The sequence below is a fragment of the Lentimicrobium saccharophilum genome (assembly GCF_001192835.1).
Classification (GTDB): domain Bacteria; phylum Bacteroidota; class Bacteroidia; order Bacteroidales; family Lentimicrobiaceae; genus Lentimicrobium; species Lentimicrobium saccharophilum.
The window spans coordinates 2,495,797-2,553,467 of the sequence record NZ_DF968182.1; the positions used below are offsets into that span (position 1 = coordinate 2,495,797).

A 57,671-nucleotide genomic window follows, 5' to 3' on the forward strand; every position below is an offset into this window, starting at 1 on the left:
TTACCGACGAGGACAACCGCGACGACAACATGCAGACGATTTACCTGCCCATTTCAACGGCCCAGCGGGTATTTTCGGGCGACAACCGCATCAATACCATTGCCATCACCGTTGGCGATGCCTCGGTGGACGAAAGCAAACAGATTGAGCAGGAAGTGAGATCAAAGCTGGCCGCCCTGCATAAATTCGACCCCACCGACCCGCGGGCGATCTTTACCTGGAACAGTCTGGAAGAATTTCAGAAGTTTATCCGGCTGTTTTCCAGTATCAGGATGTTTATCTGGGTGATTGGTTTCGGAACCATCATCGCGGGCATTGTAGGGGTAAGCAACATTATGATGATTGTAGTGAAAGACCGTACCAAGGAAATAGGTATCCGCAAAGCCATGGGGGCAACCCCCTGGAGCATTGTCAGCCTGGTTCTTCAGGAAGCGGTGCTGATTACCTCCTTTGCGGGATATTTCGGGCTGGTACTCGGCGTGGTAGTGCTGGAGACCGTTGGCAGCAAAATAGAATCGGAATTTTTCTCCCAGCCATCGGTTGATCTCAGGATTGCCATCTATGCGCTGGTTCTGCTTGTTTTGAGCGGGGCGCTGGCAGGGTTTATCCCTGCCCGGAAAGCGGCTGCCATCAAACCCATTGAAGCACTGAGGGACGAGTGAGGCGGACGGGTTTTCTTAGTTTTCAAAAAGAACTGACAAGGAGACGGGGGGACAAGGGGAAGGTAAGTCTGGGGACAAGGGGAAGGGGAGACAAGGAGACAAAGTGAAGAAACTACTGATTGCAACAGCAAGAACATAAATTACTTGAACACAGGAACACCAGAACACCAGAACACATAAACACCCGAACACATAAACACTTAACAACAATGTTTGACCTCGATCGCTGGCAGGAAATTATGAGTGCACTGAAGAAGAACAAGCTGCGTACCTTCTTCACGGCATTTGGCGTGTTCTGGGGTATCTTTATGCTGGTGATCATGCTTGGATCGGGAACCGGGCTGAAAAACGGCGTTACCAGCGATTTCGGGGACTTTGCCACCAACAGCGTGTTTATGTGGACCCGCCCGACAACCGTCCCTTTCAAAGGCCTTCCGCGCGGGAGGAATTTTAATTTCAAGGCGGATGATGTTGAAGCCTTGAGGCGCGAAATCCCTGAAATAGAATACCTGGCGCCCAGAACGCAGACCGGTGGCTTCCGCGGGGGCAACAACGTGGTGAGGGGCACCAAATCAGGAGCATTCTCAATAATGGGAGACTATCCCGAATGGAACCTGATAGACCCCGTGGTGATTGACAACGGACGTTTCCTGAACCATGCCGACATCAAAGAGAAAAGGAAAGTAGCCGTAATCGGCAACAAGGTAAATGAAGTGCTTTTCGCCCCCGGCGAAAATGCCGTCGGACAATACATTCAGATACAGGGAATTTACTTTCAGGTAATCGGGGTCTTTAAACCGAAGAACTCAGGGGTAAACTTCGGCGGTGACAAAGAACAGAGCGTTTTTATTCCGCTTACCACCTTTCAGCGGGTTTACAATTGGGGCGATATCATCGGCTGGTTTGCCTTTACCTCCAAACCCGGGGTACCCGCTTCGGTGGTCGAAGAAAAAGCTTCGGCACTGCTCAGGAGACGCCACTCCGTTTCGCCCGATGATCCCCAGGCCATCGGCTCATTTAATCTTGAAAAGCAGTACAACCAGATGACCGGCCTGTTTGCCGGCATCAACGGACTGATCTGGATCGTGGGCATCGGCACCCTGCTGGCCGGGGTGATCGGCATCAGCAATATTATGCTGGTCATCGTGAAAGAACGTACCAAAGAAATCGGGATACAACGGGCCATCGGCGCAAGCCCGCTCAACATCATCTCTCAGATCATCACCGAATCGGTATTTCTAACCACCTTCGCAGGCTATGTCGGACTGGTAATCGGAGTGGGAATCCTCGAGCTGGTGAACTATGCCCTGACCAACAGCGGCGGGGATTCGAACATGTTTCAGAATCCGAATATAGATTTCAATATGGCCATCTCTGCACTGATAATTTTGGTTATTTCGGGAGCGGTGGCCGGATTGATCCCCGCCCGGAAGGCAGTCAGTATTAAGCCCATTGATGCCCTCAGGTATGAATAAATCAAATGCGTTAACTCTCTAATTCAGCATACAATGAAAAAGGTTCTTAAAATCGTCCTCGGCCTGGTAATTCTGGTGGTTTTTGCAGGCACCATCGTATATCTCTACCGTAAATCGCAGGCCAAGCCGGTAATTTATGAAACAACGGCGGCAACGGTTACCGATATCGTCAGGAAAACCGTGGCTACAGGTAAGGTAGTCCCGCGCAAGGAGATAGAAATCAAACCGCAGGTCTCCGGCATTATTGCCGAACTCTATGTTGAGCCCGGCGAGAAGGTAAAAGTCGGGGATATGATCGCCAAGGTAAGGATAATTCCCAATATGATCAGCCTGAACGAAGCCGAATCAAGGCTTAACCGCGCCAGGATCTCGCTTGACGATGCCCGGAAAAACTACGACAGGCAGAAATCGCTTTTCGAGAGCAGGGTAATCGCCGAGGCCGAACTTCAGACCTATGATGTGGCGCTGAAAACAGCCCGTCAGGATGTGGAAGCAGCCGAAAACAACCTTCAGCTTATCCGCGAAGGCATCACGAAAAACGCCGGATCCGCCAGCAATACCATTATCCGTTCCACCATCGCCGGGATGGTGCTGACAGTACCCGTTGAAGTGGGCAACTCGGTGATAGAGAGCAACACCTTCAACGACGGCACCACCATTGCCACGGTTGCCGATATGGGTGAAATGATCTTCAAGGGCAAGGTGGACGAATCGGAGGTTGGCAAACTGCACGAGGGGATGGAGCTGATCCTTACCGTCGGTGCCATTGATGCGGAAAGGTTTACCGCCAGCCTGGAGCATATCTCCCCGAAAGGGGTGGAGGAAAACGGCGCCATACAGTTTGAAATCCGCGCTGCCGTTTCGCTCAAAGAAAACCTTTTTATCCGCGCCGGATACAGCGCCAATGCAGATATTGTGCTGGAACGCCGCGACAGCGTGCTTTCGGTACAGGAGAGCCTGGTTAAATATGAGGGCGATTCGGCCTGGGTGGAAGTGGAAACCGGCCCGCAGACCTTCGAAAAACGCGTGATCAAAACAGGACTGAGCGACGGCATCAATGTGGAAGTGCTGGAAGGCATCTCGAAAGAGGATAAAATTAAAATTCAAATTGCTCCGGCAACGGCGCCAAAATAGATCATAACCTGACGTAAGAATATTTGCCACAGCCCGGGATGAAAATTTCCGGGCTTTTTAGTGATTCCATTTCTTAACCGGAATGATGAATTTTAACGCTATCCCAGCTGAATAACATTTTGCTTCGCTGAACTCAACTCCTCTTACGGATCGAATCACACATCACTTTGGACATTATTGAATTTTCGATTCAACAAAATTCTCTATATTTGATACGATATGCTAAAAGCTTGATAGGATCAAACAATACCACCATAATCAATGCAGATAAGCTACTTTACAAAAATCGATTTTATGAAAGTCACTGCTGTTTTATTATTCCTGTTCCCATGTTTCTTATCCTTATCAGGACAGGAAAACACACCCAGAACTGTTGGGGTGATTTATGAATTGTCTGATTCCATTCATCAATATCATGTTGGATTTACCATATTCGAAAATTTCGAGAAAGTTTACCCGCAAAATAAGGGTACAAATAAAATTATCGAAGAAATGCTTAACCGGGAAATCAGATATATAACCGGACTGAAAGTTTACAAATTAAATTATAGTTTTAAAGAAATAGATCAGATGATTAAAACGAAAGCAACTGATCCTATTTCGGCATACGATATTATTATGGTCATTCTGGATGAGGGGGTTACGACATCATCCGGATATATTGTCAATACCCATAAAGGCAGGGGCGTTTTTACAAATTTTACCAGGGGTATCACCATATATGCAAACCTGGGCGTGGAATTAATCAATACCTCCACGAACAAAAGAGTTATCTACGATTTAAAAAACAATGTGCTCAGCTCTGAAGGAGTAAACAGAGCTGTTTTCAGGTACAAGAAGAAATTCTTAGAATCCGGCGAAAGCAAGAAAGAAATCAGTGATGACAAGTTGACGGAAATACAAAACAACCTGCTGGAAATGTATCAAATGCAGGCAAAAAAGGCATTTGATCCATATGTACTTTCTAAAATGGTTTCAGAATTATTCAAGCAATAGAGAATTCTTTAGTAGATATATTAACTAACTAAAGCAACGGCTTGACAATTCCGGCAAGAGGTTTGGAAACATCAGATTTTCTGCCATTGTCTATGTTGAGAAGACTATGTAGCATTTCATAATTCAATTAAATATTTGCACCTCTGTGATATATAACGATCGGAGTGAATCTACACCGGGCTGTTCATTAATAAATTCTTATGAATGATCAAGGAATACAATCAAGCCTCAGAAACCGGTGGTGACGTAATTTAAGTCCTGGAGCGGGGAACGCCCGATACCGAAGTGTAGAACTATATATTAAAACTAACGAAAGAAAAATATAATTCCGGATTATTGGCTGAGGAATATATGGAAAGAACTGATTTTTAGCAGGATCATGAAATGCAATTAAAATAATATGGATTTGAAATTAATTACAATGTATAATATGCATGGATGCGGGCCCTTTTCGATTAAATTCGCGCTTACAAAATCTTATAGCAGGTAAAACAATAAGTAATATGAAGAAAATAATTTTCGCACTATTTATCATTGTTCTGGTATTTCAACCGGTATCGGGATTTTCTCAATCATTTGCAAAAATTTACAACTCTCCGACCGACTTTTTCAATGGTATCTGCGACAGTTCTCAGGGAATAAGTGTAGAACGGCGTACCCGGGGTCAGATCATTATGAATGGAGGCAACGACTTTAAGATTTCTTCTGAAGACAAAGTCCTCAGCAAGAAGCTGAAAAAACAAGTTTGGGGTGTAGTGTGCAACGACTCATTATTTATTAATGGCCGGCCGCTCAAACTGGGCGGTTCCTGGTATGGGTATACCGAGATAATTGGAAAAAGACTCTTTTTGCTTGCCGGCATACCACTCGATAAAGACTTTCAGGACCAGATGGCCATTGCCTCAATGATGGGTGGGCCACTCGTGGCAGGTATTGCAGGGGCCGATCTCGCTCTGGTAAGATATTACTATGAAGTATACCTGCCATACGGGTCCATTTCAATTTTGAAGAAAGAAAAAATGGCAGAATTGCTTGCAACCGCTCCTGATCTTGCGCAAAGTTATGCCCTTGAGGAAGAACCGGAAAAGATTCCGGTTCTCAAACGCTACCTGCTTGAGTTGAAAAAACGATAATATTCCAAAGAGAACAAAAAGGACGCTATTTTCGAAAATAAGCTACCTGCTTTGAACTGTTTCATCCGCCCGGTAACTCTCCATCGATGCCACGCAACTTGCATAAGGTGAATTACAACTTACATCCCCCCCGAATCAAGAAAGAAGGTCTGTCCTGTCACAGTGTAAGCATCCTCCGAAAGCAGGTAGCTGATCATTGAGGTCACCGATTCGACGCTCACGGGGCTTTGCAGGGGCGAGCTGCTGATAAACGCCTCCTTGGCCCTGCCGGGGACTACGGCGCTCATGCCCAGGTCGAGGAATCCCAGCGCCAGGGCGTTTGAGCGGATGCCCTTACGCCCCCACTCCCGCGCTGTATTCAGGCTGAACGACTCCAGCCCTCCCTTGGTGGCGGCATACATGGCCAGACCGTTTACCCCGGTTCCGGAACAAAACGACGAGATATGAATGATGCTTCCTCTGGTCTGATGCCTGATGAAATTCCGGATCACATATTTGGTGAGCAGCAGGGGCGTGGTCAGGTTCAGCCGGATCAGCTCCTCCACCTGCTTCTCCTGCATCCTGGGGATCAGTTCATTGTACGAAACCGCCGCATTGTTGATAAATGCGTGCAAAGGGGTAGTGGCCCCTATAAACTCATTAAAAATTCGGGTTTCTAACCCGCCGCTGTCGAGCAGGTCGTACGAAAGCCAGTTCAGCCTGCCGGGATACTGCCCGGAAAGTTTATCAAACTCAAGCGTGGTATTCCGGCTTATTCCGTAAACGGTCCACCCGCCCTGCCCAAGAAGCGACCGGGTGATCACGAGTCCAAGTCCGCGCGAAACGCCGGTTATCAATATATTTTTCATATTCCGTTATTTTCAGGTGTTTTAAAACTCCGGTATGCGCTGATGACCGCCTGATCGGCCGGCCCGCTTTGCCGGTGGACAATAATGACTGCATTCAGTTCAGGTATTTCCACATACCTAAAGCCATGTTCGCGCGCAACGTCCGACAACAGGCTCCGGTATATCAGCAGCTTGCGCGACATTCCGCCCTTTGCGGGAATTGCTTCGTTGTATGCGTAACTTCCGCTCAATACCATGCAGGCCTGTGGTTCCTTTGTAAAGATTTCCATCCTGAATACCGCGAAGCAGGTCTTCACCGTTTTCCGTATATTTACCTGATACCCTTCCAGGCTGGTGAGCCTTTTGAAACAATCGGCCTCATCGCGCCACATGGCGGGGAAAAAGTCCGTGATATAGAGAAAATCCCCGAACCGGCTCAGGTTGTATAAATAGGTGAGTTTTTCCGGCCGGTTGAAACAATCCGCTTCAAAGCGGAACTGAACCATCCTGTTGAACGGCACATCGGCCCCGGGTTGCGGTTCGGAAAGGAAATAAGGATAAATGCCGTTTTCCATGATGATTACTGATTGGTTTCGTAGGCAGGCGCCGCTGTACTGAAAACCCCTGACATCCAGAAACCGGGCTGTTGAACCAGGCATTGCAGCTTTTCGGCATCCGCGGCACTTTTCACTTTCCTGAGAAGCGATTGCCGGGTAAATTCACGGGTAAAGCGGCAGACTTCGTCCAGCATTTCAGGCCTGTAAACGGAGGCCTGAGCCAGGCAACCGCCCCCGCAATGCCATCTTGCAAAGCAATTTTGACAGGCTTCACGGTTAAACGCATCGTAATTCATCAGACTGCTGAAGGCCGTTTCATCAAATGAGGGCTTGCCGTTCGCGCTGAGGCGACCATAACAAAATCCGCCGAAATCAGGGTCACCGGGCCACGACACCCTGTGGCAGACCGTGATGCGGCCATCCGGGACCAGGCAATACTCGCCTTCGCAGAAACGGCCCGAAATAGCATCGGTAAACAGGCCGTTAAGACAATAAACATCTATCCCAGACTTCAGCCCCAGTTCCCTGGCCCTGAAATAATTATCAATAAAATCGTTGTAAAACTTCCTGAGTTTTTCAGGGGTATCCAGTTGCTGAGGATCATCCACGGGCTGCAGTTTCACCTGCCGCACACCCGGGAAGTGCCCCGAAAGGTGCTCAACCATTTCTACCAGGCGGCTCACGTTTGCGCTGGTAATATTGGGTTTTATCAGCGGATGCAATCCGTAATCCAGCATGCGGAAGATATTTTCGCGCACCAGCCGGTAGTTTCCGCGCTGCAGGTTCTGCACATCCTCAAGCACCTCAAAAGAGACCCCGGGCGTAACAAAACTGGCTTTCAATACATCAAGCATTTGCTGATTGAGGACCGATCCGTTGGTAGTGAAACCAATCCCCAGCCTGAAACCTTTGGCCCTGGAGCGCTTCCGGGCATACTCTATACCGGCCCGCACCACATCCCAGGCAAGGGCAGGTTCGCCGCCTCCGAGAAATGATATGAACAAATCGCGGGAAGCCAGCCTTTGCGGATCAATAAACCAGTCAAGCATGTCCTTTAATACGCTGAACGGTAACCTGCTCTGATCTGAATGGCTTCCGGCGGCATAACAGTAACTACAGCTGAAATTACAATCGTAGTTCGGAATCACGGAAAGCTTGGTAATCTTGTTCGGATCGTAAACGGGTTTCTGAGGCTCCGTTGCCGGGATCAATTGCTTAAGAACCTCACCGGCAGGCTCCGGAGAATGAATTCTGTTAAGCGCAACCGTTTCCAGGCTGTCAAGACCATCGGGGGATACAAAAATCAGTTTGTACGCCAACGGCGAATAAACCATAAATACAGCATGTCCCGGCAAGCCAAACCAGTCGCCGGCCGGCACCGGATATACTCCTGCCCTTGAAAGACCCGGCCATATGGAATTGGTTGCTGACATAGGTTAATAAATGTTGTTTTCCGGTTCCTTCAATAGATCATTAATCCCTGATGGAACTGTCATTACCAGGTTATCATAAAGGAACCTGCGTGTAAATTCGCGGGTAAAGTTACAATGGGCATCCAGGGAGGCCTTATCCAGCCGGGTGCGTACCATCAGGCATCCGCCCCCGCAGTTCCAGCGGGCAAAACAGTCATTGCATTCAGGGTGTGCATGCAGGTCATCGTTCATCAGCCGGGTGAATTTCTCCATGTCAAACGTCAGCCTGTCATTGTCCGCTTTGCCATACACGCAGGCTTCATACCCCGTGTCGGAAGGTGCCGCAATGGTGTGGCAGATGCTGATGCTGCCGCCGGGGGTAAGGCAGAGCTGACCACGGCAGTATCGGGTGGTAAGACGGTCGAAACGCTCCATCAGGGAGCAGAAGAGATGCAGGCCGTTTTTACGGGCAAAATGCCGTGCCGCGAAAAAACCATCCAGGTAGCGGGTATAAAATGCTTCCAGTTCAACTGCTGAGGTAAAAAGGCTGTTGTCAACCACCGGATCGAAACTGAATTCGGTGATTGCCGGGAACCTGTGCCGCGCCTGTTGCAGCATTTCCACCTGCCGTCCGGCATTTCCGGGGGTAATGGTAGCGCTTACCGATGGAATCAATCCGGCATTCAACAGGCAATCAATGCCCGCGACCACCTGCCGGTAATGGCCGCGTTGTTTTTGCTGCACATCTTCGAGAATTTCGAATGAGATGCAGGGATGAATGCCCGGGGCCAGCAGTTCACGGGCGATATCGTCGTTGATCAGCGCCCCGTTGGTCATCATCATCACGGTAAGTGAAAGGCCGTTCTGCGCTGCCAGCCGGCGCGCTCCGGCAATGGCCGGAAAAAGGACCCTTCGTAAAAGCAGGGGTTCTCCGCCGCCGGTGATAAAGATGCTTCGCTCCCTCGAGGATGAACGGCCGGCATCAAGCAGATGCCTGATGGCCGCTTCAAGTTGTTCAGAAGCAATTTCAGCCCCCGATCTGCTTCCGGCGGAGTAACAGTAACTGCAATGAAAGTTGCAATTAAATCCGGCAATAACCGATAGGGTATTGTATTCAAGGGGAGAAAAAACAGGTTTTACCGTCCGTACCGGTCTCAGCATGTTTTCATATTCACGGGGCATGCCCTGCGCTCCGCAACCGGTGAGCCAGGCTTCAAATAGGCCGCGTTTTTCAGGACTCAACAGCATCGCGGAAGCAGCAAAGGGTGCATAAAGAATGCTATGTTCCCTGTGCTCCGGCCGGAATTCAGGGCCGGGCGGGATCACGAAAACTTTCTTTGGTTCGGTTGCAGCTTGCTGATTCATACCTGCCTTATCCATTCATTTTTATCAACATACCGGACACCTCTTCCGGATTCAGTTCGGTCAGAGATTTTCCATACAGGTTATGGATTTGCGATTCCGCCTTTTCAAGCAATCCCCGTTTTACCATTTTCCGGGTAATGCGGCATACCTCCTCCAGATGCGCATCGCTGTATGTGGAGTTTCGGAAATGGCAACCTCCACCGCAATGCCATTTGGCAAAACAGGAATGGCATTTTTTATTCTCAAGCACATTATCGTCAAGATGATGCCGGAAAAGATCCTGGTCAATCAGTGCTTTCCCTTCAGTGCCGGCCTGCCCGATGATAAATTCGGGGTATAGCGGGGATGCCGGGGATGAAACCGCGAAACAGATGCTGTATTTCCCTTCGGCCGTGAGCGCGAGGCTTCCTGAGCAACCCCGTGCCCTGAGCGATGCGGCTTTGGCCAGCTCAATGCTGCTGATTTCCACGCCGGCAGCCTTTGCAACCGCCCTTGCCCTGACAAAATACCTGTAATAGTCGTCGAGGAAAGCGCCCAGCGCGACAGGATCAGCAAAAAGACCGGCATCCACCACAAAGTCGAAGGAAGCCCTGCGGATATCCGGAAAATTGCTGATAAGGGCGATGGCCATTTCTTCCTGACGGTGGACGTTAAGGGGAGTAATTACCGCATTGATGGTCGGGAAGATTCCGGCCGCCGACATGCGGTGAAGGTTTCGGCTGACCTCTTCGTACCGGCCGCGCTGGGCCTGTTGTACATCCGGAAGGATATCGAAAGAAACGTTGGCCTTGATCTGATACTTCCGGATCAGGCTGAGCATTTCACGGTTCAGCAGCGTGCCGTTGGTTGCAAATGAAAAGCCGGTTTCAATCCCAAGTTTATCCGAAAGATCCGACGCCACCTCCACGCTTTCTTTAATCAGTTCCCACGAGAGAAAAGGTTCCCCTCCGCCTCCGAAAGAAATATAAAGTTGCCGGTTATTTTGTCCGTGAATGCTGATGAAATTCCGGATGGCGCCCAGGAGTACCTCCCGGTCAAGCCGCTGCTTACTCCGGCCGGCAGCCGCATAGCAATAGCTGCAGTTGAGGTTGCATATTTCGTTTGGCAGAATGGTGAGGGAAGAAAGCTGCGCGGGATTTGAAGCAATGGGATTTCGTTCCTTAACGGGAATAAAGTCAAGCAGCGGCCGGAGCGTTTCATCCGTCACAGGTGAGCCGGGATGATTGAGGCAGAGCTGTTCAGCCCGGGTAATTAAAGGATTGTCGGCCAGCACAGCATTCCCGGCAAGGGGAGAATACAGCAGGGATAATCCGGGATTTTCATCCGGGAAAAGGCAGAAAATTTCCGATTGGTTTAATGCCGGAGTGACCATGCTGATCCAATATAGCTTTTAAGTCTTACTTAAACCATTTTTTGGTTAATTATCTTATCCTCATTCCATTACGGAATAATACCATAATGCTCACATACCTGAATCCATTCATCTGATACATTGCGCCGGTCCATTTCCGGTGACAAGTTTCAGATAGCGGGATTGGCGGCTACCGAGGCTTTCAGGGTAGTCCCGTAATATTCAGCGTACTGTTTTTCAAGCCGGTCGAGCAGCACCCTGCGCACAAAGTTGCGGGTATAATCGCAGATTACCTCCTGCACCTCCGCACTATATATATACTGCTGGGCCTGACACCCGCCGCCGCAGTGGAAACGGGCAAAGCAATTGCTGCACTTTTCTTTTCTGAAAACATCGTCGTTGAGCAACCATGCATATTTCTCCCGGTCAATTTTCATCTCCCCGTTTTCAATCCGGCCAAAAATGCTGTCGGCATATCCGGGGTCCTGAGGCGCCGAAATCCGTGTGCAGATGCTGATCTCGCCCGAGGGTGTCAGACTGAATTCGCCGGGGCAGAAACGCTCAATCAGCAGGTTAATGTTGCGCGAAGCCGAACACTCCACATGTATGCCGTGCTTTTCCCCTGCCTCCAGGGCGGCAAAGAAATTATCGGTATAGTCATCGTAAAAAGCCCTGAGCTGATCCGTATCCGTAAAGGAACCGTCATCGGTCACAGCCTCCATCATCAGGTTATTGACAGGCCTGTACCTGAGGGCCACCTCTTCAACCATTCGTGTCATCAGTTTCACATTGGCCGTTGTAATGGTTGACCTGATGCGGGTATTGATGCCCGCTTCGAGCAGGCGCTGAAGGTTTCCGGCAACCAGCCCGTAATTTTTACGCTGCAGGTTCTGTATCTCCTCAAGAATCTCGAAAGATACCGAGACCATAACATCGTGTTTTTTCAGCAGTTCCAGTTGTTCATCATTGATCAGGGAACCATTGGTCACCAGGGAAAAGTCAATGGTGAAACCACCCTTCTCAGCCAGCTCCGAGGCATACTCAATCCCATATTTTACCAGGTCCCACGAAAGCATGGGCTCTCCGCCGCCGAGGAAGGAAATCACCAGCTCTTTGCGAATGATGCGCTCAGGATCGATAAACTTCTCCAGTGCGGTTTTCAATTGTTCTTTTTCGAGTACCCTTCCATTCCTGCCTTTGGCAGAATAACAGTAGCTGCAGGCAAAGTTGCATACGGAATTGGGCAGAACGGGAAGCCTGAAAAAAGTATCGGGCGATTCGCGGCGCGGAACGAGCTTTTCCAGCGGTTCATGATCCAGCAGGGCTTCCACGGTCTGCACAATGGTTTCATCGGTCACCTCCGGATCCCCTTTCAGGAATTGTTCCATCTTCCGGATGTTATCCGGTGTGGCGATCAGGGCGCTGTCGGCCAAAGGGGCATAAACGATGCAGACCGCGTCATCGGGCCTGCCGAAATAGGCGCCTGCAGGAATGCTGAAAATATGGGATCTGTTAAGTAAAGGCGTTTCAGTCATGGGATGAAGATTAGCCTGGTTTGTAGTTTCACGGTACTATTTGCGGCAGGATTTCAACTTCCTGCAAAATGGGGTAATGCAAATTTCAATATTTCCTGATTAAGAATAGGTCTAAATTGGTACCGGAACAGGAGGAGACGGGCATGAACCTTTGAAAGTTAATCCCGGCAGAAAAGTAAACCGGCAGTATGGCATTAAAAAAGTGATGCTGCCGGGGCAGCATCACTTCAATGGGGTTGTCAGGCGAACTAGTTGTTGCACTTGCAACCACCGCAATGATCACAGCATGCGTAAACACCTTTCTTCACGGTTTTTACCTTAAATACAACAGTAATCATGGCAGGATAACTTTTGATGATGCCTACTTCTTTTTACAGTAGTCGTTCGGCATGTTTCTACTCGTGCGCACCAGGGTGCCGCTGATGCAAATATCTGATAAAATTTACCTTTTGTCCAGTTAAATATCGCATTTCAACTTATTTATTCTGATTCTAAGTAAGGCTTTCAACCGTGTATCCGGAAGTTGCTCCCGGATCAGCCAACAGGATAAACAGGAGAAATTTCATCTTCCTCTGATGAAAAGATTTGAAGTATATCCTCACCTTTATCGCGGAAATGCCTGCGTTGCACTCTGCCGGTCAGTTCCTGAGCCACCAGTTCGCGGGTAAAGTCGCAGAGGACTTCCAGGCGGGCTTCATCATACAGATCGTTGGGGCACATGCAACCACCGGCGCAGTACCATTTGGCAAAACAATGTTCACATTTGTTAAAACTATAAACATTTTCGCTGCAGATTTCCGAGAACTTCTCCATATCAAAACTCAGGTTGCCCTGATCGTCTGCCCAGCCATATACCCGTTTTTGAAAAGATTTTTCGAGGGGGGACGACACGCAATAGCAGATGGTGAGGTCGCCCCGGGGGGTAAGGGTTAACTTGGGCGGACAGCCGCGGTCGAGGATTTCGCCGATATTGTTAAGAATACGGCACTCTATGATACAGCCCTTTTCGCGAGCCATTTGCCTTACACGGAAAATTTCCCTGGTGAATTTTGCATAAAAACCGCGCAAATCCTGCGCTGTAGCGAATATTTCGGGGTCCACCACCGGCTCAAAGATCATCGATTTTACAGCCGGAAAACGCCTGAACATCCTATCGGCCATCTGATCCATCCTTTCCACGTTTTCAGGGGTGATGGTTGCGTTCACCGAAGGCTCATGCCCGCTGCGGATCAGGCAGTCGAGCGTGGCCATCACTTTTTCATAGTGTCCGCGCTGTTTTTGCTGGACATCCTCCAGGATGTCAAACGAGATATTCGGCAATACCCTGTGCATTTTCAGGAAACCGGCCATTTCATCATTCATCACGGTTCCGTTGGTAATCAGGGTGATGTCCACCCTGAATCCCTGCTCACCGGCCCTTTTCCCGGCATATTCAATTCCCTTTTTCACCAGTTCCCACTCCAGCATCGGCTCTCCGCCCCCGATAAACGAGATGGTAAGGTAGCGGCTTTTCAGCCGGCCGGCATCGATGAAATAATCAAGCGCCCCGCTGAGCTTCTCCCAGCCAAGCCGCTCCGCTGAACGTCCGCCGGCAGCATAACAGTATGAACAAGAAAGGTTACACGCCTGAGTTGGCAGTATGGAAAGCTTTTGCAGATCCTTCGGAGCGGATATCCGGGCGATTCTGTCTCCGGCAGGGGTAATGCGGCTAAGGGCTTTGGCGGCTGTGGCAAGTTGAGGACTGACGTATCGGTTATTGTCATTCCGGAGCAGAGAATCAAGTTGCTGCACGGCATCGCCCTTTGCCAGCAACATGGCATTGGCCAGGGGTGATAATACCAGCCAGACATCCTGTTGCGTATGAACAAAATAAACATCCCCCTGCCCAAGCGGGATAAAAAAATCCTTTATGTCCTGTGCGGCAGTTTTCATCATCCGGGCCTTTACATACAATGATTTTTTGGTTTCCGGATCAGCAGATTGTAGAGCATGTCGCGGTGAAAATTACAGACTTCGAGAAGCTGCTCCACGCTGAAATGATCGCGGCAGGCAAGGCAGCCGCCACCGCAGTGCCATCGTGCAAAACAGTCGTTGCATTCGCTGAAATGCGCGGCATTGTATTGAAGGAGCCGGTCAAATTTCACCTGATCCATATCCGGTTTGCCCGATAAAGTCACACTCCCGTAGCAGTACCTGTCATAGGCAGGATCGGATGGGGACGAAACCTTATGACACAAACTCAGGGTTCCTTCAGCCGTGAGGCAGAGGTACCCCGGGCAAAAACGGTCGCGCAAACGGCTGAACTTTTCCAGTATGGTATTCCCCGTTTCCAATCCCTTGTCGCGGAAAGCCTCCCAGGCCCTGAAATAATTCCTGACAAAGCTCCGGTAAAAAGCCGACAGATCTTCAGTGCCCGTAAAAAGACGCTTATCCATCACCGGATCGAAATTCACTTTTTTAACTTCCGGGTATGAATGATGCACCGCTTCCAGCATTTCCTCCATGCGTTCCACCCCTGCAGGGGTGATGGTGGTAAAAATTTCAGGGATAATCCCCCGGCTGATCAGCGTCCGGATATGCTTATGAACCTTCCGAAACGCGCCCCTCTGCTTTTGCTGAAGCTCTTCGAGAATCTCGAAAGAAACGCACACCCTTATCCGGTGGCGGAGCAGCGTGCGGATGATTTCTTCATTCAGGATGCTGCCGTTGGTAATGATCCTGATGTAGAGTTTAAAGCCACTTTCAGCCGCCAGATCCGCGGCGTAGTCCAACCCCGCGCTTATCAGGGGCCAGGAGAGCATGGGCTCGCCGCCGCCGGCAATCAGGATGTTCAGCTCACAGGGTTCAATGCGGGCAGGATCAATAAAGTACTTCAGCATCGCCCTGAGCGCCTCCGGGCTTAACTCGCTGTCAGAGCGCCCCTTTGCCGAATAACAATATGAACAGGAAAAGTTGCATTTCTGGTTGGGAAGGATGGAGAGGGTGTCGCCCTGCCCGGGCTCTCTGTAATGATGCAGCACCTGTCCCCTACCGAACGCGAACAGGCCTTCGAGCAACTGTTCCGCTCCGGGTACGGTCGCGGCAGGAAGCCCGCCGCTAATCACTTTCTGCAGCATCATCACTTCCCCGCGCTCAGCAGCAGCAACATATCCCGACAAAGGAGAGAACAACAGCATCCCTCCTCCGGCAATGGCCTGATCCTCCTCCCTGACCGGAATCGCATACACGCCTGCTTCGCTGAGTATTAAGAAGTCTGACATAGGAAGGTCAAAGATGAAAAGGATTTCGGAATTATCACAGTTTTTCAGACGTTTTTCAGGTATCCATTCTTCAAAACCGGCTGTTTGAACAGATTATTTGCGAGAAAAATTAGCGTATCCGCTACACATGCAATTTCGTGCAGAACTTCAATGTAAAAATATCGCGGGACGCGGCGCCTCACATAACCGGTTTATTCTCCATTTCCAGCCAGCATACGATGTCTGAACGCCACCGGATGAACAGACTGTCCCTTACATTTCCGGCCTGATAAATGAATTACAGTAAATCAATCCAATCGCCTATTTATCCGCTTCTTTGAGTTGCTTAAGCAACTGATCGCCCAGGCCGATGCGGTATCCTTCGGAGTGCCAGCTGATCTCTCCCCTGGCGTTGATCACGGCAACCACGGGCCACTGGGGAATTCCATCAATGGAACAAACCGTGCTGACCGCGGCAGCCACCTCCCCTCCGGTATCATGCCCGAACAGCGCAGCGCCCGGCAGATCGCGATAAACAGAAGGGGAAAATGCGCGTGTCATTTTATCAGAGGCTACCAGAAACAATACCCTGCCTCCCCACTGATCGAGGGCGGTTTTCACAGCCCTGATATCCTCCATCAGGTGTTTGGTCGGCTCCTTTGAGGGATCGATCAGGGCTACCACCATGCCCTTTGTACCTGTCAGGGAACCCAGTTTTATGACTTCGCCGTCCTCCAGTGTTCTGAAGGTTGCGCTCAGGTTGGCTTTGCCCAGAATCCCCGATTTTTCGGTGGCGGCTGCCAGGCTGATGTCAACCACCTGCGTCTCACCTTCCGTGACCCTGAAGTATGAAATACCAGCAACCACTTCTCCCCCGCTTTGCCGGTTGCCGGTTATCAGCCGGTAATAGCCGGTATCCACCGTCACGGTGGCCGGAAACTTCAGCAATGAAGCGTCATACTCATAATCCAGGGTTACAAAGCGGCCCCTGTCGTAACGGGCAATGGTGTAATGCACATAATAACGGGGCACAAAGTCTTTATCGGCCGAAAGATTGCGGAAGGTGACACTGCCGCGGGGGACAGAGCCCTTAACGGACTGTGCGGCAAAGAACACATCGTGCCATTCACCGGCCTTATAGTATTGCGGCCTCCGGGTGGCAGGCTCAAGGCGGGCAGGAATGCCGAAACTGCGGCTGATGGCCACAAACAGCAGGTTGCGCGAGTATTCATCCGCCCGGCCAAGTTGCAGCATTCCCTCAGGGCTCAGCGGCACACCATAATAGTTGTTGATCGTATCCGGTAAAATGTTGGCTGCAATCCACTCCCTGATTTTCACGGGGTCTGCACGGAACTCCGCGGCCATAACAGCCGGAAAGACCTGTTGTATGTAACTGCGCCAGCCGGTTACAAACTCCTTCCCGATACGCGGAGAGAGAATGTAACGGCGATAATCATCGTCCGGAATCGCTTGAACAGGCTGATAGGTCTTGAGTGCTTCAAGATGGTCAGTCAGCGTGGAAGCCTGAATATCATGAAGGTCCTTTTCCGAAATATTGGCCAGCAACGCCATGCCGGTTTCCCGGTCACCAGGCTTCAGGCTCTTGACAAAACTGCTGATTTCAGGCCAGTTGCCCCGGCTGAGTGAAAGAAATTTCCATAGTTTAGCTGGACTCAGATTATGTTCGGCAGCCAGTTGCGCCCCGGTCAGGGAATCAATAAAGGTCGCGATGTATATGGCCCGGATCGAATCTTCCTGAAGCAAACGGATGTTATTCTGCGCTGCATGCAAAGAATCTGACGGCTGGATGGCCTGTTTCGCCGGGGGATGGAGCGTATAAACCCCTTCCGGGAAGAATGTGGAAGCATCCCCCAGCCTCACATGCACGGTATCCTGTTCATCGGCGTGTACCAGGGCGGAAGCGGAAATTCCCTGATGCGAAATATGCAACATCAGGTCGCCGAATCCGGTGGTAACGGCACAGGTGCCGTTCTCCGCTGTATATTGAGTCACAATGGGGTAAAACTCTGCATAATTATACAACCCGAACTCTACCCTGGCGCCCGGGACAGGCGTTCCCTCAGGACCGGTCACTTTTACCGGGAGACTTTTTACGCGGGTATAGTTCTTTAAGAGGTTAAGCCTGGCATAGCATTCCCGGCTCTCCACCACCTCTTCGCTGCCGTTGTATTTGCCAAAAACAAAGGTGTGGGTCATCATGGCGCGCTTCACGGGTTCGGCAAACCAGGCCAAATCGAGGGCCGGCTCCGGTTCGCAGGCGCCCAGGAAATGCCAGTTGCCGTCAATCCACACTTCCACCCAGGCATGATTGTCGTCGGTATGAGCCCAGCGCGGGGTATAAACCTGACGGGCAGGGATGCCCACAGAACGCATGGCCGACACGGTAAAGGTGGATTCCTCACCGCAACGCCCGAACGCGGTGCGCACGGTGGTCAACGGACCCGATGTCCGTTCATCGGCCGATTTGTAGATCACCTTTTCGTGACACCAGTGGTTTACTTCCAGGGCCGCTTCTGCCATCGCCATTCCGGCAATCCGGTCCTTCAGTTCCCTGAAAAACACCTGACGCGCGGTATCGGTATACTCGTTATTGACCCGGTAGGGCAAGACAAAATGCAGAAAAACATCCTCAGGAACGGAAGCTCCCCAACTGAAAAACGAGCGGGCTTCCAGGGCGGTCTTTACCTGCTTCAGGTAATAGACGCCGTCGTGCATGGCCAGATCGCTCAGCGGCATAAAGGCATACAGAAATTCCAGCCCTTCTTTCTCTTCCACACTCAGATCCTGTTCAAAAACGCTGAAAAGTACCGAATCGCGCCCTGCAGCCAGGGACTTCCGGGCCAGGAAGTGGGAATGCACCGCCTCGCGGTAGGCCTTGTCCTGAATGAGATGGCTGCCCGAACCGGGGCCTTTGCAGGATACTACGCTTAAGATCAGAAGAATAGGTAAAATCAGCTGCTTCATGTCAATTCGTTTTAATGGCGGTGAAAATTATAAATGTTTACCGAATGTGGGCTTAATTTTCTGCTAAAGATGTTCATTTCATTAAAAATTTCAGCAGTGAAGTCCGCCAAAATCACGGTATTTTCTAACCATCACCGTTCCCCCTTTTTTATAATCTTTCTAAACTGCCAATTAATATTGAAAATTCTGAATTTCATTTCCAAATCCTTTTAATATTGCAAACCGGAATCAGTATTTAGCACAAAAGCCTTTCCCGGAATATAGCAGCGGTAGAGAATATTAAGGATAAATTGCGGAAAAGGCATAGATATAAGAGCAGAATAATTTTCATTTTTTGAAGGATAAATTCCTGGATTTAAGTGGTTTCAGCTCCTATAATGTTTCTCATACGAATGTCAAACAATGTCAGTCTATATATGAAAAAGTCTATCCTTATTTCTCTTTTAGCTCTTGTTGTCTCCTTTTCTGCAGTTTCCCAAACCGGACAATCAGCCCTCGATCAGTCTACGTCCTTGGTTGAACGCGGGATAGAATTATATGATAACAATGAGTTTCACAAAGCAATAGAAGTTTTTGATTCAGTAAGTCCCTGTGATCCCAATTATGCCTGGGCGGTTTATGAAAAATCGCTTTGCCGTTGGCAACTTGACGAAAATGATGAAGCATACCGCCTTTGCAGGGAAGCCCATGCGCTGAACCCGTCCGATGCCGCCATCGCGATAACCCTCGGCAGTATTCTTGATGATCTGGGGAAAACCCGAGAAGCTATTGATTCATTTCGTTCTTCGCTGAAAAAATGGCCTTACAATTCCAATCTCAGGTTCAACCTTGGCGTTACTTACCTTAGGAACAACCAACCGGAGGAGGCGGAAGAAGTGCTGTTGCAGGGAATCAGGATCAAGCCCTTTCACGCGACAAGCCACCTCGCCCTGGCGCAGGCAAACTTTGTGATGGGCCGGCTCTCGAAGTCTTATCTGGCGTATAACATGGCCATCCTGATGAATCCGGAAATAAAGCTTCTCACTGAATTTGAAAGTTGCATAACCGGAGCCCGCGATTCACTCACTAAACAGCATCTGTATCTCCGTCATAATGAAGACAATGCTGAGAAATGGGAAGCGCTGGATCTGCTGATGAGGTCAGAGCTTGCTTTTAACGAGAAATTCAGGTTTCAGGGTGACCTCGATTTCCTGACTTCCAGACAATCCTACCTGCTGTTTACCAATATGAATTATGATGCCAGCGACACCTCCTTATACAACCAACTATATGTCAGGTTCTTTGACAGTATGATAAAGGAAAAACTATTCAACACTTCCTTGTACTATTCATACAATCAGCTTGAAAATGAAAAAATCAAAAACTGGATTCAAAACAATATTGAAAACCTCAGGTCATTTATTGAATGGTCGAAAACGACCATACAGAAATACCGGGCATACGGTTACAATCCGGTTAACGAGACAGCTCAGTACAAAATGCTTCATTTTGATGAAAATGATGTTCTGCTGGGCATTGGCCGCATGCAGGAAGGGAACAATTCCATAAAGGACGGAAACTGGATTATCACCAGGGGCAACGGGTCAGTTTCGGAGAGGGGATTTTACAAAAATGACGCTTCTGAGGGAGACTGGTATATCTACAATGAAGACGGCAATCCGGCACAGCATCTGAAGTTCCTCGGCGGGGTGCTCGAAGGGGAGTCCAGGGCTTTCCACCCCAACGGGAGACCTTTGGGAATTTATCCCAGAAAAGAGGGAGAGATGCATGGCGTTGACCGTGAATTTACCCTTTCGGGATTTCCGCTGACAGAGTTTCATGCCAAGGCCGGCCTGAAGGAAGGCACTGCAAAGGAATATTTCTACAGGCAGGGTTACAGCAGATCGACCACTTTTAAAAACAATAAGGCGGAAGGCCCGTATACAGAGACCTGGCTTAACGGTATCACCAAAACAACGGGCACTTACCGGGACAGCATTCCGGAAGGCATTACCATTACCTGGTATCCGGATGGCTCAAAAGAATCGGAAGGCACACTTAAAAACGGACTTCCTGCAGGAGCCTGGATAAAGTATTTTCCCAACGGCGCGAAACAGGAAACATACGGATATGACGAGGAAGGACTGCTTTCAGGAATAAAGTTGATTTACAACAGAGAAGGCAAAATCATCCGGAAAGACTCCATTTATAGCGGAGGATTTCTCAACGGAATCAGGACAAATTATTATCCGGAAGGAAGTATCAGCAGTATTGAGGAGTTAGATTATGACACCCTGATCAGTTTTAAGGCCTACGACCATAAAGGCCGGCTGCTGGCATCAGAAAGACTGGATCAGAACAAGTCGATTGTTTACAGAACATTTTATTACGACGGCACGCCGGAGTCGGAAGGCATGATCAGAAACGGACTTTACGAAGGGCAGTGGAAGTTCTTCTATCCTAACGGAAACGTTCAGAATCTTTTGAATTTTTCGGGCGGTCTGCAATCGGGCAGACAGATATCCTATCACATCAGCGGAGGCATCAAAGATGATTTCACATGCATTGATGGATTGATTGAGGGGGAATTCAGATCGTTTTACCCTTCCGGAAAATTGGAGAGAAAAGGAAACTTCACCCAAAACGAATATGATGGCGAGTGGTTTGAATACTATGCCAATGATACCATTGAATCGAGGACCTTTTACCATAAGGGTTTACGGAAAGGGCTCAGTATGAACTTCGCACTCAGCGGCAGAAGATACTTCGATGAGTTCTTTAACAATGAAGGAGATTCTTACCGGTTGATCCTGTATGATGCAGAAGGAAAACCCTCGGCAGATATTGATTACAGCCTCGACTCAATCCAATTTACCGATCACTACCCCTCAGGACAGATCAGGCGTAAAGGTTCCCTTTCCGATTATGTTTTCCACGGAAGTCAGGAGTGGTACTACCCCAACGGCAGGCTGCAGCGGGTAAACAACATGCTTCACGGGCATCATAACGGTATCATGAAGTATTGGGATTACCGGGGCAATCCAGAAATGGAGATTCCTTATGTAATGAACAAAACCCATGGCCTGATAAAACGTTATGAATCCGGCCGTCTGAACTCGGTCGATCCATATGAGATGGATGTGAATCAGGGCGTTTTCGTGGAATTTCATGAAAATGGACGGGTGTACCGGAAAATAAATTACGGGAATGACCTGAAAAACGGTTATGCCTGGTATTATTCCCCCGACAGTGTACTGATGTACCGGGTACTTTTCATTCAGGATGTGATCAGGGAGATTTCCTACCTCGACAAATCCGGCAGATATGTTCCGTCCATAGTTGCCGCCCCGGAATTACAGGATGTAAAAACATATTACCCGGATGGCAGCATATCGGCTGCATTCACCCTTGAGAACGGATTATTTCATGGCAAATTCACTTCCTTCTATCCGGGAGGCAGGCCTTTCAAGGAAATCCATTACAACAAGGGGGATAACGAAGGTTTGTCAATAACTTACTATCCAAACGGAAAACTGAAGGAAAAACTTACATTCAGCAAGGACATGCGGCATGGCAACTTCACTTCCTATCATCCGGGCGGTCAGAAATCAACGGAGGGCCGGTACTCATACAACCGTGAAGAAGGAGAATGGCGGTATTATGATACCACAGGCCGCATGACCGGGCAATTGATCTACGATTCAGGAGACCTTTATGAAATCAGGGAGTTGTAAGCTTTCAGGAGTATTCCTTTTACTGTTGCTGATACCGGGTTTTTGCATGGCTCAGGTACCGGATGAGTTTTCCGCATTCCGGGCAGCCTATCCCGGCCATTCCATAATTACCGAACTAAATGAAAAATCCGTCTCCGTTGAATTATCATCATCCGGAGCCATCAGGATCCGTGAAAAAGATTACAATTCAAAATACATACTGACCGAAAACGCTTCGCTGTATTCCGCCTCGAAAGAATACTTCAATCCCAGGGCCGTTATGGAATCTTTCAGGGCTTATACCCGGGTGCCTCAGGGAAAGGGCTTCCGGGATTATCCTGCAAAAGATCTGGTAAAGGGCACCGAAATCGATGACGGGTTATTTTACGACGACACCTACACGTATTCTTTCAATTATCCGGCTGTTGCCAGGGGAACACGCCTGATCAGCGAATCGGAAACGGTAATGGATGATCCTTATTTTCCGGTAATCTTTAACTTCGGCGATGCAATACCGACGCACAAATCACGCCTGACCCTGACCCTTCCCCCATCTGTAAAAATAAGTTACCGGATGTATGGCATTGATACCAGTATGGTACAATTCACTTCCGAAAAAAAAGGCAAACAAGTGATTTATCGCTGGGAAGCCACCCAAACGCCTGCCCTGGCCGGTGATGAATTCTCTCCGGGCATCCGGTACTACATTCCTCATGTGCTGATCCATATCAGTGAAATTCATTCAAAAGACCGGGTTGATCCTGTAATGGGGACCATCGCGGACCTGTTTAAATGGCATAAAACCAATGTAGGCCGGCTCAGAACGGAAACCGACCCAGCCATCAGAATACTGAGCGATTCACTTACTGCCCACCTTCAGCGTGACGAAGAAAAAGCTGAAGCCGTTTTCCGGTGGGTACAGCATAACATCAGGTATATCGCCATCGAAGACGGAGACAATGGTTTTGTCCCCCGGGAGGCCGGAACGGTACTGAAAAACAGGTACGGAGACTGCAAGGACAAGTCAAATCTGCTGAAAGCCATGCTCGGATCAGCGGGATTAAATGCCGGGCTGGCATGGATAGGCACCAGGGATTTACCCTACCGTTACTCCGATTTTCCCTCAATTGCCAACGATAACCACATGATCTGCATCTGGTGGAAAGAGCCGGATAAACCGGTATTTCTGGATGGAACAACGCAATACCACACCATCGGCCAGATTCCTGCTTTTATACAGGGCAAGGAATGTCTGGCTGAAACAGTTGATCATGAGTTTCAATTGCTGGAGGTGCCTGTTGAAAGTGCTGACCTGAATATCATTCAGGACTCCCTCTTCCTCTCTTTCAGGCAGGGCCGCCTGACGGGTTCGGGCACCATGAGGGTAACCGGTGAAAACAAGGCGCAATTTACCGGACTGTTTAAACGCGCAGAGAAAAGCCGGTATTATGAACTTATGATGCGGATCAAACCATTTGTAAGCAATAAATTCATTGCCTCCGATATAAGTATTAATGAATCCAACTCAACCTCACAGCCTTTCATGCTGGCTTATCACCTCGATTTGCCCGACTATGCCGTAACACATGGCGACAACATCTACCTGAATATGCATACCGAAAGGATACTGCAGAATTACAGAGTCAAAAATAAGCGTCTGACCCCGTTCATGAACGAAAGCTGTTTCAGCAGAAAAAGCACTGCCATTCTTGAAATTCCCGAAGACATGAAGGTTGTCTCCCTGCCTGAAAACAGTTCATTTCACCATCCTGATTTCGGGTTCAATATACAGTATTACAAGGATAGATCCCGGATCATCATGCTTTCTGAAATAACGGTTAACCTGCTTCTGATCGAAGGCGGAACCCTTGCTGAATTCAACGAAATGATTGACAATCTTAAAAAAGCCTACCTGAATTCCATTGTACTGAATAAAATCTGAACTATGAAAAATCTGCTCACCCTGTTATTGGTATTTATATTTCAAGGCCTTTACAGCCAGACAGTATATGACAAATATACCTGGGATATAGTTCCTGCATCCGGCATAGCTGATACAATGACACCTGTAAATGGCGCCATTGTTGAACTGGAAAAAAGAATCACGGAAATCTACCTGAACCAGGATGATTATTTTGAAGAGATCAATGTCCTGCACAGGAAATTCAGGCTCGAAACCACCCCGGCCATTGACAACTACAATAAAATCTACATTCCCATTGATGATGTGCTGGAAACCATTGCGATCAAAGCAAGATTTATATCTCCTTCCGGAACCGTAACCGAACTGCCCCGGGAAAGTATCCGTAAGATCGAGAACCTCGAAAACAAGGGGAATTTCAATGTCTTTGCCATTGAGGGTGCTGAAGCCGGGGGGCACCTTGAGTATTATTACATCCTCAGGAAGAAATTCGATCCCTTCGGTACGGTGTATATCCAGGAAGATATCCCGAAATCACACGTCGAAGTCATCTATTCATTTCCTGATAAACTAGGGTATCTGATAAAGAGTTACAACGGATTTCCCCCGTTCCGGCAATATGAAGGTGACAACCAGAGCAGCATCATGAAATCGGTTGCCGGCAATATCCCGGCGCTTGAAAGTGAACCTTATTCATTTTACAGGGCGAACCTGATGCGGTATGAATTCACCCTCTCCTTTAACCGGTATATCAGCGCGTTAAGGGTAAATTCATGGGCCAAGGCCTGCCGGAATGTATATTCAAACACGTTTCAGTTTGAGAAAAAGGAATTATCGGCAGCCAGGGCGCTGGTTAAGAAAATGAACATCCCTCAGGGATCCGAAGAGATGAAGATCAGGTATATTGAAAACAGGATAAAATCGGAAATCAGCATATCGGACGACAGCCGTTTCGATGCCAGTATTGATCAGATTATCCTCAACCGTTATACCGGAGAACATGGAGCCATCCGCTTGTTTGCCGCCCTGTTTGATGCTGCCGGTATCAATTATGAACTGGTGCTTACCAGCGACAATACAGATCACCCTTTCGATCCGGAATTTAACGGGTACAACTTCCTTCAGAAACAACTATTCTACTTCCCTGCCATTGATAAGTATCTGATGCCTGATAATGAAGGATACCGCACAGGCCTTATCCCTGCTGAAATTCAGGGGGCCTTTGCCCTGTTCACAAAAATTACAGGTCCGGATGAAGAACTCAGGACACTCTCCTACAGCATCGGGCAGATTCCTGTGGAAAAAAGCACAAAGAATGCAGATACACTGATACAAACCATAGAGGTGGATCTTTCATCGAATCAATTAAATATCAAGCTGAAAAGAATCTTCACAGGCCTGAATGCCAGTCCGCTTCAGTCATTCTGGCATCTGATAGATCAAGACCGTAAGGAAGAAATTATCCATACAATCTTTAATCTCGGGGTTGAAAACTCTGCGATCAGTTCCTGGGAGGTTATCAATACCGAACCCGAAAACGCCGGGCTGAAGCCGCTGGTATGGAGCCTTGAGATGACAGGAAACGCCCATGTTGAGTCGGCAGGGAGTAATTTGCTGATAAAAATCGGTGAAACCATCGGAACCCAGTCTGAACTTTACAAGGATGATCAGCGGAAACTGCCGGTTAACCTCGAATACCTGAGAAGCTACTACAGGGTGCTGGATTTCGTTATTCCCGAAGGATATGATGCAAAGAATGCAGATGACCTGAATATGAACATTGTGATGAACGGACCGGAAGGCATTCACTGTGCATTCAGGTCAGCCGCTGTCAGAAACGGCAACGTTATCCGCATCACGATTGATGAATTTTACAATGATCCTTTCTATCCCGTGGAACAGTACGAAGATTACCGTAAAGTCATCAATGCAGCCGCGGATTTTAATAAAAAGACATTGTTACTCACAAAAATTCTTTAGGGCAGTGTTCTCCTTGCCTTTCAGCCGGTATTGAAAACAAACGCAGGGTAATCCGGACACAAGATAATTCCTTTTGCAACGTTATACCTTTTTCATCGTATCACCCTGGCATTTCGCGAATAATGAGACTGATCTGTTTTGTAATTCCGGTATTGGTGATCTGTGCTTTACCGGCAGAGGCCCAGATGACTTTTGCCGGAAGACTCTCATCTGCCGCAATCAGTCTTACAAAGCAGGAAGTGGTTTATGACCCGTCATATTATGTGCTGGATTACCCCGGCGGTGATGTGCCGGAAGGGAGGGGCGTATGTACGGATGTGGTCATCAGGGCTTACCGCAGGCTTGGCATCGACCTTCAAAAGGAAGTGCATGAAGATATGAAGGCCTTCTTCAATCTGTATCCCAAAAACTGGGGGTTGTCAAAACCCGACAGAAATATTGACCACCGCAGGGTACCCAATCTGATGACATTTTTCATCCGGCACGGAGAAATAAGACCAATCACGAACAATGCAGAAGATTACAGTCCCGGGGACATTGTTTGCTGGGATCTGGGGCAGGGCCTTACCCATATCGGAATCGTGGTTGATAAAAAATCGGCCGACGGTAAAAGATACCTGATCGTTCACAACATCGGCGGAGGACAGGTGCTGGCGGATTGCCTGTTCACTTACAAAATTATCGGTCACTATCTCTATGATTTCTCCTCCGGCAAATAATTGACCTTATAAACACTTATACTAACCTCAGCCGGATGCGGCGGAAGCAACAACCGGCAAGTAATGACAAAAATCTGCTCCACCGCTTAAATAATGCGCGGAATTTTGAGATTTCAATAAAGGTCCGCATCTTTGCATAAACGAAGAGATCCTGAAACAGCGCGATAATTTTTATATAAGTATTATCCTGCCAATAAGATCTTTCCCATGCGGATGGTTTGTCATTCCGGATATCCGGTATAACCTCCTTAATACAACATCTTGATATTATATCAGACAATTGATTTATTTAACTTTTTGAAGAAATCAGGATAAAAGCAGATTACTTAATCTGTATTGATTTATTAACCTCAGGATCTTTATAAATGAGTCAATCTCCCTGAATCAAAAACCTTAACTTGATTTCGCTTCAACTTCCAGATCCCGGAACAGTTAAAGGCGCTTGAAAGATTATTTATTGATTATGAGTTTTTTAACCACACTTACATAATTAATTCTGCATTTATATGAAAAAATTACTGATTGCATTCTTGCTACTATTTTTTGTGGTAACCACCGGGCTGTTTGCCCAGGTTGATCTGAACAGGGTGGTAAACCGCAGCATGAAAAAAGCTGAAAGGAACGTTGAAAACCGCGTGGAACGCCGGCTCGACAGAGGCGTTGATAAAGTGCTCGACAAAACCGAAGAAGGGATTGATGAAACTGTAAAAGGCGACGGAAAGGATAAGAAGAAAGAGGAAGCTCAATCTGACAGCAAGGACAACGGAAACAAATCCGGTTCAAAGTCAGACAATAAGCAGGCGGCTGATAATACCGCTCCTGTAAAAGACGAAACTCCGGCTCCTCAGGAACCCGAAAAGCCCAAACCTGCGCTGGAATGGGCAAAGTATGATTTTGTACCCGGCACTGAGATTATTTTTGAAGACAATCAGGAAGGTGAGCAAAACGGTGAGTTTCCGAGCAAATGGGATTTGGCAGGCGGGGTTGTTGAAAATGCTTTTTTTGACAACTTAAGTGTAATTTTTTTCAGGGAGATTGGGAATACAGGTGGAATCACCCCTTTGCTTAAAGACAGCAAAAGTGATTACCTGCCTGATGAGTTTACCATTGAGTTTGATTGTTATTTCGAGAAAGAAGTTTACAACCAACGTTACTATGTGAGCTTTTATGCTGCGAAAAAGCAAAAAACAGTTTTAAAAAGGCTTGTTTTATCTACAAATCAAGCTCAATATGGTACAACTGATATTCAAGGTATTTATCCGGGTGCCAGTCGTTCAAATATTGACAAAAATGCCCGTTGGCGTCATATTGCGATTTCCTTCAATAAAAGAGCTTTAAAAGTTTATATGGATGATGCACGCCTGCTCAATATTCCTAATATTGAAGAAAATCCGACAGGGGTAACCCTTGGAACAACCAGTCAGAAAACAGGATACTACTTCATCAAAAACATCCGCATCGCTAAAGGAGCAGTTCCTCTATACGATAAGTTCCTTACCGATGGTAAGTTTGTCACCACCGGAATTAAATTTGATGTAAACAAAGCTACCATCAAACCCGAAAGTATGGGAACCATTAATTATGTAGTTAAGATGATGCAGGATCATCCGGAATTAAAATTCTCCGTCGAAGGCCATACCGACAGCGACGGCGACGATGCATCCAACATGAAGCTTTCAGAGGCCCGTGCCAAGGCAGTAATGGATAAACTTACTGAACTCGGAATTGCCAAAGATCGCCTTACTTCAAAAGGAAATGGTGAAAGCAAACCTATGGCAGCCAATGATACTCCCGAAGGTAAAGCGCAAAACCGCAGGGTAGAGTTTGTGAAGTTTTAACCGCAGCTGAATTAACAGAATGAGAAAATGGTTCATCGCCCTGATGGCAGTGTCTATGATATTGCCCGGCATTGCATCGGCCAACCGTGGCAAGATCAGAATAATTGAACATTTGTCCACCGAAAAAGCCCCGTCTGAAAAAATGCAATCGGAGGTGGCTGATAAGTGGATCAGGCACAATCAGATGATTGACCTGGTGGAGGCTGGTTATCTATCCCGGATTCAGGACCTGGCTTACAGGATTGGCAACAATCAGAATCTTGAAGTTGATCAGGATGCCGCCAATACTATGGAAAATTTTATTCTTTCGGCATCATTTAACTGTATACCTGATGAACTACCTGATGGAGTTGAAAATGAAGACCATCCGGGGATAATGGCATCTTATTACTTTGTTTTCCACTTTGAGCTCAGCGATCCGCAGACCAATGAGATTGTCAGCATGTATAAAGTTGACGCGAAATTTACCTCTGCCAACCGCTTAAGTGCTCAGGAACAGGCCGAACTCGCCTTAAAGTTGCTTGATGATCCGGGCATACCCAACATTGATCAGATTGAAGCTGATATTACTGCAAATGCCGATTACCACTCTGCAAGAATCCGCTATGCAGGAACAAGCGCAGCAAACGGTAAAAATACAGGAAAGGTAACGGTTTCCGGCATCAGGAATAATGTAATCGGGGAGGCAAAAAACAATCCCATATCGGGATTTGAACTCAGATGCGAAAAAGGAAAGTTTAAAAAAACCAATACCCGTTTTGTACGTTTTGAAGGTAATGAGTACTTTCACGGAGGGCCCAATTCCATAAGTTTTGACTACGAAACCTACAATTGTGCTGATTTTGAAAATGATAAAACCGAGGAAAGGTTTACTTTGGTTCAGATAAGCCGTTTTGCCGGAAATATAGAGGAGAAATTAGTTCAGGAAGAAGTGGTTGAATTTAATTGCGGGTCATACAATATTACAGCTCATTATTCAGCTCCCGGATTTGCCGATGCCAAAGTGGTGTGGAAAAATGTAAGTGTACTTATTCCCGATGATTTATCGAAAATACCGGTTTATCATGCCGAAGATTTCGAAAATGATGATGTTCCGGAAGTAATTATTCCCTATGCCATTAATATTCCTGACTATGGCATGGAATATTACCTGAGTGAGTGTATGGATGAACTTGAAATTCCCGAAATTATTAGTCTCAGAGCCGGCCGGCCGGGCGCAGTACTGTGGATTGAAAAAGGGGAGGAAGCGCTGAATAAATGTTCGGTTGAAAAAACTACTGAGAATCCTTTTGTACATCTGGTATTGCAGTTTGATCTCTATATTGGTGAAAATGAAGGCGATGGCGAACAAATTGCCGTGGGCACCGATTCGGAGTTTCCCGATGCCTATACATTTCCCTGGAAAAGTATAGATCCGGATATACTTGAAAAACTGCAAGCCGGGCAATTTGCCGAAAAGAAGCTCAGCAACCAGGCAGGAGCCACACTTACCATAACCTTTGATCCCAAATAGTTAGAGAAATTATACGTTTAACCCTTAAACCAAACACAATGAAAGCAAACGGAAAAACCGGAGTTGTACTTATGGCAGCAGCTGCCCTTTTCTTTACATCCTGCGGCGGAGGTGGCTCAAACATCAATCCCGACTCCAAAATGAGTGAAGTTGCCGGCGAAATGACTGGTATGAAAACCTATATGATTGAGTACAAGAGCACCCTAAACTCACCTGAGATCAAAAGCGTTACCAAAACCGTTCAGTGGGTTGATACCGAAAACGACCGTTACGCCTTCTTTTCGGAATCAGAAAGCGATTACATGGGAGAAAAACAGACCGATAACTCACTGATGATCATGAAAGATGGATACAGCTATATCATCAACCTCAAGGACAAAACCGGTTTTAAAAGCAAGGATGGCGATCTGGAAGATGATCCAACCGATGATGTTATGCCCGAGGATGATGTAACTTTCAGGCAGATGATTGAAGCCGACGGAGGGAAAATTATCGGAAATGAAAAATTCCTGGAAAGAGATTGTATAGTAGTAGAGATAAATCAGACCGATGACAACGAAGACCCCCTGCCTACCAAAATCTGGTACTACAAAGGCATCATGCTTAAAATGCAGAATTCCTTTACAACCATGGAAGCCGTCAGGTTTGAAGAAAACGCCGTCATTCCTGCCGAAAAGTTTGAAGTTCCTTCCGGAATTCAACTTATGGAGATGCCCGTAATGTCCTGATGAGATTTTTCATGAAAAGCATTTACAACCCTGCGGACCTGTCATTCCGCAGGGTTCTTCATTTTCCGGCAGGGTAAGATATTCACCGGGCATTCATACGGAGACGAATGCACTTCATCAAATCACTCCGCGATATTGCTACTGTGGCATTTAGTTTTGTAAATTAGCCTGAGAATTTGGGTAATGAAAAACTACAGGTCATATCCGGGATACCTGGCTATGCCGGTATTTCTGTTTTTGATGGTACCGTTGCTGGCCTTTTGGTTCAATCCTGAAATAATATCCGGTCAGGTATGGGTATTGCTGGTGTGGGTTACCGCGATGGCCGGAATTTCCATTCTCTTACAGAATTTTTTCTTCAAGGCGGGCCGGAAATCCGGGAAGCTATGGCTTATTATTCCGGCTGCCATGCTGCTGCTGGCCCTCGCCTGGTTTTTTACGCTCAGGGTCAGCAGTGAGATTGTCGGCCCTGCAAAGGCCTGGGATGCGAAATGGGTCAGCCTGATGATCGTATTGCTTTATTCCGGCGGAGGCTATTTTCTGAATTATCTGATCCGCGAAGGACAGCTTAGCGTCACGAAACTCGACAATCAGCTAAGCATGAAGGAGCTTGAACTTGATTTCATGAAAAACCAGCTTAATCCGCACTTTCTGTTCAACAGCCTGAATAACATCGCTGCTACCATCATGGTTAACAAGGAGATGGCGCTTGATTATACATTTAAACTTTCAGAACTTCTCCGTTATCAGGTAGGGATTTCCGGTCGCGAGACTGTTCCTGTTGATGAAGAGATCGCTTTTATCCGTAACTTTCTGGATATTGAAAAGCTTCGGTTGGGTGGCAGATGCGAAATAAACTTCACGGCCGATTCAGGTGATCCTATGGTACTGATACCGCCACTGCTGCTTCACCCGCTGATAGAGCATGCGCTGCGTAAAAGTCTGGGACTTAACGGTAAATCTGTCATCAATATCCGGTTGACCTCCAGCCGCGAAGTCGTTAAATTAGAAATAACCAATTCGCTGCCTGATAATCCGGCCTATAAAAATCTGGCAGGTACCGGTGTTGAAATGCTGAAAAAACGCCTGAATCTTCTTTTTCCCGAAAAGTACACCCTGCATACTGAGAAAAAAACAAACGAATATGAGCTGGTCCTCGAAGTCCGGCTCGGTAAAAATCACTCAGCATAACCCTTGAGGCATGGAAAACATAAATGAAAAACTTAGCTGTCTGGTGGTAGACGATGAGCAACCTGCGCAGTGGGTGCTCACTTCTTACATCAGTGAAACCAGTAATCTTGAATTAAAGGCCTGTGCATTTGATGCGATGGAAGCGCTTGAAGTCATGAAAAATCATTCCATCGATCTGTTGTTTCTCGACATCAACCTTCCCGGGCTGAATGGGCTTGAGATGCTTGACACCCTGGAATTTCAGCCCATGGTGATTTTCACCACCGCTTATGCTGCCTATGCAGCCGATAGTTTTGAATATAATGTTGTCGATTACCTTGTAAAACCGGTTACCCGCCAGCATTTCGACCGGGCAGTAATGAGGGCATTTGAAAAAGCCAGGCTCCGCGAAGTCACTGCAAATACGGACACACGTTACCCAACGACATCCCTTGAACTTAACCTGGGTGGCTCAACTGAAACTGTTGAAACAGAAAACATTGTCTATCTTCAGAGCTACGGGAACTATGTCAAGGTTTTTCTGGAAAACCGCATGATCCTTGCCACCTCCACCACCCATCAGTTGTTGAGTCAACTGCCGCAGAAATCATTTCTCAGGATTCATAAATCCTTCATAGTAAACCGGAAATATATAAAAGCATACTCGAACAACTCAGTGGTGGCCGGAAAAGAAAAACTGCCCATAGGAATATCTTACCGGCAATCCGTAGTCACGGCACTGAACCAATAAAAAGAAAACGAAGCTTAATCCGTTCAGGAGATGTATTTGCCGATCAGCTCGAAGAGTTCTTTTTGCTGGAAAGGCTTGTACAAATAATCACTCACCCCGGCATCCTTCATCTGCTCGGTGGCTTCCGGTGATACATTACCGGTAATCATCACCAGCGGAGTTGCAGATTTTTCCGGATCAGGCAATGTTCTTATCCTCCTTGCAAGTTCAAGTCCATCCATGCGGGGCATATACATGTCACTCAGTACGATATCGTATCTGTCGGATACAATTTTATCTAAAGCATCTTCACCGTTGTCCGTAAAATCCGTTTTCGCACCGGTCCGTTTAAAGATAGTTTTTAAAAGCAGCACATTGAAATAGTCATCATCAGCTATCAGTATTCGTGTTTCAGGCATTTGTATAACGGTACCAAAATCAAATACCCTTGCCGGTAATGATCCGGCCTCTCCGGGTTCGTATGGGATCCGGACAATAAAGACTGAGCCTTGCCCCATCTCACTTTTTACTTCTATCCGTCCTCCCATTTCTTCAACCAGTTTTTTCGTTACCGGCAAACCCAGCCCTGTTCCGATCACCCACCGGGAAGAATTCTCCGTATTGAACCTGGCATATTCGTCAAAAACAGTGGCAAGTTGCCCGGATGTCATGCCAATACCGGTATCCCTGACGCTGATTTCAAGTATCGTTTTTTCGTTGCCTGGAAGCAGTGAAGCATCCAGGGTGATTGTTCCTTTAATGGTATACTTTACTGCATTGCTTATCAGGTTGTTAAGCACCTGCCGCAACCGGATTTCATCCCCCATCAGCACCTTTCCATGCTTTATTGAAGATACTTTTATCCTGAGTTTCTTTTCCCGGATCATACTTTCGAATGACCTAACAGACTGACGTATCGTTTCTTCAGGCCTGAAAGGATTGTTGAGGAAGGTCATCTTCCCTGCCTCAAGTTTGGAGAGGTCAAGAATATCGTTTACCGTTGTGAGTAATATCTCCGATGAAGAAAGTATCCCCGCAAGGTATTCCGTTTGTTCGCTGTTCAAACCAGATTGTTCCAATTGCTCGGTAAATCCTATCACTGAAGAGAGCGGCGTTCTGAATTCATGGCTCATATAGGCCAGAAACCTCCTTTTCTCTTCGGCTTCTTCGATTGCTTTCTGCTTTGAGGCCACAAGCTTCACCTGGTATCGGTGGTTTTCGCGAAGCATCCATGCCAGCGCCAGGGCGAGCAAAAACGCCACGAATACCGATACAATCATTGAGGTATGAAGGATTCCCGCCGAACGGGTAATTGTTCTGGCGGACTGATCACGGAAGACATTCTCATTTACCACTGCCGTTTCCTTCAGGGCAAACAGTATCTCCCGGATCTCAGCCATCAGGGCATTGTTCAGCTTTACCAGCTTCAGTTCGCTTTGCCTTAACTCATTCCGCCGCTGTAATTGTCTCCGCAATTGAGTCTGATAATATGAATTTGACCTGCTGATGATGTCATCGGCAAAACGGTGAAGTGAAAAAGTGGTATCTGGTTCTTCTGCCTCATTTGTCTGCGTTGAAGGATTCTCTCCCTGCTTAACCACAACCTTTGTGTTAATGGTCTGTTGCTCTTCCTCCCCAACAAGAAATGTCTTGATTTTCCCAAGCAGTCCCTTTTTCCTCCATCCTGTTGTCTGACTGAAATCGATGGTATCAATGTCCAACCCTCCGGCCCGGGCGGTAAATTTTTTGACAGTCAGGGGTTCGTCAGGACTCTCAAAGGGAACAGACTCTATGGCTGCCGTAATGATCATCAACGAATCAGCGAGTCGCTTCAGCCTTATGTAGGATCCGGCTTCCCGGTCGCGCTCATCTATGATCTTTCTGGCTTCAGTCTTACCTGCCTCAGGATTAAAGGGCGCAATCATTGACTGGAGGGTGTCGAGGTGACTGATCAGCAGGGCAACCTGATTGCGGTAATTGTCAAAATGAACTTTATCATATCCAAGCGTGTATTCCTTGAACTCATTTTCGGCCATAAACAAGGCGGCAAGCGTATTCTCAACCTGTGTTACCGGTTGCCGGCTATCTTTGAGAATCGCCAGGGCGGTTGATATTTCATCTTTTTGCTTCTCCCTGATTAATAAGGCAATTACGGCCACAGCCACCATCATTACCAACAGAGATACGGCCAGAAACGGCATTAATTTTTCTCTTCTGAACAGGCTCATAATGAAAGGTAATATTCCATCCCGAACAAAGTTATTTATTCTTTTGAACCATGACAAGTTAAATTTGACAAAGTGTCAAATTTCAGTGATAACTTCTGTACCGGTTATTTCATTGAAACCGGATGAAACCCTGCCTTAAGCAATAAACTGTCCGGCTTGATTTTTCATAATTACTATATCAGGAAGTCAGGATGTAAAAATCCCCATTCAAGAAATGCAGCAAAAGAATAAATGATAAAATTTATACACATTCCAAACAGAAGCAACCAAAATATTTAATAATTTTATCATCCCGATATGCTCATCATACTTACCCGTTGCACTATATATGGCAGAACCTTCACACAATAACCCGGATTACAGCAAAAAGGAAGGAAGCCATTTGCCCCCTGCACTTCCGCAAAACATCATCCCCGCGGCAAAGGAAATACTGGATATCACAAGGCTGAATTTGTCGTGGGATTTTATGGAGGTGATTCCTGCCCCTGTTTTCGTAAAGGATCTTGGACACAGGTTCATTGCCTGCAACAGGCAGTTTCTTGATATTTTAAGTTGTAAGGGATATGGCAGTGTGTTGGGCAAAACCACCGGTGAGTTAATCGGAAAAATCAATGCTGAAGATCATTTTGCATCCGACAGACAGGTTATTTCATCAGGCAGTGAGGTAACTTATGAATCTTCTTTCCCGGGCGATACTGAAAAACTCAGAATTGCGCTGATCACCAAATCGCCGCTGAAATCAAAGGACGGCAGCATCAGCGCCATCGCGGGGATCATTACTGACATCAGCAGACTTAAAGCCCTGCAGGTTCAGCAGGAGATTCACAACAACCAGCTTGAAACCCTGGTAGCCAGAAGAACCAAAGAGCTTGAACAGAAAAACACCCGTTTACTTAACGAGATCGCTGAAAAAGTAAGTATTCAGCAGGAAATGCTCCGCTTTGAAAACAGGCTTGAGGTGGCACTGAAAGCCATGAAAGCAGGCGCCTGGGAATTTGAGCCCCGCTCCGGCAAACTTGAATGGAGCAGTAAATGTTATGAAATCTTCGACATTGAACCCGGCCCTGTCAGCCTGGAAAAATGGATGGAGAAAGTTCATCCTGAGGATATTGGCCGGGTGAAAACACAGTGGTCGAGAATCTCCGCCAGTATGGGCTGGTTTGAACTTGATTTCAGAATCATGTCTTACGGAAAACCCCGCTGGATCAGGAAATCGGGCTATTACCTGCCCGGATCTCATGAAAACGGGGAAAGAATCACCGGGGTGATGGCGGATATCTCGGAAGAAAAGTATTTCAACGACCGGCTGCTCGACAGTCAACGCTTTTTCAAAGCCATTGTCGAAGACCAGACCGAGCTCATCTGCAGGATCCGGCCCGACGGCTCATTTACTTTTGTAAACCAGGCCTTTGCCCGGTTTTTCGGGAAACCGGCCCCGACCCTGCTCACCCTTACCCTCAGGGAAATCATCATTCCGAAGGATTATGCAAAAATCCGCAGGCTGCTTAACCTGGTAAAGCCGGTAAGTACCGTGGTTAATTTCGACCACCATCTCGAAAAACCAGGCTCGGGCCCTGCCATGATGCAGTGGACCATCAGGGCGATATATACCGAAGGCGATATCCTTTCGGAATACCAGTTTGTCGGCAGGGATGTCACCGAAGTGGAATCCTCGCGCGAGGCACTCCGCAGGAGCGAAGAGATGTTCCGGCTGATCGCGGAGAACTCCAATGACATCATTTCTATCCACCCGCACGACGGGACGGTGGAATACGTTTCGCCTTCAGTGAAAAATATCCTTGGCTATACGGCCGAAGAAATCACCGGCTCAAAGGCCGGAACGCTTATTTACGAAAAGGACCTGCCCGATATTTCCACGCTTGGCAAACGGCTTAAAAAATGCCCCAATCCAGTTTTGGCAGCTTTTCGCATTAAAGATCATGAAGGTAAGCTGATCTGGTTCGAAAGCATGATACAGCCACAGTATGACAGCCATGGTGAAGCAACCGGAAAAATAATCGCGGTAACGCGCGATATCAGCGCGAGAAAACAGGCCGAAGCACAGCAGAAACTGGTTGAAAAGCAACTGAAGGAAGCCAACTTTACCAAGGACAAATTTTTCTCCATTATTGCCCACGACCTGCGCAGCCCCTTCACGTCCATTCTCGGATTTTCGAGGTTGCTGAACGAGGAATACGATGACTTCAGCGATGAGGACCGCAAGACGATGGTGCAACAGATCCTGATTTCAACCGAACACACTTTTCAGTTGCTCGACAACCTGCTGGCATGGGCCAAAACGCAAATGGGCCATACCTGCGTGTACCCTGAAATTTTCAGGCTTGAAGGGCTGATCAACGAGACCGTTCAGCTTGCATCCGCCCAGGCGGAAAGTAAAAACATCAGCATCAAACAGTTAAGCAATCATCAATTTGAGGTGAAGGCTGATGTTAATATGACCAAAACGGTTATGCGCAACCTGCTCTCCAATGCGATCAAATACTCTTATGAGGGCGCGCAGATCGGGGTTGACAGCAAACGCGAGGGGGATATGGTCAGAATCACGGTTACTGACTATGGCACCGGTATTCATGCCGATACCCTGAGAATACTGTTCAGTCTGGATGAAAAAGTGATTTCGGCCAAAGGCACGGCCAACGAAAAGGGGACCGGCCTGGGGCTGATCCTGGTCAGGGAGTTTGTGGAGCGGAACGGCGGCACCATTTCGGTTGAAAGTGAATATGGCAAAGGGAGCAGGTTCAGCTTTACGCTCCCCTCGAATCCCGGTAAATACCCGCCTGCAGAACATGACCCTTCCTGACGGTAGCTGCGTTTGCTAAAATATCAACGGTAACATAGATGTCAATCAGTAAAATACTGCTAATTTAGCAGCGTCTAAGGAATTAACCCACCAAATTCAAAACCATGATGTTGCGCAAATTAATGACCGTTGTAGCGGTTACCGGCATGCTGGCAATGCTTGCCGGCTGCGGAAAGAGCACCAAAACTGAAGAAGAAATGGAAAATTTACATCCGGGCATCATCCCGGCCGCAGAAGCATTCACCCCGGACCAGGCAACCGATGTGGCCCGGCGCCTCTCCATCTTTGCCCCGGTAACGCTCACCGCTGATATCAGCCATCTATCGGAGAAAGAAAAACAAATGCTCCCCCTGCTTTTTGATGCAGCAGCCATTATGGATGAAATTTTCTGGCAGCAGGCCATCGGGAATAAAGAAAATTTCCTTTCCCGTATCAGCGACGAGTCGGCCCGGAAATTTGCCGAAATCAACTACGGCCCCTGGGACAGGCTGAATGGCAATAAATCATTTATTGCTGAAATCGGGGAAAAACCTTTGGGGGCCAATTTCTATCCGGCAGATATGACCAAAGAGGAGTTTGACACGCTTCAAAACCCTGACAAATCAAGTCTTTACACCCTGATCCGCCGGAATGATGATGGTACATTGCGCGTGGTATGGTATCATCAGGCTTATGCCTCCAAAGTAAAAAAAGCAGCTGACCTCCTGAAGCAGGCAGCATCGCTGGCTGAAGACGCCGGACTGAAAAAATACCTTGAACTGCGTGCCGAAGCCCTGCTGACTGATAAATATCAGGAAAGCGACTTTGCCTGGATGGATATGAAAACCGCCAATATTGATTTTGTCGTCGGCCCGATCGAGAACTATGAAGATGCCCTCTTCGGCACCAAAGCGGCGCAGGAAGCCTTTATCCTGATTAAGGACGTGGAATGGAGTGAGCGCCTGGCGCATTTTGCTTCATTGCTGCCTGAACTTCAGAAAGGACTTCCCGTTGACCAGAAGTACAAAAATGAGGTGCCAGGTTCAGATGCGGACCTCAATGCCTATGATGTGGTTTACTATGCCGGCGACTGCAATGCAGGCAGCAAAACCATCGCCATTAACCTGCCCAACGATGAAGAGGTTCAGCTGAAAAAAGGATCGCGCAAACTACAGTTGAAAAACGCCATGAAAGCAAAATTTACCGGGATACTGGAGCCTATCAGTCAGATCCTGATTCATGAATCACAGCGTGGATATATTGAATTTGACGCATTCTTTGCCAATACCATGTTTCATGAAGTGGCTCATGGCATGGGCATCAAAAATACCATCAACGGCAAAGGTTCAGTTCGTGAAGCCCTGAAAGAGCAGTATTCTGCCATTGAGGAAGCCAAAGCCGATATCCTTGGCCTTTACCTGGTAACCAAACTTTTTGAAATGGGCGAATTGAAGGAAGGGGAAGTCATGGACAACTATGTAACCTTTATGGCCGGGATCTTCCGTTCAGTCCGCTTCGGTGCAGCCAGCGCCCATGGAAAAGCCAATATGCTCACTTTTAACTATTTTAGCGAAAACGGCGCATTCACACATCAGGAAGACGGAACTTACATGGTGAATTTTGATAAAATGAAACTTGCCGTAGAAAGCCTTGGGGGTATGATTTTAACCCTGCAGGGTGATGGAGCCTATGATCAGGTGAAAGACCTGATCCTGACCAAATCCGTGATCCCCGGCCAGCTTCAGAAAGACCTCGACAAACTGAAAACTGCCGGAATCCCTGTGGATATTGTATTTGAGCAGGGTAAAAGCAACCTGGGCCTTTAATCAGAAAACCGTTCGTTTCTGAACACAGGTTTCTCAAAACTGAACATGCCTGAAAACTGTTAACCGGACAGATTCAGGCATGTATTTGATTCTCTGCTAAATATATAACTGGCATGATTTTGGGCAGAAGCAACTGTTATGCTGTTGAAGTACGAACAGGCCGCAAAGAAATGAATTCACTGAATCATAATTATAAAACCTTGTCCATGAGAAAACTTCTCTTTACACTGATGATGCTGGTATCCCTGAGTTTGGGGATGCGCGCGGGAAATCCGCCTGACGAAGGCATGTGGCTGCCGATGTTTGTTGAAAGGCTCAACTACACCGACATGCAGGAAATGGGGCTGAAGCTATCGCCTCAGGAAATTTACGACATCAACAATGCCAGCCTGAAAGACGCCATTGTAAGTCTTGGCGGAGGCTTTTGCACTGCCGAAGTGGTATCCCCGAAAGGGCTGCTGTTTACCAATCACCACTGTGCGTATGATGCAATCCAGAAGCACAGTTCCATCGAACACGATTACCTTACCGATGGTTTCTGGGCACGCAGCCTGGAGGAGGAATTGCCCAATGAAGGCCTTACCGCCTCTTTCCTGGTGAAGATGGATGATGTAACCAAATTCGTGCTCGAAAAGGTAAAACCTGAAATGAGCGAAAGCGAACGCAGCGCGACCATCTCCAAAGTCATTGAAATTCTTAAAGATGAAGCTTCTGAAAATGGCCGGTATGAAGTTGCTGTAAGAAGTTTCTATAACGGGAACGAATATTATCGTTTCGTTTATGAGGTATATAAGGATGTCCGTCTGGTAGGAGCGCCACCGTCAGCCATAGGCAAATTCGGCGGTGATACCGATAACTGGATGTGGCCGCGCCACACCGGTGATTTCAGTATTCTCAGAATTTATTCGGGACCTGACGGCAAACCGGCGGAATACTCGAAGGAGAACATTCCCCTCAAGCCAAAACACTTTTTGAAAATATCGGTTGACGGTGTTGAACGCGAAGATTTCGCCATGATCTGGGGCTACCCCGGCTCAACGGACCGTTACCGGACTTCTCACGGTATTCAGGCTACCCTGAATGACATCAACCCGGCCATCATCAAGGTCGGAGGCCGTATTCTGGAGATTATGAAAGCCGATATGGACAAAAGCGATGAGGTCAGGATTAAATATGCCTCAAACTATGCAGGTCTGGCAAACTTCTGGAAAAACAAAATCGGGGAAAGCCGCGGTTTGAAACGCCTGGATGTTTACGAAAAGAAAAAAGCCATTGAAGATCATTTCAGCAATTGGGTAAATGCCGATGAAAGCCGCAGGGAAGTATACGGCAATGTGCTGCAGGATCTCACTGACGCTTACGCCCAGTATGCCGAAATGAACTACAACAAGCGCCTCTGGAATTTCCAGTTGTCGCTGTTCGGCTCGCAAATGATGCAGTTCCCTCTGCAAACACAGGGAATCATCAACATCCTGAAAAGTGGCCAGAAAGGTGAAGAGCTGAAAGCCTCCCTGGCGCCGTTTTATGCCATGGGCGAAGAGCAGTTCAAAAACTATAATGCGCCTACCGAAGAAAAAATATTTGCGGCCATCCTCGAAATGTACCGGCAGGATATCCCCGCGGATGAACTTCCTGATATTTACAACCTGATCGACAAAAAGTACAAAGGCGATGTCAACCTCTTTGCCCGCAAGGTATTTGAAACCTCTGTGCTTACCACCCCTGAAAAGTACAACGCATTTCTTGCTAAACCCTCCATTAAGGTTTTTGAAAAAGACCTGGCCTACAAAACCACCAATTCATTCTACAATGCATTTATGACACAAAACATGAATGCAGGCCCGGTAAATGAGAAGTTGAGAAAAGCCCAGCGTCTTTTCGTGGACGGACTCCGTAAAGCTAATCCCGATAAGGTATATTATCCGGATGCCAACTCCACCATGCGGGTAACCTACGGCAAAGTACTCGATTATTACCCGGCCGACGCCGTTCATTACGACTACGTTACTTACATGGAAGGCATACTTGAAAAAGAAGATCCTACCAATGAGGAATTTATTGTCCCTGTGAAACTGAAAGAACTCCTTGAGAAGAAAGACTTCGGCAAGTGGGCGGACAAAGACGGCAAGCTGGTGGTAAACTTTTTAAGTCACAACGATATTACCGGCGGCAACTCGGGTAGCCCTGTGCTTAATGGCAACGGGGACCTGATTGGTATCGCCTTCGATGGCAACTGGGAGGCCATGAGCGGCGACATCGCCTTTGAACCGGAACTGCAGCGCACCATCAATGTTGACATCCGCTATGTCATGTTTATCATCGATAAATATGCCGAAGCGCATAACCTGCTTGATGAAATGGTGTTTGTCAAAACCAGGTATTAAGCCTGTCAATAACAGTATTTTTATCTATTGCGAAAAAATCCGGAGTGGTTGCGCCACTCCGGATTTTCGTTTATTTTAGACCGGTAAAAAAAAGCAGGAAATACATCACTTTCTATAGAACAAAGATTCCCTGTTAACGTTTAATATCCCTTCCAGACCCTCCTGATGAAACAGAAATTCCTAATCCTGTTTGCCTGTCTGATATTATTGGCAGTTTCAGCATCCGGACAACAGAAAATAACCGACAGCCTTGAAAGGGCGATAAGAACCGGAGCCGTAAAGGATACAAACCGGATCAATGCCCTGAACCGCCTGGCCATCACATACTGGTACAACAACAGTGAACGCGCACTCAACCTTAGCCGTGAAGCAGTGAGGCTCTCCACCGAAATTGGCTTTAACCGAGGGTTGGCGGTTGCCTGCAATATTCTTGGTGTATCCTTCGACATTATTTCCGAGTTCGACAGCGCGCTGTATTACTATGAAAAAGCCGCACATTTAAGCCGCAAAACCGGCTATAACGTGATTCTTGCCAGTGCCCTGAACAATATGGGGATGGTTTATCAGAGCAGGGGGGATTATAAAAAGGCCATCTCGGTCTATCTGGATGCGCTGCGGATTTTTGAAAAACTGAAAGACCGGAAAGGTATTGGAAATGCCTATAACAATATCGGATTGGTCTATTTCGACCTTCAGCAATACCGGCAGGCGCTTGACTACCATAATAAAGCGTTATCTATCCGCGAAAAAACAGGCGATAAATACGGCATCGGCGCTTCACTGACCAATCTGGGTTTAGCCTGGTCAAACCTTAAGGATGATGACAAGGCATTGAAATATTATGAGCGTTCTCTGAAAATCAAAGAGGAAATCGGTGACAAATACGGCCTTGCAATTCTGTTGAACAATATGGCCATCATTTATCAGGATAAAAATAAGCTGGATGATGCGCTGATCATGTATACCAAATCGGAGAACTATCACAGGCAGATCGGGGATTTGCACGGCCTGATCTATACATTCATCAACACTGCAACGGTGCTGAACAGACTGGGAAAATTCGACCGTTCAGCGATAGTTCTTGATTCAGCAATGTATTATGCCAGGGAAATAAAATCGCTTTCGCGGATGGCCAAAGTGCTGGAAGCATATTCCTATTACTATGGTAAAACAGGAAATTACCCAAAAGCATGGAAGACGATGCTGACCCTGGATTCAATCAAGGACAGCCTGTATTCCGAAGACATGAGACAAAATATTGCCGAAATGAAGGCTAAATATGAGATTGATAAAAGTGAGCATGAAATAGAGTTTCTCAATCAGCAGAACGAAATGAAGAACCTTCAGTTGCAAACCGCACGCATCAGGCAAAGGAACAGCCTGCTGATTGCAGGGTTTATTCTGCTGGGCGTACTTTCCGGAATGGCTTTCTGGCTGGTAAAAAGCAGGTATAAAACCAAAATGCGGCTCGAACATGAAAAGCGGCTCATACAGAAAGAAGCCTTTTCTGCAATCGTAAATGCAGAGGAGAACGAACGAAAACGCATTGCCATGGAGTTGCATGACGGACTTGGTCAACTGCTTTCTGCGGCAAAATTAAATATATCGGTGCTTGAAGATACAAATTCGGAGGAAGACCGTCTGGCGGTTGATAATGCCGAAAACCTTATCGATCAGGCGATCGCTGACCTCAGGAATATCTCGCACAACCTGATGCCATCGGCCCTGATCCGGCTTGGCCTGATTCCTGCCATCCATGATATGGCCGATAAAATCAACTCAGGCAGGCAGGTAGTTGTTAAGATTACCTCAGAAGGGTTTGAAAGCCGGCTGCCCGGTAATCTTGAAATAGCCATTTACCGGGTTATTCAGGAATCGGTCAATAATATTCTGAAACATGCCGGAGCCGGAAATATATTTATCGACCTCAGATACGGAGGAGAAAGCCTTGATCTCAGTATTGAAGATGACGGCAAAGGGATGCCGGAACCTTCCACCTCAAATTCCGGGAAAGGCATAGGTTGGGACGACATACGCAGCAGGGTCTCCCTGTTCAACGGCCGGATGAACCTATACTCTGAACCGGGTAAAGGTACCCGTCTGAATATAAACTTTACAAAATCAGCATTATGAACGGGGAAGAAAACAAAATATATAACGTGCTGATCGCCGACGACCACCAGATGTTTGTGGATGGACTGAAAGCATTGCTCAGAAAAGAAAAAAACATTCAGATCGCGGGAGAAGTAAGTAACGGTACAGACGCCCTGCAAGCAATCATCAAAAAACAGCCTGACCTGCTGATCACGGACATCAGTATGCCCGGCCTGTCGGGGGTCGAACTGACCCGTGAAGTGAAAAGCCGGTATCCCGAGGTAAAAATACTTGTACTTTCGATGTACAATGACCGTGAAATTGTCAGTGAAATCCTCATGTCGGAAGCCGAAGGGTATATTCTCAAAAATACAGGCCGGCAGGAGCTCAGCAATGCCATCAGCCGGATACTGGGCGACAGCACTTATTACAGCAGCGAAGTGCTGAATATTATGATGACAAGGATAAAGAGACAGAAAAAAGCTGAGAAAAATACTTCCCTGCTTACCGCCAGGGAAACAGAGATTATAAAACTGATCATGGAAGAGTACTCCAGTGAAGAGATTGCAGAAAAATTATTTATCAGCAAAAGAACCGTTGATACACACCGTAAAAACATCATTCAGAAAACCAATACCCGCACCCTGGTTGGTCTGTTGAAATTTGCTATCGAAAACAACCTCGCAGAGATCAATCAGTAGAAATGCTTAGACCGAATACCTAAAAATCTGTATATTTTGCTGTATTTGCGATGGTTAGCTTTGTACCAAAACCCCGCTTCCATGAACAAATACATATATAACGTGCAGATTACCCCGCGCGAAAAGGAAATTCTGAGGCTCGTTGCACTGGATCACAGTTCAACAGAGATCTCTGCATTGCTTGGCATCAGCATCCGCACCGTTGAAACCCACCGGAAAAATATTATCAGGAAAATCAGCAATAACTCCCTGTCCGCATTAACCAGACATGCGATTAAACTCGGATTGCTCGATGAATATATCTATGTTCCTTCTCCTGCCGGCAGGAAGGTCGTAAAGTTGCCCGAAGCAACCGTAAAAAGCGACTGCAGACCTGAAATACCGAGTAATACTTACTAAAAATACCGTCTGATCGGCATTTGCAAGTCAACCTATCTGCAATAATTTTGATAATCACCCAGTAATTACTCATTCATTCAAAAACCAAAACCAATCTAAACATGTTGAAATCAAGATTTCTTCTGCTGATTGCCAGCTTTACCCTATTGGCCATGCTGAATGTTTCATGCGATAAAAATGAAGATGAAACGCCTCAGGACAACAACCAGACACCTGCCGATAACCTGAATTTCAGTGACTCTTACGGAGTTATGGCCGCTGTAAAAACCATCAGTTTTCAGTCAGCCGGGGGATTTACCATCCCGGTTGAGGTAAATACTGCTGTAGCAGTGTTTGTCCCCACCCCGGGAGCAACCACGTTTGCACCCGCAGGTACTGTCAGCATCAATAGCAGCAGCCTGAAAAAATTCGAGAACAACTCCTATGTTTACGACAACCTGCTCAATCCTTTGTCATTCAATTCTGTTCAGTGGAGTGTGAGCGGCGAAGGAGAAGTTCCGGCATTTGAGAAAACAGTCAACAGGGGGTTTCCCAATTTCACCGCTTATGCATCAATTCCTGAAACCTTCAGTCTTGCTGCCGGACTCAGTGTCCCGCTGGGCTCTTCGGTTTCCAATGCCGATTCGGTAGTGGTGGTTGTATCAGGCGGCCAGAATGCAGCCGTGAAAACCGTGGCTGCTGCTTCAGCAAACGCCGTATTCACGGCCGGTGAGCTGTCGAACCTTGGCGCAGGCGCCTCCGGAATGATTTCGGTGACTCCCTACAATTACACCGTCGAAACCATTTCAGGACGTAAATACTACTTTGTAAATCAGTCGAATTACACCAAAATGAATGTAAATGTAACGCAGTAACAACAGGTGGAGCTTTAAACGGCTTCCACTTCCGTTACTATTAAAAGCGCCTTTCCCCGGGCGCTTTTTATTTATCAGTTCATTGCTTATATTTGAATATCTGAAATGCACAACTGATGCGGAAATCCCTGAACATTACAGTACTTGCAGCGATGCTGACGCAAACAGCGTTTGCGCAACATGATACAATATTAAACCAGCCCGTACCCTGCCCCGAAGGGGAATGGGAGCTTGCGTTTTCGGATGAGTTTGAAGGTGACCGGCTGAATACCTCCGACTGGATTACCTGGTATCCCTACACCGATGACGGAAGTGACCAGTGCGCCTTCTGCCGCACCCATGGCAACGAGGGCCAGGTGTTTCTGGATGAAAATGTGGTGGTCTCCGGTGGCTTGCTGAAAATCATCGCAAAAAAAGAAAAAGCCGTGTGGATGGGCGAGGAACGCGAACATACATCCGGAATGATTCACTCCAGGAGAGCCTTCGGCCATGGGAAATATGAATTCCGGTGCCGCCTGCCCGAAGGCAACGGATTCTGGCCGGCTTTATGGACCTTCGGGCAGATTTCGGCCGAAATTGACCTGATGGAAGCCGGCATGCAGCATCCCAAAAGGTTTCATACCTCCGTGCATAACTGGCAGATAAAAAAAATGGCCCACAAACGGCACCGGCTGAAGACCAGCTTATCTGACAATTTTCATGTCTTCACCCTGGAATGGGAACCAAACATCATCCGGTTTTATATCGATAGTGCCGAAGTATGGCAGCTCCATCGCTTCACCAACCGGAGGGGGAAAAACCTCAGAAAATGTCCGGTCCGCCCGGGCAGGTACCGCACCCAACCCGTTTTTCCGCCCGCAGACGAAAAGCTTTACATCATTGTCGGATTGGGCATAGGCACTGAAAAAACTCCTTTTACAAAATTACCGGGGCCTGAAACCGTCTTTCCCAACCAGATGGAAGTTGATTATTTCAGGTATTATATCAGGAGGAATCATCGATGATCCAAGAAGCTTCGTTTTTATCCTGAAAAAATGTTTGCAAAGCCCTGACCGGAATAACCTGCATACTCAAATAATATAAACCTCCGCTGATAAGACTGATCATTCTTAAAATTCTTCTCCTTATCTTTACCCGGAAATATAAATGCGCCCATTGCAACGCTCTGAATTCCATGCGTTCCTCATCCGGTGCCGGCTATGTATAATAGTCATTTCGTTGCTTTTTATTCACCGCAGTGTACTCCCCCAGCAACCCGCTGAAAACCTCTTCGTTGATGCTTACGGTATAGAAAACGGCTTGCGGCAAAGCATGGTAAGTCAGATACTTCAGGACAGCAGGGGCCTGTTGTGGATGGTTACGGGCGACGGGCTGCACTGTTTCAATGGCCGGGAGTTCAGGGTATTCAGGATACCGTACAACGGTACATACAGTAATGCCGACAATATGATGCGTAAGATCATTGAAACGGAACCAGGCATTTTCATGATATCAACAGCATCATCCATTCTGAGGTTTAATGCTTTTACAGGCAAGTTTGACCTGATAAACAGGGAGCCCTCAGTCTACCATCATCTCCTCGATGTTCTCATTGACGGCAAACCACTGGTCTGGGTATACAGCAAGGGACTGAGCATAGCCGGTGACAGCCTGCAATCACTGATCCTGAATCCGGCCGGGGAGAAGAAAATTCCGGAAGACTTCGTCCCGGTTCAGGCATTGCCCCTGGGCAGAGAGTCCTTCGCAGTAATAGGAAACAATGGGATTATGATCGCCGGCAGATCAGGAAACACTTCCGGTTACACTTACAATTATAAATGGACAGATGCCGGAGAATGCACCGCAATGGCAGCCGACAGATCAGGAAATATTTACATTGCAAAAGGAACCAGCCTTTACCTTCTGCGGGAAGATTCCTCCTGGTTGAGAATTGCCGATGTCGGAATGCATATCAACCCGGACCTGAAAATTGACCACCAGGGCAGTTTCTGGTTCTCCGATCTGACAACAAAGATGCATTACCGGCTCAGCGGCAAAAAACTCACAAAAATTGAATTTGTTGAAATAGCAGGTAAATATTACGATACCTTAAAGCCCAGTGTGAAGCATATTTATGAAGATAAAATGCATAACCTCTGGTTTGGAACAGATGGGAATGGATTGCTAAGGTACAGCCCGGATAAAGTAATATTTGAAAAATACGCTGTTGGATTTACCCGTTGTCTTGAAGCGCTGGATGGACATATTTTTGCCGGGACCTTCAACAAAGGATTATGGAAACTTTCAGATGACCTTAGCCGGGCTGAACGCGTAAATCCGGCGCTCTTCGGGAATAACACCTATATCCTTGACCTGAAAAGTGATAACAGGGGCAGATTGTGGATTGCCACGCGGGAAGGGCTTTATGTCATTAACCGTGCCGGAAGATGCATTTATACATTCGCTACAAACTCAATTACTGCAACCTTCCTGGAACCATCCGGAAATTTGGTATTCTTGCAGTGCGATGCTTCAGTCTATAAATTCCGCGCTGATTCCGACCCGGCCCTGATTGGGGAGTCAGTAAACAATTCGGTCAACTCATTATTATATTATGCTGGAAAACAATGGGATGGAACTCCGCTGGGACTGTTTATCAAGCCGCAGGATAAAGATAAGAATATGATTATCTGGAATGAAAAGGACAGTGCAGTTTTGCAATACGAAATTTATCAGTTATTGCCGTTAAAGGAGGAGGTCTGGGCGGCCACCGGCAACGGGATCAGTATTTTTTCAGCGGAAGGTAAGCTTATAAATCCCTATTCATCGCTCGCGTCGCTTACCGGCGAAGTCGTTTATGCAATTCTGCCGGACAACTTCGGGAGAGTCTGGTTTTCAGGGATGAATGGCATCGGGTGCATAAGCAGAGACAGGAAAAGGGTCATCCGGTTCACGATGAGAAATAACTTACAATCGCTTGAATTTAACCACAACGCCGCCCTGTTGGGGCCGGGAGGCAGAATATGCTTCGGAGGCATCAATGGTCTTAATTGCATTGATCCTTCCCGGGTAAAGACTGAAAGGGAGTTGCCCCGGATTCATCTTTTCAACCTGTATGTATCCGATACAATATTTTCAAAGGGTATTCCCCCTGACGGTATAAGCCTGTCGCTCAGCCGCGAAGCCGCACACCTGCACGGCAGCGTATATACATCGGGGTATGGCGACGCTCATGAACAAGGTTTTTCTTTTTTACTTGAAGGATACGAAAAGGAATGGAATACGCCGGTTGCTTCCCCGGCCTTCGCATACCGCAACCTGCCTCCGGGCGAATACCGCCTTTTAGTCAGGTACACCGATCCATTCCTGAACACCGGGACTCCCATACCATTGCTGACAGTGAAAGTTGTACCTGCTTTCTGGCAGACCCTGTGGTTTGCAGCACTGTTAACCATCGCGATTATTGCCATAACCGTTTTCATCGTCAAAAAAATTCAGCACTTCAGATATATAAACCGGATAAAAGCACTGGAGCAGGAACACGCTATTGAAAAGGAACGCCTTCGCATTTCAAAAGACATGCACGATGAAGTCGGGGCCAGCCTTACCCGGATTTCCATACTGAGCGAAATTGCCAAAAGCCGGCAACAGGAGCCTGATAAAACGCAGAAAGTTATTGAGCAGATATCTGAAATTGCAGGCAATGTGGTGGATGAGCTGAGCGAAATTATCTGGGCCATGAATCCGAAAAACGACAGCCTTGACAACTTTGCAGCTTATGTCAGGAGATATGCTTCTACCTATCTTGAGGCTTCCACGGTCGATGTAAAATTTCACTTTCCTGATACGGTCCCCAGCCTTCCCATGTCGGCCGAGTTGCGCCGGAATTTGTTTCTTGTAATCAAAGAGGCTTTGCATAATGTGATCAAGCATTCAGGGGCATCGAAGGTGATGATTGAATTACAGATTGAAAAAAAATGCCTGAGTATAAACCTGAAAGACAACGGGCGGGGCTTTGACGGAAAATTACTTCCCGGAACCGGGAATGGCCTGCACAATATGCGCCGCAGGATGGAAGATTGCGGAGGTACCTTCAGGATCATTTCAGCTAATGGACAGGGCACTGAAATCATTACATCAGTTGATCTCTGAACAATGACATTTCACATCAAAGGGTGATGTTTTCCGAAATCCGAAAATGTACTTTTGTGAACAATAAATAAGAAAACCATGCCGGGAACCATCAATATCATCATCGTGGAAGACGATGAAGCCGTACGCGAGGGGCTGCGAATGCTCATCAACGGGTCTGAAGGTTACCATTGTCAGGCTGCCTGCGCTTCGGCCGAAGAAGCCCTTCAGGCAATTCCCGAATGCATGCCCGATGTGGTGCTGATGGATATCAACCTGCCGGGCATGAACGGCATCGAATGCGTAATCTGCATTAAAAATGCCTGGCCTGCCATACAGGTCATGATGCTGACCGTTTTCGACAATACCGATGAAATATTTAAATCGCTGGCTGCCGGAGCAACCGGCTATATGCTCAAAAAAACGCCCCCTGCAAAACTGCTTGAAGCCATCACAGAGTTGGTAAACGGAGGCTCGCCCATGAGCGGTGAAATTGCCCGCAAGGTTGTGCAAACCTTTGCCCGGCCGGCCAGACATCAACTGCCGGAATCCATCCTCACAGCCAGGGAAGAGGAAATTCTGTCCTATCTTTCCAAAGGCTTTCTGTACAAGGAAATCGCTGCGGAACTTTTTATAAGCATCGAAACCGTACGCACACACATCCGAAAAATCTACCAGAAACTGCAGGTCAGGACCCGGACCGAAGCATTGATAAGATGCATGAAGACTTAAATTCAAATACTTGAATTAGCTGCAACAAATCCGGTTTCTGTTGGCCCGGATCAGGGTTTCTGATGTGGATATCCTCCGCAATTGCCCATATCTGTTATGCTGCAAGGCAACCCACTGCCCTTTCGCGGATTCCGGCATCCTGTTTAAAATCAGCTTCCTGAATCCTGATATCAAAAATCACATCAAAGGGTGATTGACATGACTGCTTTCGGAAGCGAAATTTGCCTTTATCAGGTAAAACAATTAACCCCCGGAGGCAATTATGAAAAAAACACTACACATTCTTTTTGGAATTCTTATTCTTTCAGCATTGCGCACAGAAGCGCAGATTACCATCACCCATAACGATCTCCCGACAATCGGAACACAGATTATCAGGGCTGTTGATAATGTAACACAGGTTGACCCGGGAAATCCGGGCTTGAACCAGGTCTGGGATTTCACCAACCTTATTCCCCTGACCCACGACACCACCCTGTATCTTCCCGTACAGGGACTACCCAACTACCAGGCATACCCTGACGCAAATGCAGCGATCAGCCACCGCAACGGCAATATGATGCCTTATTATGATTATGAATATATTCAATACGATGATGATGGCATCAGATATGTCGGAGATGAAGACTTCCTGACCATTTTCGGAACATTTACCATGTCTGTACATATATCGTGCAACCCGGCGCCCCTGAGCCTGCCTCTGCCTTTTACCTATGGGCAGACCCTTAACCAGTCGACAACCTATGATTGGTTGCTGGCTTCACACAGTGACGGGGCATTGCTCGATTCCATCAGACAGATCAGCCATATGGATATTACATTGCACGGAGATGCCTCAGGGATTATGTCAACACCTTTTGGCACTTTTCAGGCGCTCAGGGTAAAAGAGGACATTATTTCACTCGATTCCATCTATAACTGGGAAAACGGCTGGGTTTTCGATCGGGTTGAAACCAATACGTACACGGTTTACCGCTGGTATGCCAATGATTATTACGAAGTAGGGGAACTCAATCTGAACCCCGGAAAGGCAAATGGCTTCAGTTTCTTCAGATCGGAAACCATCGTTAACACCAACCATGCTGAAAAAACAATGGACAGGATTTTCCCGAATCCTGCAACAGATATGCTCTCGGTTGAATCGGCAGTTGATTATGTCTCTTTCGAAATCATTGACCCGGAAGGCCGTATAATAGACCGTGGCCCATTTGTACCGGCAATCAGTACAGCGGATTTAACTCCCGGCTTTTACCTCCTCAGGCTGAAATCAGACCATGGAAGCAGTTGCATCAAATTCATCAAACAATAAAGCGGATATTCAACCAACTATAAAAAAACCTGTTTATGAGAAATCTCATCTTCAGACTGATTGTATTTACACTGATACCAGTAATTGCCTGCACCTCAGCACCGGAAACGGCAGAAATCCCTGAAAGTACTGATGGTCTCTGCCAGCTATGGATTGATGCCTGGAATGCAAGGGATGCGGTGGCCATTGAAGCATGCTTTGCCAATGATGCTTTGTTGATCACGGACACTGTATATTCCGGAATTGATGCAATCAGGTCCGGATTTATTGAAAGAGCGACCCCTTACTTTCAGAATCTGACCTGCAGCAAACTGTATGAATCAATCAGCGGGTCTATGGCATACCATGCAGGTAAATACGATCATGAATGGATCGTAAACGACTCAACCGTTGAAAAAGCAAGCGGCTACTACACCATGGTATGGAAAAAATCAGATGATAATACGTGGAAACTTGCTGTTTTTCAGACCAACTGAAATATAATCAGTATATCCGATTCACATTTAAACATTGAATCAGCAGCCGGTGCAGTGATCATGTGCCGGCTGCTGCTTTGAATTTATATTCAGCGCTTCCCGGGAAAAATGCATCCCGACTTACAAAAAAGGTTAACTTTGAATTGAATTTACCCGCTCTGACCATTTACTCTTAGGTCAGAAAAATTATCCTTTGAAAATAGCAGGCCCTGCATATTCAACAACTGCCTGAAGTGCCGGAAACAATGCTTTTCCCCGGGGTCTGGCAAAATAACGGACTATGAAGCAAAACCACCTGCCTGTCAATCTGAATCTTAACGTCAGGGGGCTTGAAACCTCTGCCACCCTCAGGATCAATGAAATAAGCAACCGTCTGATCAGCGAAGGAAAGCGGGTTTACAAATTCGGGTTAGGGCAATCCCCTTTCCCGGTTCCGGAATCCGTGGTTGAAGCCCTGCGGCAGAATGCCCATCAAAAAGATTACCTTCCGGTGAAGGGCTTGTATGAACTTCGCAAAGCGGTGGCGGGATTTAACTACCGGCATCAGGGAATTGCTACGGATCCGGAAGATATATTGATAGGCCCGGGATCAAAAGAACTGATTTTCCTGCTTCAGCTGGTTTATTACGGTGATCTGCTTATTCCGACCCCCAGCTGGGTTTCTTATTCTCCACAGGCCCGCATCATTGGCCGGCATGTACATTGGATTCCTGCATCGCCCGGCAACAACTGGCGGATGAGCCCGGAATTGCTCGACATGGTTTGCCGCGACGATCCGGACCGGCCACGGGTTGTCATCCTCAATTACCCTTCAAACCCGACCGGAAATACATACCCTGTTGAAAGGCTGAAACTCCTTGCCCAGGTAGCCAGAAAATACAAGGTGATCCTGATCTCGGATGAAATCTACGGAATGATCCATCACAACGGACAGCATGTTTCCATAGCTCGTTATTACCCCGAAGGAACCATTATCAGCAGCGGGCTCAGCAAGTGGTGCGGGGCCGGAGGCTGGCGGCTGGGAACCTTTTCATTTCCGCCAAACCTGCGCTGGTTGCTCGACGCAATGTCGTCAGCGGCAAGCGAAACTTTTACCTCTACCAGTGCACCCATTCAATTTGCTGCTGTAACAGCATTTAATGGTAACCCCGAAATTGATGAGTACCTCAGGCAAAGCCGCAGAATTCTGAAAGCACTGGCAAAATACATGACAGAATCCTTTGAAGCCACAAACATAAAAGTTCCGCAAGCCGACGGCGGTTTTTACCTTTTCCCCGATTTCAGCCATTACCGCGAAAAAATGAAACTGAGGGGAATTTTTACCAGCAATGAAATGTGCAATGCGATCCTGAAGGATACAGGGGTCGCTATGCTCCCCGGCAGCGAATTCGGGCTGGCACCGGGCGAACTTGTCAGCAGAATGGCTTATGTGGATTTTAACGGCGCTGAAGCACTGAACGCGGCAGCCGTCGAATGGGGCGAAAAAAAACTGAACGGAACTTTCGTGCATGCGTGTTGCCCGCATATTGCCGAAGGAACTGATCAGTTGATCCGCTGGCTTCAGTCGCTGTAATTCACTCAATGAGGGCCTATTCCGGATCATGAATGGTTATCCCCATCCGCTGCATCAGGAAAGTGGCATTCATATTACGGGCTATGCCGGGCTTCAGTTTATAATCAAAATGCAGCGCTTCGCCGTCAATCACCGCTTCGAAACTGTTGTTGACAATGCGCTCCGGGAATGCTTCGGCCAGCCTTCCCAGTTCAAGGTCATGGGTGGCGATAAAACCTGATGCTTCCATCCCGATCAGTTGCCTGAGCAAGGCTTTTGAACCAGCCTGTTTATCCGCTGAATTGGTCCCTTTAAGGATCTCATCCAGCAAAATGTACAGCGTTTCTCCGGCATTCAACCTGTCGATAAGTTCCTTCAGCCTGAGCAATTCTGCAAAAAAGTAGGACTGGCTTGCACTCAGCGAATCAGTGGTCCGGAGGCTGGTATAAATTCCTGCAGGATAAAAGGTGAAGGAACGGGCACACACCGGGCTGCCGCACATGGCCAGCACCAGGTTCACCCCGATGGTACGGAGGTAGGTACTTTTCCCGGCCATATTGGCGCCGGTTATGATGTTGAAATGCCCTTTCCCAGGAAGTAAAATATCGTTGTTTACCCTGCCGGCAGCTTCAATCAGCGGATGGCCTGCCTCTTCGGCGCTGAGCATTAAACTTCCGGAAGCTGTTTCAGGAAAAATATAAGCGGGGTTGCAGTATGCAAAAGCCGCGATGCTTGTAATGGCTTCGGTTTCAGCCAGTGCACCGAACCAGACGGGTATCGGTATCCTGTTCGCGCGCTGCCATTCCTCCAGTCTTCTTATCTGCCGGATATCCCATAAAAGAAGCACATTCAGCACAAAACCGGCCAGAAAATTCAGGCGGGTATCGAGGGAGGAAGTAATCCTTCCCAATTTATGAATGCTGTTGCCAGCCCCATTGTTCCCTGTTTGAAGCCTGCCTTTATAATTCAGCATCTGCGCACTCGTAAAAGGCTCCTGCTCAACCATCGTAAAGCGCGAAGCATATTTCTGCAGCAGGTCTACCTTGCGGCTGAGCATCATGTGCCGCCTGTTGATGCTTTTGGTATAGAACCCTGTAAGGGATAACGGAATCAACAGGTAAAGCAGAAAAAGCTGTACGCTGATCATCCCGGCCGAAAGCAACAATAAAACAACAAATGACAATACCGGGATCAGTGCTACTGCAACCCTGAAAACCGGTGATGAAAACAGCGCAGGTGTTTCAAGCCATTGATAAAAAGAGGGGAGGTCGTTGGCCGATTCATCCGCAACCATTCCCAGCGCCCTGAATTTTATCCTCCAGCCCGGCATCGCAGATAATTCCTTTACAGCATTCTGCCGCAACCTGATTTCATCAGGATTATTCAACAGATTTTTCAGCCACACGGCCAGCGTCTCTTTGCCCAGGGGGCTGACGGTACGGTTCAGTGCCTGAAACAGGGAGAAGTCGCCGAAAAGGTCAAGGTCGGTGGCATAGGGATGATGGGAATCCGCAAATGATCCACCCCCTTCAAACAAAGAATAATTTCCTTTGCAGGCTTCAACTTCCTGCTCCAGCGACACAATTTGTGCACCGTTAAATTTCTGGGCTTCGAGCACTTTGCCATGCCTGATCATCAGCGCGACAAATCCTGCAAGTAAAACCGCAGATCCAATCCACCAGACAGGCATTGAGGAAATGGAGAGGTAAACGCCCGCAACAAAAGCCAGAAATGTGATCAGCCTTGCAACCGAATAGCGACGCGCCTTCCCGGCAAGCTTATCCCTTTCAATGACCGCCTCCCCGAGCATCTGCCGGTAAACAGCTTCCGGAGAAAAATCAGCCATGCTGCCAGTTATTATAGGGATTCAATGCCAGTGCGGCATTCAGGTAACGGTCATCCCCGGTTATCTCTTCGCCAATCCATTCAGGCTTACTGAATGGATAAGCGGAATCGGGAAGTTCAATTTCAGCTACGACAAGACCAGAATTATCACCGGAATACTCATCTACCTCCCAGATAAGCCCATGGTCAGGAATGCGGTAACGCAGTTTCTCAACCCTGTATCCATTACACAGGTTGTCCAGCATAAATATCGCATCTTCAGGAGGAATGGCATATTCAAACTCATGTCGGGTGGTTTCGTCAACCCTTGCTTTCACAGAAAGATAACCCTTCTCCCCTGCCAGCCTGACCCTGACCTCCCTTTCGGGCAGAATGGCCAGATAGCCCTGACGGTAAATGAGCGGCAAAGCAAGGGAGCGGTAGTCATTATTTTTGACCAGAAATTTTCGTTCAATTTCCAGAGACATCTGAGCAAAATTTATGATTACTTGATGGCAGGCATTAAATCAACAGCCCGGTTTTCCGGGCTGTTATTCATACTTCCTAGTTTTCCGGTCTGACATCAACAGGCATTCCATCGCTGCTGATCTCCTTTTCAGCCTTACGTCCTTTCGGCACAAGGGTAAGTTCATTGATAATATTTTTCGCTCCGGCGTATTTGTCAATAATAAAAAGCACGTAGCGGATATCCACACTGATGGTTCGCTGCAATTCAGGTTCAAAGGCAATGTCGCCGCTCATGGCCTCCCAGTTACCGTCAAAGGCCAGCCCGATCAGCTCTCCTTTTCCATTGATTACCGGGCTTCCCGAATTCCCTCCGGTGATGTCGGTGGTTGAAAGAAATGCTACCGGCATTTGCCCGTTATCCATGGCATAAGGTCCGAAATCTTTCTTCTCATACAACGCTTTCAGTTTTGCAGGAACTACAAATTCCCAGTTATCGGGATCTTCCTTTTCCATAACGCCTTTCAGGGTGGTGAAGTAGTTGTAATGGACTGCATCGGCCGGATAATAGTCGAGAACCTTGCCATACGTCAGCCGCATGGTTGAGTTGGCGTTGGGATAGAATTTACGCTCGGGCTGCATTTCCCTTAATCCTGCTACAAAAAGGCGGTTGCCACGTTCCAGCATCTCATTGGCAGCATCCAGGTTCTTCTGATTTTCGCGATACTTTTCAACCATCATGACCGAAAGTGTGTAGGCTGGATCCTTCTTCAGCACCTTCAGGCTGGGTTTTTCCAGGAAAGCCCTGACTTTTGCTTCATCGGCAAAAATGGACCTGGCAAAAATATTCCCGGCTATCCTGTTAAAATCGCCCTTATTCTTTGCGACCATTTGCCTGAATGCCTCCGGTTGTTGCTGCACGGGCACATTTTCATAATACATCTGAAGCATCGCC

The 57,671-nt window shown here is 47.5% G+C and carries 40 protein-coding genes (2 of these 40 only partly in view); 27 read left to right on the forward strand and 13 right to left on the reverse strand.

Annotation, left to right across the window (positions count from 1 at the left end; translation table 11 throughout):
• The 5 genes from TBC1_RS09660 to TBC1_RS09680 form a co-directional block, all read left to right on the forward strand.
• Positions 1 to 662 carry the 3' portion of an ABC transporter permease gene (locus tag TBC1_RS09660; RefSeq protein WP_062041444.1) on the forward strand. 571 nt of this gene lie to the left of the window's left edge, so only the last 662 of its 1,233 coding nucleotides appear in the window; its start codon lies beyond the left edge, outside the window; the stop codon is at positions 660 to 662.
• 209 nt (positions 663 to 871) lie between these two features.
• On the forward strand, positions 872 to 2,137 hold the full coding sequence (locus TBC1_RS09665) for an ABC transporter permease (protein ID WP_062041448.1): 1,266 nt from the start codon (positions 872 to 874) through the stop codon (positions 2,135 to 2,137).
• A 33-nt stretch (positions 2,138 to 2,170) separates the two neighbouring features.
• Positions 2,171 to 3,271 (forward strand): efflux RND transporter periplasmic adaptor subunit, encoded by a 1,101-nt coding sequence (locus TBC1_RS09670; protein WP_062041451.1) that lies wholly within the window; start codon positions 2,171 to 2,173, stop codon positions 3,269 to 3,271.
• A gap of 294 nt (positions 3,272 to 3,565) precedes the next feature.
• Positions 3,566 to 4,267 (forward strand): hypothetical protein, encoded by a 702-nt coding sequence (locus tag TBC1_RS09675; RefSeq protein ID WP_137305565.1) that lies wholly within the window; start codon positions 3,566 to 3,568, stop codon positions 4,265 to 4,267.
• 503 nt (positions 4,268 to 4,770) lie between these two features.
• Positions 4,771 to 5,400 carry a DUF6563 family protein gene (locus tag TBC1_RS09680; protein WP_062041457.1) on the forward strand — a complete coding sequence of 210 codons (630 nt, stop codon included), beginning with the start codon at positions 4,771 to 4,773 and terminating at the stop codon, positions 5,398 to 5,400.
• Between the two features lie 119 nt (positions 5,401 to 5,519).
• On the opposite strand, the gene TBC1_RS09685 is transcribed toward TBC1_RS09680, so the two are convergent.
• The 9 genes from TBC1_RS09685 to TBC1_RS09725 all read right to left on the reverse strand — a co-directional run bounded on the left by TBC1_RS09685 (position 5,520) and on the right by TBC1_RS09725 (position 18,671).
• Positions 5,520 to 6,248 (reverse strand): SDR family oxidoreductase, encoded by a 729-nt coding sequence (locus TBC1_RS09685; protein ID WP_062041460.1) that lies wholly within the window; start codon positions 6,246 to 6,248, stop codon positions 5,520 to 5,522.
• Positions 6,245 to 6,802, reverse strand: coding sequence for a hypothetical protein (locus tag TBC1_RS09690; RefSeq protein WP_062041464.1), 558 nt, complete (start codon positions 6,800 to 6,802; stop codon positions 6,245 to 6,247). Before TBC1_RS09690 ends, TBC1_RS09685 begins: the two co-directional genes overlap by 4 nt.
• Before the next feature lie 5 nt (positions 6,803 to 6,807).
• The gene (locus TBC1_RS09695; RefSeq protein WP_062041465.1) at positions 6,808 to 8,217 is read right to left on the reverse strand and encodes a radical SAM/SPASM domain-containing protein; all 1,410 of its coding nucleotides are present in this window, start codon (positions 8,215 to 8,217) and stop codon (positions 6,808 to 6,810) included.
• 3 nt (positions 8,218 to 8,220) lie between these two features.
• Complete coding sequence (locus TBC1_RS09700; protein ID WP_062041468.1) at positions 8,221 to 9,576, reverse strand: radical SAM protein; 1,356 nt, start codon at positions 9,574 to 9,576, stop codon at positions 8,221 to 8,223.
• Positions 9,569 to 10,933: a radical SAM/SPASM domain-containing protein gene (locus TBC1_RS09705; RefSeq protein WP_062041471.1), complete on the reverse strand. Its 1,365-nt coding sequence runs from the start codon at positions 10,931 to 10,933 to the stop codon at positions 9,569 to 9,571. The genes TBC1_RS09700 and TBC1_RS09705 overlap by 8 nt, the downstream gene beginning before the upstream one ends.
• Before the next feature lie 149 nt (positions 10,934 to 11,082).
• Positions 11,083 to 12,447, reverse strand: coding sequence for a radical SAM/SPASM domain-containing protein (locus TBC1_RS09710; RefSeq protein WP_062041474.1), 1,365 nt, complete (start codon positions 12,445 to 12,447; stop codon positions 11,083 to 11,085).
• A gap of 534 nt (positions 12,448 to 12,981) precedes the next feature.
• The gene (locus TBC1_RS09715) at positions 12,982 to 14,382 is read right to left on the reverse strand and encodes a radical SAM protein (RefSeq protein WP_137305567.1); all 1,401 of its coding nucleotides are present in this window, start codon (positions 14,380 to 14,382) and stop codon (positions 12,982 to 12,984) included.
• 8 nt (positions 14,383 to 14,390) lie between these two features.
• On the reverse strand, positions 14,391 to 15,707 hold the full coding sequence (locus tag TBC1_RS09720; RefSeq protein WP_062041480.1) for a radical SAM protein: 1,317 nt from the start codon (positions 15,705 to 15,707) through the stop codon (positions 14,391 to 14,393).
• Positions 15,708 to 16,007: 300 nt separating this feature from the next.
• The gene (locus TBC1_RS09725; protein WP_062041483.1) at positions 16,008 to 18,671 is read right to left on the reverse strand and encodes a transglutaminase domain-containing protein; all 2,664 of its coding nucleotides are present in this window, start codon (positions 18,669 to 18,671) and stop codon (positions 16,008 to 16,010) included.
• Between the two features lie 416 nt (positions 18,672 to 19,087).
• On the opposite strand from TBC1_RS09725, the gene TBC1_RS09735 reads away from it, so the two are divergent.
• The 9 genes from TBC1_RS09735 (at position 19,088) to TBC1_RS09775 (ending at position 32,983) form a co-directional block, all read left to right on the forward strand.
• On the forward strand, positions 19,088 to 22,384 hold the full coding sequence (locus TBC1_RS09735) for a toxin-antitoxin system YwqK family antitoxin (protein ID WP_062041489.1): 3,297 nt from the start codon (positions 19,088 to 19,090) through the stop codon (positions 22,382 to 22,384).
• On the forward strand, positions 22,365 to 24,305 hold the full coding sequence (locus tag TBC1_RS09740; protein WP_062041492.1) for a DUF3857 domain-containing protein: 1,941 nt from the start codon (positions 22,365 to 22,367) through the stop codon (positions 24,303 to 24,305). Before TBC1_RS09735 ends, TBC1_RS09740 begins: the two co-directional genes overlap by 20 nt.
• A gap of 3 nt (positions 24,306 to 24,308) precedes the next feature.
• Complete coding sequence (locus TBC1_RS09745; RefSeq protein WP_062041495.1) at positions 24,309 to 26,264, forward strand: hypothetical protein; 1,956 nt, start codon at positions 24,309 to 24,311, stop codon at positions 26,262 to 26,264.
• A gap of 122 nt (positions 26,265 to 26,386) precedes the next feature.
• Positions 26,387 to 26,983 (forward strand): DUF1287 domain-containing protein, encoded by a 597-nt coding sequence (locus TBC1_RS09750; protein WP_062041498.1) that lies wholly within the window; start codon positions 26,387 to 26,389, stop codon positions 26,981 to 26,983.
• A gap of 506 nt (positions 26,984 to 27,489) precedes the next feature.
• Positions 27,490 to 28,821, forward strand: coding sequence for an OmpA family protein (locus TBC1_RS09755; RefSeq protein ID WP_062041501.1), 1,332 nt, complete (start codon positions 27,490 to 27,492; stop codon positions 28,819 to 28,821).
• Between the two features lie 19 nt (positions 28,822 to 28,840).
• The gene (locus tag TBC1_RS09760; protein WP_062041504.1) at positions 28,841 to 30,334 is read left to right on the forward strand and encodes a hypothetical protein; all 1,494 of its coding nucleotides are present in this window, start codon (positions 28,841 to 28,843) and stop codon (positions 30,332 to 30,334) included.
• 38 nt (positions 30,335 to 30,372) lie between these two features.
• A complete protein-coding gene (locus TBC1_RS09765) occupies positions 30,373 to 31,062 on the forward strand; it encodes a hypothetical protein (protein WP_062041507.1) in 690 nt (229 codons plus the stop codon).
• 183 nt (positions 31,063 to 31,245) lie between these two features.
• Entirely contained in the window at positions 31,246 to 32,253 is a 1,008-nt protein-coding gene (locus tag TBC1_RS09770) for a sensor histidine kinase (RefSeq protein WP_062041509.1), read from the forward strand.
• A gap of 10 nt (positions 32,254 to 32,263) precedes the next feature.
• Positions 32,264 to 32,983 (forward strand): LytR/AlgR family response regulator transcription factor, encoded by a 720-nt coding sequence (locus tag TBC1_RS09775; RefSeq protein WP_062041512.1) that lies wholly within the window; start codon positions 32,264 to 32,266, stop codon positions 32,981 to 32,983.
• Positions 32,984 to 33,006: 23 nt separating this feature from the next.
• Here the strand turns inward: TBC1_RS09775 and TBC1_RS09780 are convergent, their stop codons facing one another.
• Entirely contained in the window at positions 33,007 to 35,190 is a 2,184-nt protein-coding gene (locus TBC1_RS09780) for a response regulator (protein ID WP_062041515.1), read from the reverse strand.
• 328 nt (positions 35,191 to 35,518) lie between these two features.
• Between TBC1_RS09780 and TBC1_RS09785 the strand changes: the two genes are divergently transcribed.
• The 13 genes from TBC1_RS09785 (at position 35,519) to TBC1_RS09845 (ending at position 54,448) form a co-directional block, all read left to right on the forward strand.
• A complete protein-coding gene (locus TBC1_RS09785) occupies positions 35,519 to 38,011 on the forward strand; it encodes a PAS domain-containing sensor histidine kinase (protein WP_062041518.1) in 2,493 nt (830 codons plus the stop codon).
• Positions 38,012 to 38,115: 104 nt separating this feature from the next.
• Complete coding sequence (locus TBC1_RS09790) at positions 38,116 to 39,816, forward strand: dipeptidyl-peptidase 3 family protein (RefSeq protein ID WP_062041521.1); 1,701 nt, start codon at positions 38,116 to 38,118, stop codon at positions 39,814 to 39,816.
• Between the two features lie 206 nt (positions 39,817 to 40,022).
• Complete coding sequence (locus tag TBC1_RS09795; RefSeq protein ID WP_082189606.1) at positions 40,023 to 42,200, forward strand: S46 family peptidase; 2,178 nt, start codon at positions 40,023 to 40,025, stop codon at positions 42,198 to 42,200.
• 165 nt (positions 42,201 to 42,365) lie between these two features.
• Positions 42,366 to 44,333 carry a tetratricopeptide repeat-containing sensor histidine kinase gene (locus tag TBC1_RS09800; protein WP_062041527.1) on the forward strand — a complete coding sequence of 656 codons (1,968 nt, stop codon included), beginning with the start codon at positions 42,366 to 42,368 and terminating at the stop codon, positions 44,331 to 44,333.
• A complete protein-coding gene (locus TBC1_RS09805) occupies positions 44,330 to 44,995 on the forward strand; it encodes a response regulator transcription factor (protein ID WP_062041530.1) in 666 nt (221 codons plus the stop codon). Before TBC1_RS09800 ends, TBC1_RS09805 begins: the two co-directional genes overlap by 4 nt.
• 81 nt (positions 44,996 to 45,076) lie before the next feature.
• The gene (locus TBC1_RS09810) at positions 45,077 to 45,394 is read left to right on the forward strand and encodes a response regulator transcription factor (protein WP_062041533.1); all 318 of its coding nucleotides are present in this window, start codon (positions 45,077 to 45,079) and stop codon (positions 45,392 to 45,394) included.
• 101 nt (positions 45,395 to 45,495) lie between these two features.
• Positions 45,496 to 46,248 carry a hypothetical protein gene (locus TBC1_RS09815; RefSeq protein ID WP_062041536.1) on the forward strand — a complete coding sequence of 251 codons (753 nt, stop codon included), beginning with the start codon at positions 45,496 to 45,498 and terminating at the stop codon, positions 46,246 to 46,248.
• Positions 46,249 to 46,364: 116 nt separating this feature from the next.
• On the forward strand, positions 46,365 to 47,252 hold the full coding sequence (locus TBC1_RS09820) for a glycoside hydrolase family 16 protein (RefSeq protein WP_062041540.1): 888 nt from the start codon (positions 46,365 to 46,367) through the stop codon (positions 47,250 to 47,252).
• Between the two features lie 214 nt (positions 47,253 to 47,466).
• On the forward strand, positions 47,467 to 50,379 hold the full coding sequence (locus tag TBC1_RS09825) for a sensor histidine kinase (RefSeq protein WP_062041543.1): 2,913 nt from the start codon (positions 47,467 to 47,469) through the stop codon (positions 50,377 to 50,379).
• A 78-nt stretch (positions 50,380 to 50,457) separates the two neighbouring features.
• Complete coding sequence (locus tag TBC1_RS09830) at positions 50,458 to 51,090, forward strand: response regulator transcription factor (protein WP_062041546.1); 633 nt, start codon at positions 50,458 to 50,460, stop codon at positions 51,088 to 51,090.
• A 262-nt stretch (positions 51,091 to 51,352) separates the two neighbouring features.
• The gene (locus tag TBC1_RS09835; protein WP_062041549.1) at positions 51,353 to 52,399 is read left to right on the forward strand and encodes a T9SS type A sorting domain-containing protein; all 1,047 of its coding nucleotides are present in this window, start codon (positions 51,353 to 51,355) and stop codon (positions 52,397 to 52,399) included.
• Between the two features lie 35 nt (positions 52,400 to 52,434).
• Positions 52,435 to 52,875: a YybH family protein gene (locus tag TBC1_RS09840; protein ID WP_062041552.1), complete on the forward strand. Its 441-nt coding sequence runs from the start codon at positions 52,435 to 52,437 to the stop codon at positions 52,873 to 52,875.
• 280 nt (positions 52,876 to 53,155) lie between these two features.
• Entirely contained in the window at positions 53,156 to 54,448 is a 1,293-nt protein-coding gene (locus tag TBC1_RS09845; protein WP_062041555.1) for a pyridoxal phosphate-dependent aminotransferase, read from the forward strand.
• A gap of 16 nt (positions 54,449 to 54,464) precedes the next feature.
• Here the strand turns inward: TBC1_RS09845 and TBC1_RS09850 are convergent, their stop codons facing one another.
• The 3 genes from TBC1_RS09850 to TBC1_RS09860 form a co-directional block, all read right to left on the reverse strand.
• Entirely contained in the window at positions 54,465 to 56,273 is a 1,809-nt protein-coding gene (locus TBC1_RS09850) for a MutS family DNA mismatch repair protein (protein ID WP_062041558.1), read from the reverse strand.
• Positions 56,266 to 56,739 (reverse strand): CYTH domain-containing protein, encoded by a 474-nt coding sequence (locus TBC1_RS09855; protein ID WP_062041560.1) that lies wholly within the window; start codon positions 56,737 to 56,739, stop codon positions 56,266 to 56,268. Before TBC1_RS09855 ends, TBC1_RS09850 begins: the two co-directional genes overlap by 8 nt.
• A 76-nt stretch (positions 56,740 to 56,815) precedes the next feature.
• Positions 56,816 to 57,671: the end of a S46 family peptidase gene (locus TBC1_RS09860; RefSeq protein WP_082189553.1), read on the reverse strand. 1,358 nt of this gene lie beyond the right edge of the window; 856 of the gene's 2,214 nt are visible here — the last part of the coding sequence; the start codon falls outside the window, past its right edge — the gene reads right to left on this strand; it ends in the stop codon at positions 56,816 to 56,818.

Coding starts and splice junctions, on each gene's coding strand:
- TBC1_RS09665 (WP_062041448.1), top strand. CDS start 872: ATGTTTGACCTCGATCGCTGGCAGGAAATTATGAGTGCACTGAAGAAG.
- TBC1_RS09820 (WP_062041540.1), top strand. CDS start 46,365: ATGCGGAAATCCCTGAACATTACAGTACTTGCAGCGATGCTGACGCAA.
- TBC1_RS09715 (WP_137305567.1), bottom strand. CDS start 14,382: ATGATGAAAACTGCCGCACAGGACATAAAGGATTTTTTTATCCCGCTT.
- TBC1_RS09675 (WP_137305565.1), top strand. CDS start 3,566: ATGAAAGTCACTGCTGTTTTATTATTCCTGTTCCCATGTTTCTTATCC.
- TBC1_RS09705 (WP_062041471.1), bottom strand. CDS start 10,933: ATGGTCACTCCGGCATTAAACCAATCGGAAATTTTCTGCCTTTTCCCG.
- TBC1_RS09805 (WP_062041530.1), top strand. CDS start 44,330: ATGAACGGGGAAGAAAACAAAATATATAACGTGCTGATCGCCGACGAC.
- TBC1_RS09750 (WP_062041498.1), top strand. CDS start 26,387: ATGAGACTGATCTGTTTTGTAATTCCGGTATTGGTGATCTGTGCTTTA.
- TBC1_RS09790 (WP_062041521.1), top strand. CDS start 38,116: ATGATGTTGCGCAAATTAATGACCGTTGTAGCGGTTACCGGCATGCTG.
- TBC1_RS09775 (WP_062041512.1), top strand. CDS start 32,264: ATGGAAAACATAAATGAAAAACTTAGCTGTCTGGTGGTAGACGATGAG.
- TBC1_RS09710 (WP_062041474.1), bottom strand. CDS start 12,447: ATGACTGAAACGCCTTTACTTAACAGATCCCATATTTTCAGCATTCCT.
- TBC1_RS09725 (WP_062041483.1), bottom strand. CDS start 18,671: ATGAAGCAGCTGATTTTACCTATTCTTCTGATCTTAAGCGTAGTATCC.
- TBC1_RS09830 (WP_062041546.1), top strand. CDS start 50,458: ATGCCGGGAACCATCAATATCATCATCGTGGAAGACGATGAAGCCGTA.
- TBC1_RS09760 (WP_062041504.1), top strand. CDS start 28,841: ATGAGAAAATGGTTCATCGCCCTGATGGCAGTGTCTATGATATTGCCC.
- TBC1_RS09800 (WP_062041527.1), top strand. CDS start 42,366: ATGAAACAGAAATTCCTAATCCTGTTTGCCTGTCTGATATTATTGGCA.
- TBC1_RS09735 (WP_062041489.1), top strand. CDS start 19,088: ATGAAAAAGTCTATCCTTATTTCTCTTTTAGCTCTTGTTGTCTCCTTT.
- TBC1_RS09685 (WP_062041460.1), bottom strand. CDS start 6,248: ATGAAAAATATATTGATAACCGGCGTTTCGCGCGGACTTGGACTCGTG.
- TBC1_RS09850 (WP_062041558.1), bottom strand. CDS start 56,273: ATGGCTGATTTTTCTCCGGAAGCTGTTTACCGGCAGATGCTCGGGGAG.
- TBC1_RS09835 (WP_062041549.1), top strand. CDS start 51,353: ATGAAAAAAACACTACACATTCTTTTTGGAATTCTTATTCTTTCAGCA.
- TBC1_RS09720 (WP_062041480.1), bottom strand. CDS start 15,707: ATGTCAGACTTCTTAATACTCAGCGAAGCAGGCGTGTATGCGATTCCG.
- TBC1_RS09815 (WP_062041536.1), top strand. CDS start 45,496: ATGTTGAAATCAAGATTTCTTCTGCTGATTGCCAGCTTTACCCTATTG.
- TBC1_RS09765 (WP_062041507.1), top strand. CDS start 30,373: ATGAAAGCAAACGGAAAAACCGGAGTTGTACTTATGGCAGCAGCTGCC.
- TBC1_RS09755 (WP_062041501.1), top strand. CDS start 27,490: ATGAAAAAATTACTGATTGCATTCTTGCTACTATTTTTTGTGGTAACC.
- TBC1_RS09770 (WP_062041509.1), top strand. CDS start 31,246: ATGAAAAACTACAGGTCATATCCGGGATACCTGGCTATGCCGGTATTT.
- TBC1_RS09795 (WP_082189606.1), top strand. CDS start 40,023: ATGAGAAAACTTCTCTTTACACTGATGATGCTGGTATCCCTGAGTTTG.
- TBC1_RS09845 (WP_062041555.1), top strand. CDS start 53,156: ATGAAGCAAAACCACCTGCCTGTCAATCTGAATCTTAACGTCAGGGGG.
- TBC1_RS09810 (WP_062041533.1), top strand. CDS start 45,077: ATGAACAAATACATATATAACGTGCAGATTACCCCGCGCGAAAAGGAA.
- TBC1_RS09855 (WP_062041560.1), bottom strand. CDS start 56,739: ATGTCTCTGGAAATTGAACGAAAATTTCTGGTCAAAAATAATGACTAC.
- TBC1_RS09680 (WP_062041457.1), top strand. CDS start 4,771: ATGAAGAAAATAATTTTCGCACTATTTATCATTGTTCTGGTATTTCAA.
- TBC1_RS09700 (WP_062041468.1), bottom strand. CDS start 9,576: ATGGATAAGGCAGGTATGAATCAGCAAGCTGCAACCGAACCAAAGAAA.
- TBC1_RS09670 (WP_062041451.1), top strand. CDS start 2,171: ATGAAAAAGGTTCTTAAAATCGTCCTCGGCCTGGTAATTCTGGTGGTT.
- TBC1_RS09785 (WP_062041518.1), top strand. CDS start 35,519: ATGGCAGAACCTTCACACAATAACCCGGATTACAGCAAAAAGGAAGGA.
- TBC1_RS09695 (WP_062041465.1), bottom strand. CDS start 8,217: ATGTCAGCAACCAATTCCATATGGCCGGGTCTTTCAAGGGCAGGAGTA.
- TBC1_RS09690 (WP_062041464.1), bottom strand. CDS start 6,802: ATGGAAAACGGCATTTATCCTTATTTCCTTTCCGAACCGCAACCCGGG.
- TBC1_RS09780 (WP_062041515.1), bottom strand. CDS start 35,190: ATGAGCCTGTTCAGAAGAGAAAAATTAATGCCGTTTCTGGCCGTATCT.
- TBC1_RS09745 (WP_062041495.1), top strand. CDS start 24,309: ATGAAAAATCTGCTCACCCTGTTATTGGTATTTATATTTCAAGGCCTT.
- TBC1_RS09740 (WP_062041492.1), top strand. CDS start 22,365: ATGAAATCAGGGAGTTGTAAGCTTTCAGGAGTATTCCTTTTACTGTTG.
- TBC1_RS09840 (WP_062041552.1), top strand. CDS start 52,435: ATGAGAAATCTCATCTTCAGACTGATTGTATTTACACTGATACCAGTA.